Consider the following 57,671-nt stretch of genomic DNA (forward strand, 5'->3'; position numbering starts at 1 on the left):
TATTGCTGTCCGGTAAAACTTTTTGGTGGCTATCTGTGTTAGTAAAAATAGACTTAAACTTATTATTTCTTAGAATTATCGGTTATTATAGGTCTTTTCTTGTCAAAATAAGTGCATTTTATAATGCTTACAGTTTGAAACTGAAAACCAAGCCCCTGGATGAGCAAAACGGCTGCAATACCGATGGATAAAGAGATACAGAGCTTTCAGTTTATTTTTACCGGACAGCAATAAAATAAAAATATGGGCTTACACACTTTTATAAGACAGTACCTATGTGTATGAGGGGGAGAGGGAATGCAACTGGGTTTTACGTCTGACCCCTTATTCTTACTGAGCCATAAAGAGAGAGGTATAGGTAAAAAGAGTAAGAATAGATATTAACAAAAAAGAGAGCTTCAAGAATTTCTTCTTAAAGCTCTCTCTCAGTAAAAAAGGCAGCTACCTACTCTCCCACATTGCATTGCAGTACCATCGGCGCAATTGGGCTTAACTTCTCTGTTCGAAATGGGAAGAGGTGGAACCCCAACGCAATAACCACCTAATTAAATCATATCAGTTACTACTCAATAATCAATTCGAGCAGCACCGTAGAAGGTGACAATCTTCACAAGCAAAATGTATCATAAAACATATTCAAGATGTCTATTAAAATGATATTACTAAAAAGCAACACCATACAACTCAAAGCATAACCATACGAATGAAAGTTTTGGGCAATTAGTAGTGCTCGGNAAAAACATTTGTTTCGTTGAGTACAAACATAAGTTTTTCGGGCAAAGGTAGTAAAGCAAGAATGTTACACAAAGGCGGCTAATATTGGATGCTTACCGTTAGACCAGTCAGACGTGTCAGACTGGTCGGACTAGTCGGACTGGTCTAACGACCGATTTGGGATAAAGATAAAAAGATGAGAAGAAGGTAATTGTATTTTTTTGACAATAAATGGTGCTTTACAAAGAATAAGCCTTCGTATGAGAGATTTTAATTTTCTTGTAAATGCTATACTTCTATCTCAAGTCCATCGTATGCAAAATGAAAACCTTCAGGCAATAGGTGTTCGGCTTCAGCGTGTAAACCTATCTTGTGAGTGAGATGAGTTAGGTAGGTTTGCTTTGCTTTAATTCTCTTTCCGAAGGCTATAGCATCGCTTACAAGTTGGTGAGAATGGTGCTCAGGTTCCCATCTTAACGCATTGACAACCAATGCCTCTACACCTTCAAGATAGGGAAGTTCTACCTCTGATATGGTTTTCATATCGGTTATATACGCCAATTTGCCTATTCTGTAACCAAGAATGGGCAATTGTCCGTGCATTACTTCAATAGGAGTAATGCGTAATTCATTAATTATGAGAGGCTGATGAGGCTCAATGTTATGAAGATTGAGTCGTGGTACACCTGGGTAAAGGTGTTCGCCAAAGCAGTAGGGGAGTGTGTGTTGTAAGCCTTGACAAGTGGCTTTATTGGCAAATACATCAATGTCGCCCAACATACAATAAGGTCGCACATCGTCTATTCCACCTACGTGATCGTAATGAATGTGCGTGATGAGGATACCATTAATTTTGCGAAAGGGTAGCGGAAGTATTTGTTGACGAAAGTCAGGGCCGCAATCTATAAGTATTCGGGTTTGTTCGGTTTCAATCATTGCTGCGGTTCTCAAACGATTGTCGTGTGGGTCTTTGCTTGTGCACACCTCACATTGACAACCTAAAACGGGAACTCCGTTAGATGTTCCTGTACCTAAGAACCTTAGTTTCATACGCTTTCTTTACCTTATATTTACTTCTGGATAGATTTCTATACCAAACTTTTCTTTCACATCGTGTTGTATCGCTTTGCATAAGGCCACAACTTCCTCGCCTGTTGCACCACCCCGATTGACCAAAACCAATGCTTGCTTATCGTGAACAGCAGCGTTTCCGAGCGCTTTACCTTTCCATCCACATTGTTCTATGAGCCAGCCTGCAGGGATTTTCTCTTGTGTTTCGTTTATCGTGTAGTGAGGCATACGCTCGTATTGCGCAGCTAAAGCATCGTATTTGGCTTTCTCTACAATGGGGTTCATAAAGAAACTGCCTGCATTGCCTAATACTTTTGGGTCGGGAAGTTTAGCATTACGAATGTCTATAATCACATTACGCAACTCTAAAGGTGTAGGTTCTGCAATTCCTTTTTCGGTCAATGCAACACGTATATTTCCATAGTCCAACTTTGGACAATAAGTCTTTGAGAAGCGATAAGTTACAGCCGTTATGAGATACTTATCTTTCCATTCGTGCTTAAACTTGCTTTGTCGATAGCTGTATTCACATTCCGAATTTGTAAAACGGCAAATCTTTCCTGTTGCTATTTCTACAGCTTCTACCTCTGTAATAAAATCCTTTGCCTCCGCTCCGTATGCTCCAATGTTTTGTATAGCACTTGCACCTACTTCTCCAGGAATAATAGAAAGGTTTTCAGCTCCATAGAGTTGATGTGTGACACAATAGTCTACCACTGCATCCCATTCAAATCCTGAACCGCAACGTACGTGCTCTTCGTCCACTTGTTCTATGAAATTGATGCCCGAATGAATTACCATACCATCATAATCGCTTGTGAGTAAGAGATTGCTCCCACTACCTATTATTAGTATAGGATAGTCGTCTTGGGTCAGCATCTTTGCCACTTGTTGTGCTTCAGCTTCGGAGGTATATTCTATAAATCGTCGACATTTGGCATCAATCCCGAAAGTATTGTGGTGGAGCAGGCTATAATCTTGCAAATCTATCATTACTTATCCCCTTTGCTTAATAAGCATTTATCTTAACCAACTTCCACGAATTGCCTTTCTTGTTGAATACTAATTGCGTTTCAACACCATTCGAAAGTCCACGGAAGGTAAGTATCTTGCGCTTGCTCTCCTTGTATTTCTGTCCGTAAAGAATGTTGTAAATCACGTCACCAGGGACTTCTGGCAAGAAACTGCTCCATTCTGCTGCTGGAATAGTTATATTCACATTGCTTGCCTCTTCACCATTTGGGTCTGGACCGCTATAAGGCAACGGATTTTTAACAGCAGATAAGTCGCCTGAAGTAAAGAATCCTGAAAGAAACTTCAAGAACGATGCATTATGATTGATAGAGATGCCTACATTGCGAATTTGGTTCATTGTCCAATAGCCATCTTGATGGTCGAACCAATATTGCTCTACTAAGCCTTTGCGCAGATGTATTTTCTCCACAATAACTGTATCAAGCTCGGTAGATTTTGCATACTCAGCTTGTTTCTCATCATCGAAAATCAATGTGTAATAGCCCTGTGGGCGGAAAAAGCGTTCCATCTTCCAATTGTTGCGTGCTATTTGAGTTTCTTTACCATTTGTCTTTACAGGCAATGGGAAAAGAATACGATTACGTTGCAACTTCTTATTGGCAATAAAGTTGAAGAAGAAATCGTCAAATAATTGGTCGGCAGCCTTTGGCATTGGCGTTTCTGCTATCAGGGCTGTGGCAGAATCTACTGTGTCGGCTGTATCGACAATTGCTGTTGAGTCAACTTTGGGTGTATCAACGGGCTCTACTTTCTTGTTAGAACAACCTGTATTTACAGTCATCATTGCTACACACACTACTAAAACCAAAAAAGCTGCTTTCTTCATAATTATTTTTTATATCTCTAAATTGTATGCAAATATACGATTTTTATTTTAATAAAGTGGTGTAAACCTTGTTTTCTCTATTGAGAAATACATTTTTCACATTTGGCGACCCCCTATTCAAATTATAAATTGTACCTTTGCACTAAAATAATAAAGAAGATGATATTAGAGAAGATAGAACAACTCTTGAAAGAAGTTAGCACCATTACAGCTAAGAACGCTGAAGAGGTGGAACAACTTCGCCTGAAATATCTAAGTAAAAAGGGTGAGATTAACGCATTGATGAGCGAGTTTCGCAACGTAGCTGCCGACCAAAAGAAGGAAGTGGGTATGAAGATTAACGAGCTAAAGCAGAATGCGCAAGAACGCATCAATAGTCTTAAAGAACAGCTTGAAACCAATGAAGCACAGAGCGATGATATAGACCTTACTCGCACGGCTTATCCTGTGGGCTTGGGTACACGCCACCCACTCACTTTGGTAAAGAACGAAATCATCGACATCTTTGCACGTATGGGCTTCACTTTGTACCAAGGTCCAGAGATTGACGATGATAAGCACGTATTTACGATGCTCAATTTTGCTGCCGACCACCCTGCACGTGATATGCAAGATACTTTCTTTATTGAGCGTACCAACACAATGGACGTTACAAAGAACGTTATTCTTCGTAGTCACACCTCTAACGATGAGGCACATTATATGTCTACTCACGAACCTCCAATTCGTGTACTTTGCCCGGGTCGTGTATATCGCAATGAGGCCATTAGCGCACGTGCACACTGTTTCTTCCATCAGGTAGAAGGACTTTATGTAGACAAGGATGTTAGCTTCACCGACCTCAAGCAAGTGTTGCTTACCTTTGCACGTGAAATGTTTGGAGCTGATACCAAGATACGTCTTCGTCCAAGCTATTTCCCATTTACAGAGCCAAGTGCAGAAATGGACATTAGTTGTAACATCTGCGGTGGCGAGGGTTGTGGTTTCTGTAAGCACACAGGTTGGGTAGAAATCCTCGGTTGTGGTATGGTCGACCCTCACGACTTAGAGGCTTGCGGTATCGACTCAAGCGTTTATACAGGCTATGCTTTCGGTATGGGTGTAGAACGTATTGCCAACTTGAAGTATCGTGTCAGCGACCTCCGTCTCTTCTCTGAGAACGACACACGTTTCCTTCGTGAATTTGAGAGTGCGTTGTAATCTCGCAACCGCACTTATTCTTACAAATACAAAAGGCATTGTAGCGCAGATAGCTACGATGCCTTTTTGTTTTTATATGGGATAAATGGTCTTGAAGTATTGACTGATAAAGTCCATAAACGATGTTAATTCCCGATTATGAACGCCTCCATATCTATCCTTGCTTGTTAGTGCGTAGGCAATATATAGACGGCGTTTGGCACGCGACATACCCACATAAAACTTGCGCGCATCTTCCTCATCGGCTTTCTTTTCCTTGTTTAGCGCATTGGGATAACGCCCTTTAGCTGCATCAAAGATGATAACATTGTCAAACTCTAAGCCCTTTGCTTTGTGAATAGTGGTAACATAAACCCGTTCTTGAATACTTTTGCTATTGCAGAAGTCGCTTTCTTTCATCGTGTTGATGTCCATCATATAACGTGCCGATTGTTCACCAAGCACATTAGGAATAGTTGGGTCGGTTACCATATCAATGTTTAAATAATTTGTGACATAATCCAATCGTGCCACTTCTTTGATATATTTATTCTCCAACATATATCCGTAACAACGTTTCAGTTCTGTTACGATAGCTTTTTCGTTGGTTTCTACCCTTTTGTAAAGTTGTTTTTGAGCCGATAGATACAGGTCTTGATATGCCGACCGCAGTGCTTTTACGTACGGCACAACACGTTTATGGCGAATGAAAGCTCCTTGTGCAGCAAGCCGAGGTGAAGCCTTATCGGCACAAAGCTTAACAAGACTGATGGTTGCCTTGACATCGTCAATGGCTTTATGCGAATTTTCGCCCACAAGGGAGAAACGTTCCAAGAGCGCTTCCAACTTGTATGATGGCAGATTGGGTTCTAACAGACGGATTATTTTCAATGAGTCCAAACACTTGTTTGGGTAGTTTGCTATCTTGTCGTTTGCATAGCGTTGCAAGTTATGGTCTAATATGGTTGCATCATAATTAGCGTTATGACCCAAAAGCGTGGCATTGTGCACATACACCCAAAATCTTTGTAAAGCCTCAGCAGCTGGAAGCAACTCGCCTTTCGCCCTTTTCTCGTTATAAATTTTGTACATAGGGTTCTCCTTATCGCCAAGTTTTTCCAAGATAGGCTTTTGAGTTTCTATGTATAGGTCTAAGGGTTCGCCCACTATTGCTCCGTGTTTTATCTTTATGGCAGCTATCTCTATAATATCATCTTCAAAGACATTCAGCCCAGTAGTTTCGGTATCGAACACCACAATTTCGTCTTCGTTGTATGTTTTCACAAATTCAGCGAGATAGGTGCTGTTCTCATAGCGGAGAAAGTCTGAAGGCGCAATCGCCAACTCTTTTAGTTTATGGACAAAACGGCGTGCCAACGCATTCGATTCGAACACTTTCATTCCCTTTAGCAAGCGTGTCCACGCCAACGAGTTGCGCTCATTGTTCAGTATGGTGAGGTGTGCCAATATCAGTTTCATATCTGCTGTATCGAATAGGTCACGCCCCGACACCTTAAAGTGTGCCAAACTCTTTCGTGCCATTGCTTCGCTTACCTTGTTGGCATCATTATTTGCATTTACAATAACGGCCGTTGTTTCGTTTTCAGTTTGTCCATAAAATGTCAAAGCCTTATCGGCTACAAGTTCTATTTCGTCTTCTAATGTGCGAGCAGGCAATATAAGGAGGTCGTCGGCTTGTGCTTTTTCCTCATTGTCTGTAATGGGTAGCAATTTACGAGCTATGTTGAGTTGCTTTTCTGCATAGTCGTTAAATACGTCCAACAAGTATTTGGGCGACCTATGGTTTTTTAGCAGGTGGTGTATATTATCCTTACAACGCATTTTTAGCAATGTTAGTGTTTCCACCTTTGCCCCCATAAAGGAGAAAATAGCCTGTTGTTCGTCGCCAAGATACATCACTACGGGTTGATCTTTGGCTGTTAACAAGTCGATAATTGCCAATTGCATAGCGTTGAGGTCTTGCACCTCGTCTACCTGTATCCACGCATATCGCTTACAGCTGCTCTCCTTATTATATATATTGTATGTAGTGAGCAGCAAGTCTTCAAAGTCCATCAAGTGGTGGTCGGTCTTGTATTGCTCGTAGCAACCTGCATAATACATTTTCCATAACAGCGACCGCATCTTGTTCGCCATCTTCCAATCCAAGGTTGGGGTATCGGCATCGTCCAAAAATTGTTGTGCATTGCGATAAATATGAAGCACCGTTTGTTCGTTATACTCCAAATGCTGCGTCTTACAAATTTGCTTTACGGCATCTCTGTCGTCGTCTGTAAAACATTCGGGGTGGAGGTAATATTTCCAAGGGTGTAGGTGCTGCATCTGAAACATAAGGTGCGAGAAGAAAATTATCTCTTGATACGCTTTATAACGCTTAAAATTTCCTATGATGTGTTCCTCGTTTTCGTTTCTGTAATCGGCAATGATGCTCACCGCCTCTTCATCGTCAATAATCGAAGTATCGGCAGCCACCTTATTTTCGTCAAACAAGAACTTAGAACAGAAGTGGTGTACATTGCCCACTTGCAGGTTTTCTACCTCCTCATTGTCTACCACCGTACGAATACGATTGAGCATTTCGCGTGCAGCACGATTGGTAAAGGTGAGACAAAGCATATCATCGAAGGCTACACCCTGAGTGTGAGCATACTTCACACGTTCGGCCAAGATGTGGGTTTTGCCACACCCTGGCGATGCCAATACAAGGTGGTAGCCCTTATTGGCTTCCACTACGGGTTGCTGACTTTCGTCTAATGTACTTTGTTTTGGGTCTATCATAGCGCAAAAGATGTGTTTTCTGCAAATTTACACAATTATTCTGATATTTGGTAAGGTAGTTTTCTTTTGTTGTTCATCTTATTTAAAATTATTGCTGTCCGGTAAAACTTTTTCAAACAAAATAAATTAGGGCTGACACATCTCACGAGGTGTCAGCCCTTTTGGTTATCTTTGTCTTTACTAAAATAAAACATAACCATGAACAAAGATAGTCATTTTACCGGACAGCCGGTCTATAGTCAAGTATTAAAGTTACTCGACAAAGAGAAAATTCTTCAGATAAGCTGCGAAACGAAAGGAAGCGAGGCTTACGTGAAGCGCTTTGACGGCTACCAACATCTCGTCGTAATGCTGTTCGGCATACTCAAACACTTTGATTCTCTGCGCGAACTTGAGATAGGCATGAAGGCTGAGGCTCACAAGCTCAGACACCTCGGAATGAGCTATTTGGTTCGTCGCAGCACGCTTGCTGAGGCCAATATACGCCGCCCTCAGGAGTTCTTTGCAAGTGTTTATGCGTATCTTTTGGAGAAGTATGCCAAATTTTTAGCGGACAGCCGCCCTTCCAAGTGCTATAAGGGGCAGACGCACGAGCCTAAAGACTGGGAGAAGTTGCTTTACATGATGGATTCTACCACTATAACGCTCTTTGACAACATACTCAAAGGTGTCGGGCGGCATCCAAAATCAGGCAAGAAGAAAGGCGGTATGAAAGTGCATACGGTAATGAAGTATCATGTCGGCGTGCCAATGGTGGTGCAACTCACTTCAGCTGCAAAACACGACCATTACCTGCTCAAAGAGGTGCATCTGCCCAAAGACGCCACTTTAGCAATGGACCGTGGTTATGTCGATGTCGCGCAATTCCAACGTCTTACAGAAGAGGGCGTTTGCTACGTGACCAAAATGAAGAAAAACCTTAAGTATGAGGTACTTAAATCCGTTACGTATGTCAATGCAGAGGGCCTCGTAACGCATATTGATCAGAAAGTGCTTTTTACAAGAGGAGAACTCACCCACGAGGCACGAAGGGTGGAGATATTTTACGAGACAAAGAGACCTGTTGTACTATTGACCAACAACTTTGACTTTACTGTTGAGGACATTGCTGAAATCTACCGCCTAAGATGGGCTATCGAGTCGTTGTACAAACAGCTTAAACAGAACTTCCCGCTTCATTTCTTCTATGGGGACAGCGTCAATGCCATACAAATACAGACATGGGTAGTCTTGATTGCGAATCTGCTGATAACAGTCTTGTCAAGAAGCATTAAGAGACACTGTGCATTCTCGCAAGTTGTTACCATGATAAGACTTATGCTTATGTACTACGTTGATTTTATCGCATTCATGGAAAATCCCGAAAAAACTTGGAATGATTTCCTTGCAAAGGAGATGCAAAAAGCGCCACCTGAACCAAGTCTTTTCGATTAGGGGGGCTTACTTTTGAAAAAATAAACCTAAAAGTCCTATTTTACGGGGCTTCGGGGAGGATATTTATGCTCTTTTGAGTTTTACCGGACAGCAATAATTTAAAATAATGGCTTCCTATGTGTTTCATTTTTTAGCGAGTAACCCATTTTTTACCCCTTTTAGAGTTATTAATGACCGATTTGGGTTGAACGACTTTACATACCTCTCTCCACCCATATCGCGGCTTATTTGGAGAATGTTTTGCTTGTTAAAGTAATTCAGTAGCTGGTTTAGTATCGGCTGTCCGAGAAAATGTGTACCTTTGCCTATGATTTGGTAATGATTTTTGTTTTGTCGCAGCAAATTACCAAAAAGGGCTGACTCCTCGAGTAGGAATCAGCTCAAATTTTTATTCTTGGAAGCTTGCATACACATGCATACGCGCGTACCCAAGCTTTGAAGTTTTAGCGGACAACAATAATTGATTTAACATTTTAATTCCCCAAATAGAATTGTTTGATATTTCCTATTATATATTCTAAATCCCTTTTATTGATGTTATAGAAAGCTAAAGTTCAACTTTGACAATGCCAAACATATATGTTTTACCACCTCAACATTGATGTTTGGCAAAGCTAAAGTTCAACTTTTACCTTCTGAAATACCACTTAATAGCACTTTTCTTGTTCACATTTTTCTTTTATTCGTTCTATATTTCCGTAATCTAAGCAGTATATTCTTGCACACTTTTTCAAGTTTACTCATTACTCATTATCAATCAACAGTTTACAATTGCACACACATTTATGCCACTTTTGTGTATCACGCTTCTTTTCAACGCATATACGAGAATTATGACCCTTGTATTTAACACTTATCCAAAGTAAAACGGGAAAATAGAAAAAGATAAAAGAGAAATACACTATCTATCGAATAAGGTAACAATTGGTATAGTAGCTAAAAATAATTCCGCTAGCGAGTTATTCTTTTCAGGCTGGTTCTATAAATTACCACCGCATATAGTCATTAAAATTTTATGAAATACGTTTTGTTATCTTTTGGCTTCTTTTTATATAAAATAGGCTGCGCCTCAACAATTCAAACAGGTTTGATTGCATTCGGCCTGCTCCGTTTTTGGTTCAAAATGTAAGTTCGTTCAGTCGTGTAGCCCTTCACTCTCTTGCATTTTGACCTCAAAAATAAGCTCAAAATCTAACAAAGCTGATTTATAGAACCAGCCTTATGAAATTATGTGTATGAGGGGAGAGGGGATGCAACTGGGTCTTACGACTGCCCCAAAATTCGTTGATCTGAAATAAAAAACTCCTTAAAGTAAAAATACTTTAAGGAGTTGAGTAGTGCATTTGTACACCCTTAGGGACTCGAACCCTAGACCCACTGATTAAGAGTCAGTTGCTCTACCAACTGAGCTAAGGGTGCAGGAAACAAAATGAATATCACGTGAAGTGTACACCCTTAGGGACTCGAACCCTAGACCCACTGATTAAGAGTCAGTTGCTCTACCAACTGAGCTAAGGGTGCATATCATTTCGTTTTTGCGAGTGCAAAGGTAGCATTTTTTGGTGATATGACCAAAAGAATATCTACTTTTTTTATAAAAAATTTCTTTATCTATTGGATATTCGCTTATTTCTCTCATCTTGCTTTTTATCCATCTACAAATAATGAAGCGGAAACTTTGAACGCTGATATAAAAATAAAACCAAAATTGCACAAGAGCTTGAGTACAGAGAGAGAAAATTCTTTATTCAAGACTTTATAATGATTCCTCCCCAATAGATAATCCAGGGTCTATAACGTTTCATGTAGGTAATCGAGTTTTAATCCACCTGTTACGAAGTAGACCATATACTTAAAGTTTTCTGTCTTGACAAATCCTCTTGCCCTCTTTTAAGCGAGTTATATTTGTGAGTTAAGTCCCTCAAGGATTCCATTATCCCAAATCGGTCGTTAGACTTCTTCGAGATTTGTGCGCTTATTTTGAGCTATTTTTGGTTGTTTTTGAAGACGTTTAGCGAGCTAAACAACTGAAAAAACAAACGAAAAGAGCCAAAATAAGGTGCAAAGACGAAGAATAGCATAACATCTAAACGCTTTAAAAAGCCTTTGCGGGCTAACGACCGATTTGGGTTTAAAGTGTTGTGGCAATAGGGTGTTGCTATAAGCTTTGGGTTAAAATAATATAATACCTAAAAAATAGATGGTGGTAATATAATAATATTACTTTTGTTGCGTTTCTCAAGTATATGTATCAATCACAATTATCAAACGATTTAACGCCTATGATAGAAGTATTTACACACGAAGAAACGACTCCGTCGGAAACTACATTAAATATAATTCGACAAATTGCCCACACTTATAGAACACTAAAAGTGAATGGCAAGCAGCATACATATTGCCTTAATTAAAAAGAAAAATGAAGACATTAATTTCACCCTCACTATTGTCAGCTGACTTCCTTCACTTGGATAAGGATATAGAAATGATAAACAATAGTGAGTCGGATTACATTCACATGGACGTGATGGATGGCATCTTCGTGCCTAACATTTCGTTTGGCTTTCCTGTGCTCAACGCTGTGGGGAAGGCTTGTACCAAACCTATGGACGTGCATTATATGATAGTGCACCCTGAACTTTATATTCAGCAAACAGCTGATGCTGGAGCTGCAATTATGAGTGTACATATAGAAACGTGCACACACTTGCACCGTACTATTCAGCAGATAAAGCAAGCTGGTATGAAAGCAGGTGTGGTATTGAACCCCTCTACACCTATTTGTCAGCTTGAAGACATCATAACCGAGGTTGATCTTGTGTTGCTGATGAGTGTAAACCCAGGGTTTGGAGGTCAGACCTTTATCGAAAACACAATAGGAAAGGTGAAGCGATTGCGTGAACTTATTGCTCGTACAGGTAGTAGTGCCATTATAGAAATAGATGGTGGTGTGCAAGCAGAAACAGCTCCACGCCTTGTAGAAGCTGGAGCCGATATGTTGGTAAGTGGTAGTTATATTTTTAAGTCTGCCAACCCTATTCAGACTATTCACGACCTGAAAGCGTTAGGATAGTGAACTATACCGAAAATGGGTTCTAAAAATTAGAAGTGTAATTTTTAGAACCCATTTTTGGTTATGCGAACTGCAAAGTAACGTTGTAGTCGCGTATCATTTTGCGCATATTGAGCAACGCATATCTCATACGGCCAAGGCTGGTGTTGATACTTACACCTGTGGTCTCAGCAATTTCTTTGAACGACATTTCCTGATAGAAGCGCATAAAGACAACTTCGCGTTGTGATGCTGGCAGATGGTTCATCATCTTTTTTATATCGGATAAAGTCTGCGTATTAACAAATTGGTTTTCGATGTTTCCTATAAGTAAGTCGTTGCCTCCAATGTTTGATAAGTCGTTCTCTTTTGGAGCAGATACTATTTTATCGGATTTCTGCATACGATACCAGTCCATAATAACATTATGGGCTATACGCATTGCCCACGCAGCAAATTTGCCACTTGGAGTGTATTTACCTTCTTGTAGCTTTGTTATGATTTTAACAAAGGTCTCTTGGAAAACATCGTCAGCTGTATCACGATCTCTTACCACAAATAGAATGTAAGAGAAGAGTTTAGATTGATTGCGTGATAACAATAAATCGAAAGCCTCATTGTTCCCATTAATGTACGACAAGGCCAATTCCTCGTCGGTAAGTGCGTTAAGCTCTTGCATATCTTAAAATATTTTTATTAATTTAAGTAATGGTGCTTCGATAGGCTTTTCTCTCTAAATTTATTTATTAATAAGTTGATTTATTGTATTTCACCTACAAATATAAGTACTTTTATCTTTTCTGCCAAGTTTTTAAAGAATAAATGTATGAAAAAGTGTATTATGAGACGTTTTTGTTGGGTATATGCAATTTTTCTATAAAATACTAAGTTTGCAAAAGAGGCTTTTTAGAGTTGTATCCGAGCTAAGAAATAATCTGATAAATGATAAGGATAGGGCTAATTGTTATTGAAAGGACATAAAAAAACCGCCAAACTCTGAGAGTTCGGCGGCAAATTTCTTGCTTGCAATATTTAGTAATCGAATTACTTAACTGCTGCTGTGTCAACTGTCTGAGCAGCTGAATCAACCATCTGAGCTGCTGCAGAGTCATTAGCCATAGAGTCAACCATTGTTGTATCTACTGCTGTTGAATCAGCGTCTGCTGCTGGCTTAGCTTCGTTCTTGCAAGATGTCAAAGAGATAGCTGCGAAAGCTACTGCTACAAAAAATAAATTCTTCATTTTCTTTGCTTTTTAAATCTGTAAAACAATCATTTGTTTATTAAAACGATGCAAAGGTAAGTATTTTTTCAATACCACAATGTATTTTTTGCTTTTTTTTTATGCGTTTTCTGTAACTAAAAAAGAAAGTGTTGATTTTCAGTGAGTTATGTATTCGTTTTATTGGTTAAATATTGTGAAAAGAAAAGCGGTGATATGTAAATGACTTCTTTGAAGTGTTTTTTGCTTTGTATTTGTTCTTGATGCGCATTAGATAATGAATAATAAAATAGGGCAACAATGTTATTGAAATTTGGATTTATGAGAGTTTTGCCTTAACTTTGCAGATTATGATAGATACATCTTCTTTTCAAGGTAAGAAAGCAAAATATTATACATTAGGTTGTAAACTTAATTTTTCGGAAACAAGCACCTTCTCGCGTACCTTATATAATATGGGCGTGCACGAGGCTAAGAAAGATGAGCAGGCGGATATATGTTTGATAAACACTTGTTCGGTAACAGAGGTGGCTGATCATAAGTGTAGACAGATAATTTCGCGTATGGCTCGCCAAAATCCTAATGCGTTTGTAGTGGTTACGGGCTGCTATGCGCAGTTGGAAAGTGAACGAGTAGCACAAATAGAAGGAGTAGACTTGGTCTTGGGTAGTAATGAAAAAGCAGACCTAATACAGTATCTTAGTGATGCGTGGAATAAGTTTGAGGACGAAATGAACGAAGAGGGTACAGGTAAGTATCATTCTGTGAAGACGAAAGATATAGTGACATTCCAACCAAGTTGCTCTCGTGGCAACCGCACTCGTTATTTCCTCAAGGTTCAAGATGGGTGCAACTATTTTTGTACTTATTGCACCATACCTTATGCACGCGGTTTTTCACGCAATCCCGATATAGCTTCGCTCGTTGCGCAGGCTGAAGAAGCAGCACGAGAAGGCGGAAAAGAAATTGTATTGACTGGTGTGAACATTGGAGACTTTGGTCGTACAACAGGTGAAAGTTTTTTAGACTTAGTGAAGGCCTTAGACAGGGTAGAAGGAATAGAGCGTTATCGCATTAGTTCGCTTGAGCCCGACTTGATAGACGATGAACTGATACGTTATTGTGCACAGTCGAGAGCTTTTATGCCACATTTCCATATACCTTTGCAAAGTGGATCGGACGAGGTACTAAAATTGATGCACCGCAGATATGACACTGCACTTTTTGCGCACAAGATAAACTTGATAAAGGAGATAATGCCAGATGCCTTCATCGGTGTGGACGTGATGGTAGGGTGTAGAGGTGAAGTGCCAGAATACTTTGATGATTGTTATAATTTCCTTTCATCACTACCTATAACTCAACTTCACGTGTTTCCTTATTCGGAACGACCTGGTACAGCTGCACTGAACATTTCTTATGCTGTTGACCCACGTGAGAAAAAACGCCGTGCACACAAACTTTTACAATTGTCGGACGAAATGACGCATAAGTTTTATGCAGAACACGTTGGGCAAGAGGCAGAAGTGTTGCTGGAGAAGGCTGTGCGTGGAAAGAAGATGCACGGATTTACAAAGAATTATATTCGTGTGGAATTGTCACCTACGCAAGTAAAGGAAGAATATGATAATCAAATAGTAAAGGTGAGATTGACCGAATTTAATTTTGATAAATCTGCCTTAAAAGTTGAATTATTATGAAAGTTGCCATTGTTATATTGAATTGGAATGGGCGAAAGATGTTAGAAACCTATTTGCCTAAGGTGGTGCGTTATTCGAAAGACGATGCAGAAATAATCGTTGCGGATAATGCTTCTACCGACGACTCATTGACTTGGTTAAAAGAAAACTTTCCAAAGGTGCGAACCATAGTTTTGCCTAAAAACTATGGATTTGCAGGCGGTTATAACAAAGCATTGGTACAGGTAGAAGCAGAATACTATGTATTGCTGAATAGCGATGTAGAGGTGACGCACGATTGGCTTACTCCGCTGATAGAAAAGATGGAGGCTCATACAGAAATAGCAGCTTGTCAGCCAAAGTTGCTTGCGGTTCACGATAAAGATGCTTTTGAGTATGCTGGTGGTTCGGGTGGTTTCTTAGATAGATATGGTTATCCGTTCTGCCGAGGTCGCATCTTTGATATTGTGGAAAAAGACAATGGGCAATACGATAATAATATGCAAATATTTTGGGCAACAGGAGCTTGTCTGATGATAAGAGCCAAGGATTATTGGCGTGTAGGAGGATTGGACGAACGCTTCTTTGCGCATAATGAAGAGATAGACCTTTGTTGGCGTTTGAACTTGATGGGACGTAAAATATACTGCTTTCCTGATAGTTACGTTTATCACGTGGGAGGTGGAACTCTGCCAAAGGCGAACCCAAGAAAGACTTTTCTCAACTTCAGAAATAATCTAACGATGTTGTGGAAAAATCTTCCTGAGAAAGATTTAAGACATGTGATGCGTGTGAGATGGTTCTTAGATTATCTTGCAGCCTTTGAGATGTTGATATTAAAACGTAATATAGGTGATTTTATGGCAGTGTTGAAAGCACGTAGAGCCTTTAAAAAATGGCGTAATACGTTTGAGAGAACCCAAACAGAAAACGGCAACGACCTAAGAAGCAATTACTCTATATTGTGGGAATATTATGTAAAGAAGCACAATACATACGAGAAACTTCCCCAATAAAATTGCACAATATTTAACCCAAATCGGTCATTAGACCAGTTTAGGTGCTTACTTTATTATTTTTGAAACTTATGAGATGTCTTTTTTCCTTATTTTGGCTTTATTTTGCCTATATCTGCAGTCACATAGCTCGCTATGCTCCTTTGATATATGCAAAATAAATCTCAAAATAATCGCAAAATACATTCTCATCCTAACAACCGATTTGGGTTTAATATATGTGCGTAGAGTTTTAAGTTTTTTAGCAAATAAGTTGGTTGGTTAAATAAATTTTAGTAATTTTGCATTGATAATTAGCTAATTTAAGGTAAGTGAGAAAATTATATTTTATACTCTTTGTACTGACTTTTGTAGTGTCAAGTTGCCAGTTTAAGTTGTCACCCGATAATGCGGATGCCAACAATACAATGCTGACAATTGAACGTTATGACCGTTTGGAGTATCGTTATCTCACTACGGGCGACTTCTCTGCATTGCAACGTATGAATACAGAGTATCCAATGGAGACTCGTACATTGATAGAAGATGTGGTACAGATAGGCAATGCCACTGACCCAGATATTAATACTAAGTTCTTGAAATTTTATCAAGATACTACGCTTCAATCGCTTATCGCATCGGTAGAGTCGGAGTATGCTAATATTGATGACCTTAATAAGCAACTTAATATTGCTTTCCAACATCTGAAACATTCGCTTCCCGATGTGGGAATACCGCGTATCTATGCACAGATTTCAGCTTTAGACCAAAGTATTGTGGTAGGTAATGGGACGGTAGGAATATCGTTAGATAAGTATTTAGGTGAAGACTATCCGCTTTATCAGAAGTATTATTCGCCTATGCAACGCAAGCAGATGACGAAAGAATATATCGTTTCGGACTGCTTATGGTTCTATTTGACAAGCGTTTATCCGCTGAAAGATTCAGATAAACGTCCCCAATTGGAGCGTGATTTACATATGGGAAAGATACAATGGGTAGTAAATCAAGCGTTAAGAAAGAATATTTTCCGTACAAAATATGTGCAAGTTGTGGAGCGTTATATGGCTAAAAATCCACGAATATCGTATGACGAACTACTTAAAACTACCGATTTCTCAAAGTTGGAATTGAGGTAATAACTCGTTAAAAGTATAATTACTTGTGGGCTGAATTCCTTGTTTTGTGTGGAAAAACTCTGAAAGCGACCATTTAACCCAAATCGGTCGTTAGACTTCTTCGAGATTTGCGGGCTAACGACCGATTTGGGTTCAAGGGTGTGTAGGGGCTCGATTTATCGAGTTTCGCTTAACTTATGCTGAGCGGAACTCGATAAGTCGAGCCCCTACATTTTGCAACATACAGCAAATTTGAAATTCCTTTAACCCAAATCGGCCATTAGACCAGTTTAGGTGCTTACTTTATTATTTTTGAAACTTATGAGCTGTCTTTTGTCTTATTTTGGCTTTATTTTACCTATATCTGCAGTCACATAGCCCGCTATGCTCCTTTGATATATGCAAAATAAATCTCAAAATAATCGCAAAATACATTCTCATTCTAACGACCGATTTGGGTTTAACCGATTGTTGAGAAGATTGGTAAACTCATAGTTCTTTAATCCCCATTTGGGAGCAATGAGTAAGTCGGCAGGACTTTGTGATACAAAACGCTCCAAGACGAGGTCGGAACGTAGTAGGCGGATATATTGGCATATCAAATCTATGTATTCTTCTACTGAATAGAGGTGAAAAGGCTCTTTATCATATAGTTGTGCGAGCTTTGTACCTTTTATGATTTGGAGTTGATGTATTTTTAAAATAGTGAGTGGGAGCGAAGATATAATAGGGGCTTGTCGGAGGCTTTCGGCTGCATCTTCGCCTGGCAGACCTATAATGATGTGTCCGCCTACGTATATGCCACGCTTAGCAGTTTCTTCCACTGCCCACTGTGTGCAAGCAAAATTGTGTCCACGATTGATCAACTCTAATGTCTTATCATTGCAACTCTCAATACCATATTCCACAATGAGAAAGGTACGGTGGCTTAATGCTTCAAAATAATCTAACAACTCTTCGTTTACACAGTCGGGACGTGTACCGATGGCGAGTCCTACAACATCTTTAACAGCGAGTGCTTCCTCATATAAGGCTTTGAGATGGTCTACAGAGTCGTATGTATTGGTGTACGATTGGAAGTAAGCCAAGTACTTCATATCCGTATATTTTTTCTCAAAAAAGCGTTTACCGTCCTCTAATTGCTGAGTGACGGTTTTTTTATGGTCGCAATAAGTAGGGTTAAAAGTTCTGTTATCGCAGAATATACAGCCCCCTTTTCCTATTCTCCCATCACGATTAGGACACGAAAAGCCCGCATCAATAGATATTTTTTGCACTCGATAAGGAAACTTTTGCCGTATCCAAGTACCGAAATCATTATAGTATTGTTCCATTCTTTTGCAAATGTACTTATTATTTTGTACTTTTGTTCCATAAACCAAAATGAAATTATGAAAAAGATTCTACTAACTTGTGCTGCACTGCTTGTATCATCTGTGCAAGTCCTTGCAGGTGAGCCTCTTTTACTAAAAGAGATGACGAGCAATGCGTTTGCAGCTAAAACCATTTCTGGTATCAACCCATTGAAGGGTACATCAGACTATGCGCAAATATCTACAGACTGGAAACGAATAGTAACCTACTCGTTTGTAACAGGTAAAGAGACAGGCGTACTCTTTGATATTAACGCAACTAAAGGAGCTACCATTAAGGCATTTGATGGTTATGAAATTTCTAATGATGGACAGTTTATCCTCATTCAAACAGCTACTGAACGCATTTATCGCCGTTCATTAAAGGCCGATTTTTATCTTTATAATGTAAAAGATAAATCGTTGAAGAAACTGTCTAATGGAGGTAAACTGCAAATTCCAACTTTCTCGCCTAATGGTAAATACATTGCTTTTGTGCGTGACAATAACATCTTTATTACAGATGGAACTACTGAAAAGCAAATTACCACAGATGGAAAGTTTAATGAAGTAATCAACGGACTTCCAGATTGGGTAAACGAAGAAGAATTTGGCTTTAACAATGCTTTAGCGTGGGGTGCTGACAGCAAAACATTGAGTTGGATACGCTACGATGAGTCTAAGGTTAAAACTTACACAATGCAGATTTTTAAAGGTGCAAAGCCTACTAAATCTGAATACGAGATTTATCCTGGCGAATACGCTTACAAGTATCCAAAGGCTGGAGAAGACAATGCAAAGGTGTCAGTGTGGTCGTACTCGTTAGAAAACGAAAAGACTTTAAATTATAATTTGCCATTGGCTGCCGATGGCTATATACCTCGTGTAAAGTCAACACGCTTTGCCGACCGCATTATTATCTATACAATGAATCGCCATCAAGACGAGTTGAGCCTTTATAAAGCCAATCCTACAACGGGTGAATGCAGCCTCTTGATAAAGGAGAACGCAAACAAATATGTTAAGGAGGAAGCAATGGGAAACATCAGCATAATGAATGATTACATTCTCTTCCCATCTGACCGTGACGGCTTTATGCACCTTTATCTTTATACCATTGATGGTAAATTGGTAAAACAGATAGAAAAAGGAAAATACGATGTGTTAGACGTGTATGGCTATGATGAAAAGACTGGCAAAACCTATTTCCAGGCCGCAGCTAAGACTCCAATGCAACGTGAGGTGTATGTAGCTGACAAGAATGGTAAAGTGAGCTGCCTTACTCCAAAAGATGGTTGGAACATCGGTATATTTTCAGGCGATTACAAATACTTCCTTAACAATTGGAGCGACCGCAATACGCCTAACTCATACGCCATCTACGATAACAAAGGCAAATTGGTGCGTGAAGTATTCAACAATGATAAACTCATAGCGAAGCTTGATAAGTATAATCTTCCTAAACGTGAATTCTTTAAGTTTACTACTTCTGAAGGAGTGGAACTCAATGGCTGGATGGTGAAACCTGTCAACTTCGATGCAAATAAGAAATACCCTGTTGTATTCTTCCAATATAGTGGTCCTGGTAGCCAACAGGTAGTAGACCGTTGGGCATTAGGCTCTATGGGTAGCGGAGGTATATACGAATGTTATCTTACACAACAAGGATTTATCGTAGCTGTTGTAGATGGACGTGGAACAGGTGCACGTGGTTCAGAGTTCGAGAAGTGTACCTATCTTCGCCTTGGCGACCTTGAAAGCAAAGACCAAGTTGAGGCAGCTCTTTGGATGCAAAAGCAGCCATACGCCGATGCCGACCATATAGGTATTTGGGGTTGGAGCTTCGGTGGATTTAACACATTGATGAGTCTTAGCGAAGGGCGAAATGCCTTTGCAGCAGGTGTTTCAGTAGCTCCTCCAACCAATTGGCGTTATTACGACTCTGTGTATACCGAACGTTACATGCGTACACCACAAGAAAATCCTGATGGCTATGCTGTAAATCCTATCGAACGAGTAAAGAATATGAATGGAAAACTTCTCATCTGTCACGGTATTGCAGACGATAATGTTCACATTCAGAATGTTTGCGAATACTCTGAAGCATTGGTTCAAGCAGATAAAGATTTCCGTGAACTGTATTACACCAACCGCAACCACGGCATTTTTGGCGGAAATACTCGCAACCACCTCTTCCGTCAAATCACCGATTGGTTTGTACAGAATTTGAAGTAAAATATTCTTAGAATAAGTTTTTATTATACGTTTACGCCCCCTTATTGCACTCAAACAATGAGGGGGCGTATCTGTTTGTAAGTATTGGGTTTAATTTGGGTGTGTTAAGTTTGGGTTTTACGACTGACCCAATAAAAAGACTACAAGTGCCTAAAGATAAGGAATAGAGAGAAGCACAAACAAATTACTCGCAATTGGTTAGTAAGACTTCTACTATTACCAATTGCGAGTATTTTTTTACTTTTAAGCCGTTACTGCTTATGCTTCGCTGCGCTGAATATATGCTATCACATCGCCCTTATTTACTTTAGAGCCCTGTTTGCCATTGATTTCTACCAACTGGCCACCAAGAGCTGCAGGCACTTCTACAAACTCACCCCAAGGAGCTTGTATATAACAGAGCTTGTCGCCTTCGGCATATTCCTTGCCAATGAATGGTTCGGTAGCTGCAACAGCTTCACCATCGCCTTGGAATTCCCAGAAAATTTGACCCTTAACAGGGGCTACAATAGCGTCAGCCTTTGCGTGTTTGAACGCTGTAGCTTCCTCAATGCTTATTGATGCGCCAAGTTTAGCGTCCTTAGCTTTCTGCAAATCGGCAAGGAAGTTCTTCTTTGCCTGACCGCTCTTATAATTACGATACTGTTCTGGGTGCATAGCAAGTTCGAAGAGTTCTTCGTCATCTTGTCCATATTCCCAACCATTTTCGTCCATCTCTTTACGGAAGTCGTCCAAAGCATTAGGAATTAATGTATGTGGGTCGGCAGTTGTAAACTCAAGACCTTTCTCTTTAGCCAATGCAACAATCTCTGGTGCAATCTCGCCCGGTACTTTACCGCTCTTACCAAGTATCATTCCCCACATAGAATCGTCCATCATTACGAAACGACCTTTACCTTGCTCGATAGTAAGGAGGTTCATCAAGGCAATGTTCTTTGTATATTGTGAGAATGGAGTTACCAATGGAGGATAACCTACACGTGGCCATACGTATGCTACTTCATCAAAGAGCTTTATCAACATATCGTCTAACGAGAGTTCTGCCTCGCCCTTCTTCTTGCGAAGATTGTTAATTGTAGCGTGAATACCGCCAAGATCGGCCATCATAGAGCCCATCATACCGCCAGGAAGACCACAGCCAAGGAGCAAAGAACTACTTATTTTGTTCTTAGGATTGATGAAATAGCCGAGCCACTCATCAATAAACTCTTGTGTCATAGCGCGTGCCTTCATATAGGCGTCCATATTGATTTCAGGAACATCGAAGCCTGCATTCTTCAACATACTCTGTACAGAGATAAGGTCTGGGTGAACCATACCCCAAGACAATGGTTCGATAGCCACATCAAGAATATCTGCACCATTCTTTGCCACTTCCAACATAGAAGCCATAGAAAGACCCGGACCAGAGTGACCATGGTATTCGATAACAATATTAGGGTGCTTGTCCTTAATCATCTTTGTGAGCTGACCCAAGAAAGCTGGTTGGCCGATACCTGCCATATCCTTCAAGCAGATTTCTTCTGCACCTGCTTCAATCTCTTCATCTGCCAACTTGCAGTAATATTCCAATGTGTGAATAGGCGAAGTAGTAATACAAAGGGCTGCCTGTGGTATCATTCCTGCCTCTTTTGCCCACTTGATAGATGGCGCAATGTTACGAATATCATTCAAACCGTCAAAGATACGTGGAATATCTACACCTTGAGCGTGCTTCACCTTGTACATCAATGCACGTACATCATCAGGCACAGGATACATACGCAATGCATTCAAACCACGATCCAACATATGAGTCTGAATACCAGCCTCGTGTAATATCTTTGTATAAGCGCGTACTGAGTCGTTTGGATTTTCGCCAGCGAGAAGGTTTACTTGCTCAAATGCACCACCATTGGTTTCTACACGAGCAAAACAGCCCATCTCTACAAACACTGGAGCAATGCGTTCTAACTGGTCTTTACGTGGCTGAAACTTTCCTGAACTTTGCCACATATCTCTATAAATGAGACTAAACTTAATTTTTTTTCCCATATTTTGTATTCTTGTTTACGAACTGTAGTCGATAGAAATTCATCATTTCGACCGTGCAAAATTAGACAAAAAAAATCAAAATTCGACTGATAGACAATATTTTTTACAATAATTGTTTATCTTTGCAGTGGTTTTACCAATATATTTGCACACAACACAAATAGTGTGTAAGTTTTTATTGTGTGCGTTTACATTATATATAAGATACGATTGATAGAAATATGAAAAAATTACATCTCTTTATTGGATTGATGATGGCATTAACCATTGTTTCGTGCTACAACGATATGGCTGTGGGCGACCAAGGTGCTATTTACGAATCTACAAAGTTGCAAGGCGACATAACAAGGTATGGATTGGCGTGCGATGGCTGTTCCGACTCGGTTATCGTATTCTTACCCAGCGAGGGGGGCGACCCTGTAAAATACAACATTGTAAGGGCGATGAACCGTCAAAAGGTATTTGGCGATATAGAGATTGGCGATGAGCTGGCTGTAATTGTCAATCCGAACGACAAGAACGAGGCGATTATGGTGTTCAACTTAGAGCAAATGAAAGGTACATGGACTTTCCAAGTTGTACCAAAACTAAAGCCAAGCAACATCAAAACCGAAGAACAGATACTTGCCTCTATGTCCGACTCGCTCAAGAAAGCATTGTTCTTACCTCGCGAATACGGCTTCACGCTAAAAAGCTACAACCAAGCGTCGCCCGTAGGATACATTATGAAAGCCAACTCGTTAGCGGACGAAAGCCCTGTGGAATACCCTAAAGTTACCATCTATACAGGTTGGAGAATTTATAACGGTTGGTTATACATCTTTAAAGATACGCTTGACGAAGAGGGCAAACGTATCCCCAACCATCTTGTAGGCCACGACGATGGCATTATGGTGCATCTGTCTGCCGACTCAATGGCAGCTAAGTTTGGTAAAAAGATTATGAAATACCACCGCAAAAAGAATGCCATAGAAGCCAATAGAGAAGCTCAAGAGGCTGAAAAGAAGGCATCACAGAAAGATACCCTTAAATTATAGGCTGGTTCTGTAAATTAGCTTTGTTAGATTTTGAGCTTATTTTTGAGGTCAAAATGCAAGAGCGTGAAGGAGTGTAGCGAGCTACACGACTGAGCGAACTTACATTTTGAACCAAAAAGAAGCCAAAAGATAACAAAACGTATTTCATAAAATTTAATGACTATATGCGGTGGTAATTTATAGAACCAGCCTATAATAAGGTGAAAAAGGAGTTAGAACCATACACTGCTTATGGCTAACTCCTTTTTTCATCTCCTCCCTCGCTCTATTCGTTCGTCATACGTTATTAGCAACACAACAAATAATGTGCCAAACTAAACCTTGAAAAACATCATATTAACACTTAAAATCGCAAAACACAACCCTTCCGTATTTCCTATTATAAGTTCCAAAACACCTTTGTTCATTTTTTAAAAGGTCAAAGTTCAACGCTTGCCACCTCAAACATATATGTTTTATCCTCCCAAAGTTGAACTTTGGCATTACCATAGTTCAACTTTCACCTTCCCCAATATCAACAAAACGTTCATTTCTTATCCGTTTCTTCCGTTTTATCAATCTATCTTTCCAACACTTAGGCACTATATTTTTGCACACTCCTGTTCTGCTCTATTGTTTCTCACTATTAATCAACAACTTACACTTGCACACGCATTTATACCACTTTTCTGCATCAATCTCGTTTCAGACGCATATATGCAAAATATAAAGCATCGATTTAACAACCAAAGACGTTAAAACAGAAAAACAGAAAGATTTAAACGAGATTTAGCATTCAAAAGAATTTTTAAACCCAAATCGGTCGTTAGACTTCTTCGAGATTTGCGAGCTTATTTTGAGCTTATTTTGTGATTTATTTTGCATATATCAAAGGAGCATAGCGGGCTATGTAACTGCAGATATAGGCAAAATAAAGCCAAAATAAGGAAAAAAGACATCTCATAAGTTTCGGTAAATAGATAGACAAGCCCTAACTGGTCTAATAACCGATTTGGGATAAAGTATTGAGCGTGTCAGCCGTATTGAAATCGTAGGTCTTGCCCATATCTGATGTGTATGAAATGTTTTTCTTGCGTCAACTCCTTTATCGCACTGAGGATAGTATCAGAGCTACAAGTGCGAAGTGTGGGATGAAGCGAGAGGTGGTTCATCAAATGAGTAGTGACATCCTGTGGTACATAAACCGCCATAGCGGTAGACACTCATGAGAGAACGGATGATTTCGCTGTACTGATAACCTAACGATCTACACCTTAGACCGAGGGTTGAGTCGACTACAGATGACAATGTGTGATGCTTGATTTTGCGTTTTTTTTCTGAAATTTTCCTCCTTTTTCTTGTGAATTATCAAAAATATATGTACCTTTGCACAGAACTATAACTGTCGGAGAATGAGCAAATTAGTAACTATAACCCACCCACAACGGCTTAGCAACAAAGCGCAAGGATGTTGTGCTGCCCGAAGAAATTCATCTTTCTTCGCCACTTTTAACGTGGATTATTTGGTACATTCAAATAATTTGCTAACACACACACACACACACACACACACACACACACACATTTAGACGTACCGACCGTCTATCACCTCTTATTTTCGTTCATGTACGCACGCGTGAAGCGTTGCGTCACATCCACTTAGAAAAGGTATGCCGCAAAGTACCTCTTCCGTTTGCGCATACCCGTTTCCCCACATCAATATCCTAAAATTATACCTTGCCCGGTTCTAAATATAGAGAGTTTTATAAACATAAAAAAATTAAAAGACAGGAAAAATGAAAAAAAAGTATCAAATTCCAATTATTAATGCCATCTCCATAAAAGTGGAGAGCCACTTGCTTGACGCTACCGTAACGACCACCGACCCCAAAGACGGTGGAGACCCCACAGGAGGTAATGGCGGAGATCCAAATCCGTTTAAACCATCTAAAGCCAAGGCTGGACTGTTTGACGTAGAAGAAGATTTTTAAGATGTGGCAATAACCACACTAAGTAACAAACTTTGAAAAAACAAATGCAATGAATACAAAAATGAAATGGTTTACGGCAGTCAGCTGCGCAATCGTAGCACTGTCCGTTTGTACAGCATGTCAAGATGATGACATAAACCAACAACCAACAGACCCTGCAACCAACGTGCACACATATCGCATCGTGGCAGATGTGGATGCCGCACCTGACGGAAAAGGCACACGTGCTTTGACGGAAGATGAAGACAACCTTATTCGCTCGAATTGGCTGCAGAACGACAAAATGATAGCCTATTGCCTGAAGGACAATAACAGTAGCAATGAAGCACAGTACAACTTGCTCCAGAACGCTACTGAAGGAAAAAGAAGCAAGTTCGATGGTACGTTCAAAGCTGTGAACGCTATCACCACCAATGATGAAATTTGTTTCTTCTATCCTGGGGCTGCATCGGCAGGCAGTGATGCCACTATTAACTCGACTATGAGGTTCACTGGCGATGGACAGAAAAATCCTTTGGTTTACTACGAACGACAAAAAACGATTAAGCAAACAGTAGAGCTGAACCTCACTGAGCAGGACGGTACAGCCAAAACCATCGGTGAGAAGTTCGACTATCAATGGGCGAAAGTCAAACCTGCTGCTGTTAACGGTAATGACGTAAAGGTTAGATGGGTCAAAATGCAGCGACTGATTGCCATTTGGGGACTTCGATTTGCCAGCAAGGACGACGGTATTCTGAAAAACATCGACCAGGTTTACATCTCTGGCATAAAGTCACTCGACGTGCTCGACCTTGGTACGGGTAAGTTCGTTGATGATAATACCAACGAAGAGAACGACAATATCGTACTCAAGCCTGCCAATAATGGCAAACTCACCTCTGCTGATGGTAAATATACTTACGCTGCTATACTGCCAGGCAAATATGACAAAGTGCTAATTACTGTCTATGTGGGCGACAAATGCTATGCACGCGAATATACAAATGTCAATTTAGAGGCAGACAAAGTGTACCATTCCGATGTTATCTATATGGATCAGGTGAATCCCCATCCATACGTAGAAGTACAAGGTGTGAAATGGGCGACGGGTAACTTTATCCACTATGGCCAGGAAGGTTCAGGCAAAGACTACTGGGGCATTGCTCCAACACAATGGTGGATATCGCAATATGATATGACAGATTCAAAGATACAAACTACTTCTCAATTCACAGAAGGAGATATTGAATCAGACCCTAACGACCTCGATCTATTCCGCTTTGGTGATATAGACAAAGCAACGACATTAAAACACAACAATTGTAAAACAGGTGTTGTAGAGATATGCAAGAAATTTTGGAAGCGTGGAGGACCTTTAGGCGGTCAACAGGTCGAGATGACGGAAACTGAAATGGAAAATAGTCCTAATCTTGCAGCCTGGGGTGATATTGTATGGTATCATACGAAAAAAGATAATCAGAAATACCGTATGCCTACAAGAGCCGATTACGAAAAACTATACAAATTTGCAAATGCGATACCTGCATATTGCGTAGCTCCTACAGGCAAGCATATTTATGGTGCATTCTTTTATACCAACCCAGGTGCTAGAGCTCGCACGAAGAAATTCCCCACCAGGCCCAATACCTTGTATAAATATAATAACGTCACAGCACTGGTTCGTGCCAACAAAGGACTTTTCTTACCCTTCGCAGGAAGAAGAAGAGACAATGAGAGCAAAATTGGGTTCCGAAACCTTAAAGGTGGTAAAGTTGCTTATGCCCAATACATGTCTTCAACGGTAATTACCTCACCATTGTCCCAAGATTTTTTCTTCGGTACCAATGAGTGGAATTTATCAGGAAACGGAGTTACTCAAGCCAAGAGCATTCGTCCAGTATGGGATGAGTCGAGTAGCAAAACAGAGCTCAATCCTGTTTATCCAGCATTCAAGAATATTCACTAAATCAAAGGCTTGACGGCTGATGACAGAAAGTTCACTGTGCATCAGACAAAGAACATAATGCCTGCCTCTCCGGACAGCGACCATGGTGGTTGTCAATGGAAAGGCAGGCTTTTTTAGGAAAATTAATTAGAAATATATTGAAAAAATTTCAGTCACGGCTTGATTTATTAATGTTTATTTATTAACTTTGTACCGAAAATTTAAGAACTAAGGAAAAGACAAAGCTATGGCTAAGATAAAAACGATTGGTATTCTTACTTCGGGCGGTGATGCTCCAGGAATGAATGCGGCAATACGAGCAGTGACGAGAGCAGGTATATATAATGGCTTCTCTATCAAAGCCGTTTATCGAGGCTACGATGGCTTAATATCAGGGGATATTAAGCCGTTTACAACTGAGAATGTTAGTGGAATTATAGGACAAGGCGGAACCATTCTGAAGACTGCACGTTCGACAGCGTTTGCAACAGAGGAAGGGAGGCAGAAGGCTTACGACAATCTCATAAAAGAGGGCATTGATGCGCTCGTGGTGATTGGTGGTAATGGCTCGCTCACAGGGGCAATGACCTTTGCGCAAGAGTATGATTTCTGTTGTATCGGACTTCCTGGCACTATCGACAACGACTTGTATGGCACCGATAATACCATCGGTTACGACACGACGATGAACACCATTATGGAAAGTGTGGATAGAATAAGAGACACAGCGCAAAGTCACGAACGTATTTTCTTTATAGAAGTAATGGGACGTGACGCAGGTTTCTTAGCACAAAACTCGGCAATAGCAAGTGGTGCAGAAGCAGCCATTATTCCTGAAGACTCTACCGATGTAGACCAATTAGCACGATTTATGGAACGTGGTGTACGCAAGTCGAAAAAGAGTTGTATCGTTATTGTATCTGAAAGTCCTAAATGCGGTGCTATTTATTATGCTGACCGTGTGCGCAAAGAATTTCCCGATTTTGATGTTCGCGTCTCTATCTTAGGTCACCTCCAACGTGGAGGACGTCCCTCTGCTCGCGATAGGATTTTGGCAAGCAGAACAGGAGTGGGCGCAATAGAAGCCATACTTCAAGGGCAAAGAAATATTATGATAGGTGTGAGAAACAACGAGGTGGTATATGTACCGCTGTCTGAAGCCATTCGCTCGGATAAGCCTTTCGACAAGAAACTTATCAAAGTGTTGGACGAGTTGAGCATCTAAATCGTATTTTGAATAACATAGAAAGTAAAAATATAAAATAATATAAAGCATTATGTCACAGATAAATGGACGTATTTCCCAAATTATTGGTCCAGTAATTGACGTCTACTTTGATGTTCAAGGACAAGACCCTGAAAAGGTTTTGCCTAAGATTTTTGATGCGCTTCGTGTTAAGCGTCCTAATGGTCAGGACTTGATTATCGAAGTGCAACAGCACATTGGTGAAGATACAGTACGTTGTGTAGCTATGGATAACACCGAGGGCTTACAACGCGACTTGGTAGTTGAAGTTACGGGTAGCCCTATTGTGATGCCAGCAGGCGAACAAATTAAAGGTCGTATGCTCAACGTAATTGGCGCACCTATTGATGGTATGGAAACCCTCAGTATGGAAGGGGCATATCCTATCCACCGTGAAGCTCCTAAGTTTGAAGAACTTTCTAACAAAAAGGAGATGTTGGCAACTGGTATCAAGGTAATCGACTTGCTTGAGCCTTATATGAAAGGTGGTAAGATTGGTTTGTTTGGTGGTGCTGGTGTAGGTAAGACCGTATTGATTATGGAGCTTATCAACAACATCGCTAAGGGGCACAACGGTTACTCTGTATTTGCAGGTGTTGGCGAACGTACGCGTGAGGGTAACGACTTGATTCGAGATATGTTGGAGTCAGGCGTAATTCGCTATGGCGAAAAGTTTAACAAAGCTATGGAAGAAGGCAAGTGGGACTTGTCTTTGATAGATAAAGAAGAGCTGAAGAAGTCGCAAGCTACACTTGTATATGGTCAGATGAACGAACCTCCTGGGGCACGTGCGTCTGTGGCACTTTCGGGACTTACTGTTGCTGAAGAGTTCCGCGACCACGGTGGCAAGGACGGTGAAGCAGCTGATATTATGTTCTTTATCGACAACATCTTCCGTTTTACACAGGCAGGTTCCGAGGTTTCGGCACTTTTGGGTCGTATGCCTTCAGCGGTAGGTTATCAACCTACTTTGGCAAGCGAAATGGGTGCTATGCAAGAGCGTATTACTTCTACAAAGAAGGGTTCTATTACTTCTGTACAGGCTGTATATGTGCCTGCAGACGACTTGACCGACCCTGCTCCTGCTACAACCTTTACCCACTTGGACGCAACAACCGAGTTGAGCCGTAAGATCACAGAGCTTGGTATTTACCCTGCTGTAGACCCATTGGGTAGTACTTCACGTATTCTTGACCCATTGGTTGTAGGTAAAGAACACTACGAATGTGCGCAACGTGTAAAGCAGTTGTTGCAGCATTATAACGAGTTGCAGGATATTATCGCTATCTTGGGTATGGACGAATTATCTGACGAAGATAAGTTGGTAGTAAACCGTGCACGCCGTGTACAACGTTTCTTATCGCAGCCATTTACTGTTGCTGAGCAGTTTACAGGTATTCCTGGCGTAATGGTGCCAATCGAAGATACCATCAAGGGCTTCAACGCTATCTTGAATGGTGAGGTGGACGACCTTCCTGAACAGGCGTTCCTCAATGTAGGTACTATCGAAGATGCTAAAGCAAAGGCTAAGAAACTTCTTGAGGCTGCTCAAGGATAAAGTTTTATAACATTTAATTTAGTATTTGATGTTAAGTCTAAAAGTAATTTCACCAGAAAAAGTCCTTTTCACAGGAGAAGTAGAGAACGTGCTTGTACCTGGAGAGGTAGGTGAATTTGAAATACTCACTAATCACGCTCCCATCATTTCAACATTGACTGATGGGAGAGTGGTTTACACAGTGAATGGAGAGAAGAAGACCTTACAAATTCTTGGTGGCTTCGTAGAAGTACAAAAGAATGAAGTAATTCTTTGTGTGGAAATGTAATATATATACCCCCTTGAACGATGGATATATTGGACATTGAGGCAATAGAGCGAAAGTATAATAAAATTAGTATTTGGCTGATAAGTGGTCTCACATTGGGTGGTCTGCTCTTAGCTCAAGCCTTAGTTCATACAAACTTCATTACCCCATTGATTATCAGTGCTGTTGTATTTTCTATTCTCAATTCGCTTTATGGCAAAAGTTGGAAGGCAATAGCAATAAAGTTGCCTAATGTTTTGGGCAAGTTTTATTTGATAGGGTCAATGGTAAGAATGTTTGCAACGCTAACAGCCATCGTTGTTGGAGTATTGATTTACAGAGAGAATAAAGAAATGACCATAGCTTACGTGGCTGTGTTTGTTGTTTTCTATCTCGTAACACTTGTGTTCGATAGTGTTTATTTCTTCCAAGTAGAAAAGAATAATAAAAATAAATAATAAGAAGATATGAAATATTTCAAGCAACTGCTCTGTACTTTGTTGCTATTAATGGCGTTCGTTCCTGCAATGGGACGCGATATGTCGAAGAAGGCAACTGTGGATATAGAGGAGATTTTGTGGGGTCATATCAAAGATTCTTATGAATGGCATATCACTGATGTAGGCACTGAAGGCAATATGCACCCTGTGGTTATCAACCTTCCTGTTATTGTGAAGTCGTCTACAGGTTGGCATATCTTTAGCAGTGGCGAATTTGCCCATCACGCTGAAGGCGACCGACCAGGACCTTACTCCCTCGTGATAAAGAGTGCTAAGGACAAAGCACATCCTAACCAGATTGTAGAGAAGATTGGCAATACAGAAGTTCGACCACTCGATATTTCAATAACAAAAACCGTTATGGTATTGTTTATCAACGCCATCATCTTGCTGCTTGCTATCCTTATTCCTGCTCGTTGGTGCAAGAAGCATAAGCCACAAGACCCTGCTCCAAAGGGTTTTACAGGATTGATGCATATGTTCATTATGAACGTACACGATGATGTTATTCAACCTTGTTTGCGTGAAGACACACCAAAGTATGCACCTTGGTTGCTTACTTGTTTCTTCTTCATTTTCTTTGCAAACTTGATGGGGCTTGTACCCTTCCCTCCAGGTGGTGGAAACTTGACAGGTAACATTGCTTGTACGTGCTTCTTGGGTGTAAGTACATTCTTGATTACCAACTTTACAGGTACAAAAGAATATTGGAAAGAAATCTTTTGGCCAGCTGTACCTGTATGGATGAAGTGTCCAGTGCCATTGATGCCTTTTATCGAATTGTTCGGCATCTTCACCAAACCTTTGGCATTGATTATCCGTCTCTTCGCTAATATCTTGGCTGGTCACGCTATTGCTTTGGCTTTCGCTGCAATTATCTTCATTATGTTTGGTATTGCTAACAGCGCAATGGTCAACTATATGGCAGGAACAGGTATGAGCATCGTAAGTGTGGCAATGAGCGTCTTTATGCTTATATTGGAAGTTTTGGTAAGCTATATCCAAGCTTTGGTGTTCACAATGTTGAGTGCAGTGTTCATTTCGCAAGCTCACGTGAAGCATCACGAAGGATAAAAAATAAAAATAGAGTAAACAAATTAAATATTAATAATAAACTAAAGATTAAAAGATTATGTTATCATCATTATTATTAGCAGATGTTGCTATTGCAAAGTTAGGTGCTGCATTTGGCGCAGGTTTGGCAGCTATTGGCGCAGGTCTTGGTATTGGACGTATCGGTGGTCAGGCAATGGATGCTATGGCACGCCAGCCAGAAAAGATCGGTGACCTTCGTTCTTCAATGATTATTGCTGCAGCTTTGATTGAAGGTGTTGCCTTCTTCGCAGTAATTGTTGCAATCCTTGCAATCGTAATGTAATTGGGAATAGTGCAAAGCACTGATTGTTTCCCATTAATTTAAAGTAAGAACAAAACCAGCGTATGGATTTATTGATTCCCAGTAGTGGACTTCTTTTTTGGATGACGCTTGTCTTCCTTATCGTCTTTTTCATCTTACGAAAGTATGGTTTCCCAGTTATCGTAAAGATGGTAAACGAGCGTAAGGAGTATATAGATGAGAGTCTTCGAAAGGCTTGTGAAGCCAATGAAAAGTTGTCTAATATTCAGAAAGAAGGTGAATCCATCATGCAGCAGACACGTGAGCAGCAGGCTCAACTCTTGAGTGAAGCAACTGCTACACGTGATGCCATCGTAGAGAAAGCGCAAGATAAAGCACGTCAGGAAGCTGCACGTATGATGTCGGATGCTAAGATTGAGATTGAAGCTGAAAAGCAAAATGCAGTCAAAGGTATTCGCGAACAAGTAGCTGAAATGAGTGTACAAGTAGCTGAAAAGATACTTCGTCAGCACTTATCAAGCGATGAAAAGCAGATGGAATTAATTAGTCGTTTGCTGGATAATGTTTCTTCTCCTGAAAGCAATGTAAGTAAATAAAGAAGAATATGGATATAGGTGTAATATCTGTTCGCTATGGTCGTGCACTCCTTAAAGGAGCTACTGCACAACAGGTAGAGAACGAAATCTATGAAGAAGTGCAGACTTTGCTTGCAAGTTATATGCAAGTACCTGAATTGCGTTTCACAATAGACAATCCTATGCTCCAACGAAACAAGAAACAAGAAATTCTTGAAGTGGCTTGTGGCGGAAACGTTAGCGAGCTAATGAAGAATTTCATTGCACTTGTTTTGAACGAGGGGCGCGAAGGTATCTTGCTCTTTATTGCGAACTCTTACATCTCTCTTTATAGGAAGCAGAAGAATATTATTCAAGGTAAATTAACAACTGCCGTACCTGTAACACCTCAAATTGAGGAAAAAATGAAAGCAATGGTACAAGCCAACGCAAAGGGTACTGTAGAATTCAATGCAAAGGTAGACCCAGACATCATTGGTGGGTTCATCCTTGAGTATGATACATATAGAATGGATGCTAGCGTGAAGACAAAATTAAACAATGTCCTCACACAGTTAAAGAAATAATTAGAAATCAAATGTCAGATAAAATAAAACCAAGTGAAGTGTCTGAAGTCCTTTTGAAGACACTTCAAGGTATCAATGCAGAAGAGAAGTTCGACGAAGTAGGCACTGTACTGACTATCAGTGACGGTGTGGCTCGTGTGTATGGACTTCGCAATGCTGAGGCCAACGAACTTCTTGAGTTCGAAAATGGTACAATGGCGATTGTGATGAACCTTGAGGAGGACAATGTTGGTTGTATTCTTCTTGGTCCGACTGCTGGCATCAAGGAAGGACAGAGTGTGAAGCGTACACACCGTATTGCTTCTATTCGTGTCAATGACAACTTCTTAGGACGTGTTGTCAATCCTCTCGGTCAAGCAATTGATGGTAAGGGTGATATTGATTTGTCAGGCGCATTCGAAATGCCATTGGACCGCAAAGCACCTGGTGTTATCTATCGTCAGCCAGTAAAGGAACCATTGCAGACTGGTCTTAAGGGTGTAGACTCTATGATTCCAATCGGTCGTGGACAACGTGAGTTGATTATCGGTGACCGTCAGACAGGTAAAACTGCTATTGCGGTAGACACAATTGTCAATCAGAAGAGTTTTTATGAGCAAGGCAAGCCTGTATATTGTATATACGTTGCCATTGGGCAAAAGGCTTCTACGGTTGCCAACCTTGTGCAGACATTGAAGGATCACGGCGCATTGCCTTACACAATTATTGTGAGTGCTACTGCTGCCGACCCAGCTGCTATGCAGTATTATGCTCCGTTTGCGGGTGCTGCTATCGGTGAATACTTCCGCGATCGTGGCTACTCAGCTTTGGTAGTATATGATGACTTGTCAAAGCAGGCTGTGGCTTATCGTGAAGTATCGTTGATTCTTCGTCGTCCTTCAGGTCGTGAAGCTTATCCTGGTGACGTGTTCTATTTGCACTCACGTCTTTTGGAGCGTGCTGCTCGTATCAATGACCAGCAAGAAATTGCTGAACAGATGAACGACCTCCCAGAATGTATGAAGGGACACGTTCGTGGTGGTGGCTCGCTTACAGCTTTGCCTATCATTGAAACTCAAGCAGGCGACGTTTCGGCTTACATCCCTACCAACGTAATTTCAATTACCGATGGTCAGATTTATTTGGAGAGCAACCTCTTCAACCAAGGTTTCCGTCCAGCTATCAACGTAGGTATCTCGGTATCTCGTGTGGGTGGTTCGGCGCAAGTTAAGAGTATGAAAAAAGTAGCAGGTACTTTGAAGATTGATATGGCTCAGTATCGTGAGTTGGAAGCCTTTTCAAAGTTCTCTTCAGATATGGATAAGGTAACTGCAATGACTTTGGACAGAGGTCGTAAGAACAATCAGCTCTTAATTCAGCCTCAATACAGTCCAATGCCAGTAGGCGAACAGATTGCTATTCTTTATTGTGGTGTACACGGCTTGATGAGCAATGTTCCTGTTGAGCAGATCCGTGAATGCCAAGATATGTTCCTCGAAAGTATGCGCAATGCCCACAAGGATGTTATCGATAATCTTACAGCAGGTAAGTTGCTCGACGAGGATGTAAAAGTGATAGAAGATGTAATGGCTAACATAGCCGCACAATTTAAATAAGATAATTTGCAATGCCATCTTTAAAAGAAATTAAAACTCGAATTGCCAGCGTAAATAACACTCGTAAGATTACAAGTGCTATGAAAATGGTGGCATCGAGTAAGCTACACCACGCTCAGGTAGCCATCGAAAATATGCTGCCTTACGAGAATATGCTTGAACACATCTTAAAGACATTCCTCGTAGCAACACCCGATGCGGATACTCCGTTCGATGTTGAGCGTCCTGTAAAACGTGTAGCACTCTTGGTGTTTTCGTCAAATAGTTCGCTTTGCGGTGGTTTCAATGGTAACATCATCAAGACATTCCAAAATGTCGTAAACGATTACTTGGAACAAGGTATCGCAAAGGAAAACATTATTGTTTATCCTATTGGACGAAAGATTGCAGAGAAGGTGGCAAAGATGGGACTTCAGGCGGCTGGCACATTTCCAGAATTGGCTGATAAGCCTAATTCGGAAACGTGTCGAAAGATTGCAGCTGAGATAGAAAAGTTGTGGTTAGACGAGCAGATTGATAAGGTGGAAATGATTTACCACCACTTCAAGAGTGCTGGTACACAAATTCTTACTCGCAAAACCTACTTGCCTATCGACTTAGAGGAAGAACTCAATGCTGACAAAGAGCGTGACCTCTCTTCTAATATCGTAACCAAGAAAGCGCAAGAGTATCTCAAAACACACGGAAAGGATTCTTCAAAGAAAGAGAATGAAGTGGTGCTCCCACTTAACGACAACTTCCTTGTAGAACCTGACCTCAAGACAGTCTTAACTTCATTAGTTCCAAAGCTTCTCCACTTGATGGTTTATACTGCTTTGTTGGACAGCAATGCGTCTGAACACGCTGCTCGTATGGTGGCTATGCAGACTGCTACTGACAACGCCGATGAACTGCTCCGTGGTTTGAACTTGGAATACAACAAGTCCCGTCAGGCTGCTATTACTTCTGAATTGTTGGATATTGTGGGCGGTTCGGTTAACAATTAATCAACCCTCCATCTAAGTTATAAAAACTCTTGGCTATTCATAGTCAAGAGTTTTTTTATGGCAAAAATTTAACCCAAAAGGGTGGGGGATATAAAAAATTTGAGAGCGATCTTTCTGACCGCTCTCAACCAACACAAAAACTAAACTAGACTTAACTAAACGTTTTGAACGATTTTTCGCAAATGATTCTCAAACGTGATGCAAAAGTACTACTTTTTTTTGGAACTCTTTTATTATTTCATAAAATATTCATTATCGTGCGAGATATTTTACTTTTTTTCTGCATTATAGATCAATAAAGCGTCTAAAACAATAATTGCAGCCATTGCTTCTACTATAGGAACGGCACGTGGCAGTACACAAGGGTCGTGTCGTCCGCGTACATCTATGGTCGATTTTTTGCCGTCTATATCTACTGTCTGTTGTTCCATAAGGAGGGTTGCAACGGGCTTGAAAGCTACTCTGAAATATATATCTTCGCCATTGCTAATGCCGCCCTGTATGCCCCCACTATGGTTGGTTTCGGTTTTTATACCTTGGTTGTTTGAATTGCTAACTTGTGCAAAGCGGTCGTTTTGTTCGCTGCCACGCCAAGCACTACCGCCAAAACCTTCCCCATACTCAAATCCTTTAACGGCATTGATGCTCAACATTGCTGCACCCAATTGGGCGTGTAGCTTGCCAAATTCGGGTTCGCCCACACCTACAGGGCAACCTTTTATCACACAGGTGATAACACCGCCAATGGTGTCGCCTTCGCTTTTTACCTCCTCTATAAGTGCTTCCATACGTTGGGCGGTAGCCTTGTCGGGGCAGCGAACAAGCGATTGTTCTGTTTGCGAGAGGTCGTACTGCTTGTAGTCGTTGCTTAAAGCTATGTTACCAACTTGAGAAGTGAACCCCTGAATGGTAATGTTGTAACGTTGCAGCACCATTTTTGCCAATGCGCCAGCTACGACACGTGCCAACGTGATGCGCGCTGAGGCTCGTCCGCCACCTCGGTGGTCGCGTATGCCATACTTTTTATAATAGGTATAGTCAGCGTGTGAAGGTCGAAAAATATTTTTGATGTTGTCGTAATCTTTCGACTGCTGATTGCGATTGCGCACAATAAATCCGATAGGAGCGCCTGTAGATTGGCCTTCAAATACACCGCTAAGCAGTTCCACCTCGTCGGTTTCATTGCGACTTGTAGTAATACGACTTTGTCCAGGGCGACGGCGATTGAGTTCGTGTTGTATAAAATCGAGGTCGATGGTTATGCCTGCAGGCATACCATCGACAACTCCACCTATGGCTGGACCGTGGCTTTCGCCAAAGGTAGTCAATCTAAAAAGTGTTCCTATCGTGTTGGGCATTGCTTATTAGTCTTTATGACATCCGCATTCACCGTGTTTGTGTCCTTCACTGCCACAACCGCAGGTTTCACCGTCGCCATTGCCACAGCTACAACCGCCACTGCAGTGGTGTGCGTTCATTTGTTCAAAGAAAGTACGTACTTCCTCTTCAGTAGCTTCACGACTTTCAAGAATTTCTACCTTGAACTTCAATTCCTTACCTGCCAATGGGTGGTTGAGGTCAACTTTAACCTTGTCGTCAGATATTTCGAGCACCTTACCCATAAAGCGATTGCCTTCTTCGTTTTGCAATGGTATGGTGGCACCAACAAATACGTTTTCTGCATCGAATGTTCCTTCAGGCGAGAATAAAGCTTTGTCTAAGTCAAGCACATTCTCAGGAATGAAGAGACCGTATGCTTGTTCCTTGGTGAGATTGAACTCCAACTTTTCGCCAGCAGTAGCGTTAATAACCTTTTCTTCGAACGCAGGTATGGTCATTTCGCAGCCTGTATAGAAAGTCAATGGGCGTGCGTCCTCTGTCTTTTCTACAAATTCTTCTACACCATCTAAAATGCTATGAAGTTCATAGCCTACTGAAATAAATTTATATGTTTTATTTTCCATCTTTTATTTTAATTACAAAATTGTTGATAATGTTGCAAAGATACTATTTTATAATGAGATAAGGGAGCAATAGAACAAGTTTTTTACCAAGCTGAACGAATTATAGCATATTAACGTTGTGCAACTGATTTGTATCAAATAGATTGATGATTGTCAAAAAATAGCTGCTTGAACAGTGTAAAAACGAATTTTGCTTTACAGAATGTAAATCTTTGCTTACTTTTGCATTCGAATTCAGATAACAAGTATTTAGGATAACAACCGTAGAGCACAACCACACTCTACATTAGATTTTAAGAAAGGAAACAAATTTTATGAAGAAGATTGTAATGACCGTTTTAGCGGCAATGAGTTTTTCGTTGGTATCAGCCAATATAGAAAATAATAATGGTGTAGCAAAGCGTGAGTACCAGTTTGCTATTAGTACTTATGCTATCAGTAGAGCACTCAATCTCAGTACAGAACAAATAGATGAAGTGAAGCGAGTAAATGGTGTTTTTGCAGCAGAAATGATGCGTGCAGAACGTGCGGATGCTGCAAAGAAAGGGGAGAAAATAGAAAAGGCTATGCGTAAAGCAATGCGAAGTATGCGTGAAATATTGGATAGAGACCAATATCTAAACTTTGTAAAGTATCTTGAACTCACGCTAAGTAATCGTGGCTTGAAATAAGGTATATGGGGTGCTTAATTAGGGTCTGCTAATTTATTTCTTTCATGCAACCTTGTGGTGTGGGTAATACAGCCTCTATGCTGTCAAAAATGCTCATAATTCTCTTTTGGAAGGTCTTCAAGCTCGATTTTTCGAAAATGAGACAAAGAAGTCCCCTTAGGAACTTCATGATGTTCTTAGCGAAGAAGCAAGCTCCTATCCAAGTGTCAGCCGTTTGGTCAAGTTTCGCTCGGATGCCGTTGGCTCGGTAAACTCTCTTGGTCGTTCCAAATGTGCCTTCTATCTCATTTTGCTCACCGATGGCTCTCTTCTTGTCCTCTGCGTGTGTGACGTTCTCTTCCTTGGGAGATCTGCCTAATGGACGGTTGTAGCAATTGACATGGCAGGACTTGATGTGATTCCTGTTCTCCTTCCCCAGATGGATCTTGTCGGCCTGAATCTCCTTGGGCAGCATACCGAAACGCTTTTTGTAGAGTTCCAACTGCATGCCGAGGTCGGATGATTCGTTATAGGCATCCCAGCTGACATGGTCCACGTAGGTGTAACCGCTCACGATGCTGGCACCGATTTTCGCACCGAACTCAACCGTGCCCTTCGCCTTGCCCCTGACAATGGGACGGAGATGCGGCTGGTAGATGCTGATGATGCGGTCGGCACATCTGCGGACGTTCTGCTCGAACATCATTTTTTGCTGTTCATACATCTTGAACGCAGCCTGAAGACAATTGTAGTCATGGCGGCTGAAGCAAGCAAGAAGTGTGCTTGACTGTTTGCCCAGGAAATTAAGAAACAGCTGGAAGTCTGCCTGCAGGCATCGTATCTGGATCAGTTTTGTCTTGTCAATGAGTTTCTTTCCCTTGCGTTTCTTCTTAATCAGCCCGATGAAGGCCTGGCGGGCTTCCGCGAGGTGGGTCTGCGGTTTCTTCACCTTGTGGCGTGCGCAGAACTTGTCAAGCAGGCGGTCTATCAGCCTGTTGCCGTCCTCCAACAGGTTGGAATCCGTTGGATAGCGTACCTCGGCGTCGCAGCATGTGGCGTCAATCTTCATCGTCCCGCCGTGGTCGTTGCCGTCCTCGTCGGTATGTTCCTTCTTCGGCTTGTTCCCGTCTGTTTCCGCCAGCATCAGGGTTAGCATGTTGAAGAAGTTATGGTCGAGTCGCTTGCGGACAAGGACGAACAACTCTGGAACGAATACCGGCTTTTCCGTAAACTTCTCAAGCCCAAGCAGGTACTGCATATAGGGGTTCTCCTGAATGGCTTGAACCCAAATCGCTCGTTAGACTTCTTCGAGATTTGCGAGCTTATTTTGAGCTATTTTTGGTTGTTTTTGAAGACGTTTAGCGAGCTAAACAACTGAAAAAAACAAACGAAAAGAGCCAAAATAAGGTGTAAAGACGAAGAAAAGCATAACATCTAAACGCTTTAAAAAGCCTTTGCGGGCTAATGACCTCTAAGTTTGCAGAAGAATGCGACGCAGTCGCATAAACATTAAATAATCAAGGTAAAACTATGATTGCTAAAGACAGTTTCGTACCTTTGTTGTAAAAAGGTAGAATCGGTCTATCGAAGAGGTAAACCAATGAATTTGCTCTGAGGATAGTATCTGAGCTACAAGTTCGAAGTGTCGGATGAAGCGAGAGATGGCTCATCAAATGAGTAGTGACATCCTCAACACATAAGCCACCACAGAAGTAGATACTCATGAGTGAACGGATGATTTCGCTATACTGATAACCGAATGATCTACACCTTAGACCGAGGGTCGAGTCGATTACAGATGACAATGTGGAGTCAAATTGCTCCATGATTGAAAATATTCCTCCAAAAGGAGTGGGTTTCTCGGATTTAATATGTATTTTTGCTATGCCATATCAGAGTTTTGCTTGCTTGTTTTGCAACACTAAGATAAGTGAATTCTTCGATATGGCAAAATCTTGGGCCGCTCGGCTCTGCCGCTTGCCAAAGCAAGAACTTTTTGTTGCTCAGGTACTTAAAAAGTTTAATTTATAATAGTGTTGCGGAATTAAGGTAAACCTCTGCCCGAAATCGGCATACCCCACATCTATCTTTGCAACGAAAAGTCAAGAGCACGTATGGCAACAAATCAAATAAATAAGTATGTCTGGCTGGTGGACACTATCCATCGGGCGAAGCGGATTTCCTTTGAGGAAATTAACCGCTGCTGGCTGGCCAACGACATGAGCGAGGGGTTGGAAATCCCCAAACGTACCTTCCATAAGTGGCGCATCGCCATCGAGGAAATGTTTGGACTGGTCATCGAGAACGAGAATTGCGGTGAATACCGATACTACATTCTCAATGATGATGAGATAAGCCGTGGCGGGCTGCGCACATGGATAGTTAATACGATAGCGGTCAGCAACCTGATTACAAACAATCAGAGTGTTAAAGACCGCATCGTGTTGGAAGACATCCCATCTGGGCGGTTGTTCTTACCTGCTATCTTAGAGGCACTGAAAGAGGAAACTCTCCTGCGAATTACCTATCAAGGTTTTTGGAAGAACGAAGCCTTTACCTTCAACGTTGAGCCGTATTGTGTAAAGCTGTTCCGCCAACGTTGGTACTTGGTAGCACGCAGCCCTTATTATGATAAGGTGATGATATATGCCGTTGACCGCATAACGGAAATACATAAGACTTCCACCGCCTTCAACTATCCAAAGGACTTCTCGCCCGAAGAGTTCTTCTATGGTTGCTTCGGAGTGATTGCTGACGACGGAACGAAAATCGAACGGGTGGAACTACAAGTAACGGCTGGTCAAGCCAACTACTTGCGCTCACTTCCACTGCATCAATCACAGATTGAGTCATACCGTGGTGATGAGTACAGTATCTTTGAATATCAGATACGACCTACATTCGATTTCCAACTGGAGATACTGGCACATACGCCCGACATCGAGGTGCTTTCCCCGACATGGCTTCGGGAGGAGATTGCTGGGAAAATCGCATATATGAATAAGAAATACAGGTCAACGAAATGAGAGATTTTGCAGCGATAGATTTTGAAACCGCCAACAATGAGCGCAGCTCTGTTTGCAGTGTGGGCATCGTGATTGTACGCGATGGGGAGATAGTGGATAGCTTCTATTCGCTCATCAATCCCGAACCAAACTACTATAACTACTGGTGCAGTCAGGTTCACGGGCTTACACGCGAAGATACCGATACGGCTCCTGTCTTCCCTGATGTATGGAAACAGATTGAGCCGCTGATAGATGGGCTTCCCCTTGTGGCTCACAACCGCCCATTCGACGAGAGTTGTCTGAAGGCTGTGTTCCGCGTCTATCAGATGGACTATCCCGACTATGAGTTTTACGACACACTCTGTGTCTCCCGTCGGGTTCTGCCAAACTTGGAGAACCACCAGTTACACACCGTGGCAGCTGCCTGTGGCTATCAGTTGGAGAATCACCACCACGCACTGGCTGATGCAGAAGCCTGTGCTTGGATTGCAAGAGAAATTCTATAATGCACAATATCAGAAACTATGAGTACATATTCAGTTAAAGTAAAAAAGGATGGACGTAACGGAAGCACGTCTATAAGTGTAGGTATGGAAGTGAATGTTGTTAGCAACCTTTCAGCATCTAACATCACAGCCACAAGAGATGGACAAAATGCCATCGTTGCTGCTTTCAAAAGTAAGTATGGTAGTGATGTCATGAACTTTGCTGACGGAAGTGGACGTGCAAATATGTATTTTGAGGTAAAGCAACTTTAGTATTATCGCATATGGCTTGGATAGACCAAAATCTTGAAAATTTTATTAGGAAGGAATTCCCCGATAGAATAATCAATGCCTACCATGCGTATAGAACATGGCAGTCAAATCGCTATATATGGGTGTCTACTATCCTGACAAAAGACGGAGACCTTCATTATGAATACTTCCAAGACCACGTGGAATTACATCTTGAAGGCAAATTCCAAAGTGAAGACTATCGTTCTTTTGCAAAAGAACTAAGGGTAAGAACTGCTAGGATTCCTGACCTTACCTGGTCAAGATGGCAGGGACATAGCCAATGTCGATGCACTCTTCAACACCCAACGGGTTCGTGGGAAGAGCTCCTTTCCGCGTTCCATTGTATTATGAGCATATTTGACCCTATTATAAAGGACTTCTTTGAAAAGAAACACCAAGACACGAGCACAGATGCCTATAACGGTGTCATTGAATTTCATGAATGTGAGCTTGAAAGTGAGCATGTTAGTTTGGAAACATGCTCTTTAGGACAATTGTTTTCTAATCATCTTGTCATACCTGACTATCAGCGTAACTACTGTTGGGAAGAGAAACAGGTTAAAGACCTGTGGCATAGTCTTAAAGAAATACCTGTGAATGGGAAATATCATCTAGGGACAATTATCTTGCAAAAGGACACAACTGGCAACTATGCTGTCATTGATGGGCAACAGCGGTTAGTAACGCTTACCCTCATCTGTCGGCAGCTTGGATATAAGGGAGAAATGCCTCTGCTTAAACAATCATTCCGTTCCACAGCTTCACGTCAGCATGTAGCTAATAATCGCTTTCAAATCGAACAATACTGCAAACGCTCACATGATGAAAAGCTTTGTAGTAAACTAATAAACGACCTCATCTTCTCTGTCCTTATTTTGACAGATAGCCGCCTTGATTTGGCCTATACATTTTTCTCCAATGAGAACTCGAAGGGCGTTCCTCTGACAGACTACGACCTATTGAAGGCTCATCATCTGCGTTTTGTCTTCAATGAAAAACAAGCAGAGCACTTGGCAGGCAAGTGGAATTCCTTGACTAATCAGAAATATAGACTGCTGGATACCACTCTTTCATCTCATTTATTCCGCTTAAGGAAATGGATGCGTAAACGCGATTACGATTCGTCGCAAAAATTGCGCACTAAAGAAGAATTTTCAGCTGCTCTTATAATACCTGAGATACCACCTTTCGGTGAGCAATTTGAATACTACGAAAAAATACAAGGGGGAACTCACTTTTTCGCCTATGCTGAACATTTCGTAGGTCTGTTTGATAGATTTGAACATGCAAATCCAGTTGAAGCTCTCCGCAGACATCTTAAATGGGAAAGTCATTCAAGATACGCAGATGTTATTGAGACTTTACTTTTCGGTTACTTTCTGAAATTTGGAGCCCAATATCTGGCTGAAGCTCTGTTTTGCATTGCCGGATACATTGCCCAACACCGATACACCTCGCGCCGCGCTCTTTCATATAAAATTCGAGAATTTGCAAAAAACAGCGAAATTGTTATGATGATAGATCAAGCCTCTTCGCCTACATTCTTCCTTGCAGAGTGTTTAGCGGGAATTAAAATTAGCGGCAAGGATATTGATGAGCAAGGTATCGAACTTCGATTCTACCACCGGCTTCAAGATTTGTTCTTGGAACTGAATGAAGAATTCACTGATAGCACAATAATTGAACATTACAACAATGAATACGCATAGATATACTCCGCAACTTATAGTTGAAAACAAAGATTATTTGTGCTTCAACATTCCACTATACCAACGTCTCTTTGCGTGGGGAGAGTCTCAAGTATATGGCCTTCTATACGATATGAAAGAGCATTTCAGCAAAACAGGCAAAGAAGAGCCATATTACCTGGGAATGCTATCTTGTATTGCCCGAGGCAATGTATATGACCTCATCGATGGCCAGCAACGTTTCACGGTAATGACTTTACTTGCGTTAGCGTTGCGCAAATACGATGAGCGTTGGAATAAGTTCCTTGATAAAGGCAAGAGACTTCATTTTGTGGCCAGACCCAAAGACCGAGAATACCTACTGGCTTCTATAAATGAATATAGACAGGTGGACGAACCAAACAAAAAAATGCAGTCCGCCATCAATCTGGCAGAGGAGTTCGTTAAAAAAGATTTCCAATCCGATGAGGACAGACTGGTTTTTGCAACAAATGTTTTTGAACGTCTATCATTCTTTTTCTCTGTTCTTCCTAATGAATACTTGAACGACCCGATGTCGCTTAACAAGTATTTTGAAGCAATGAATGCTGGAGGAAAGGGGCTGGAGCAGCACGAAATTTTGAAAGTTCAACTTATGCGGGGGGAGTCCAATCAGGAAAAACTTACTCGCATTTGGAATAGCATCAGCGACATGGGGCATTTCATCATAAAGAAACGCGATGACTGCCGTGAACACGAATATCGCCAAAGTTACATGAATGCTATAAATCTCTGTCGTGAAGGGCGATTTGAAGAAGCCTTTACCTTATGTGAGTCTTCCTTTGACGCTGAGGATAAAGTAGAAATTGGCATGATAGCCGCGTCCGAACGTAAAGATGAAAACTCTCAAAGAGAAGAGCCTGCCGATCAGTCCATACTAACATTCCCAGAATTTTTGATGCTTGCCCTTGACATACATCTTCATCTGAATGGTTCATATACGTTCTATCGGACTGACCTTCTCGTCGCCTTTGAAAACAACCCAATCTCAGATGTACATTCGTTCTACAATACAATGTTGTTCTATCGTCTGCTCTTTGATTATTATATAATCACTAAAGAAGATAGTCCAAATGGAAACAAATATGAGATCATTGCACGAACTGGCAGCGATTTTGAGGTGGACTGTGTACGTCAGTATCAGTCGATGCTTTATGTATCTAACACACCTTTTTATAATTGGCTGAAACCACTTCTCATAAAACTTGCTTCCATCCCCATACAGAATGCAAAGGAGTTGCTATCGCTATTGAAGAATATCGACAATGCTTTACGTAGCCTCCCAGTGTCTGTAGAGGAAATGTCATACGACAAATCGCCTGACAGGTATTGGTTCTGGAGGCTTGACTACTACTTGTGGGAACAGAAAGAGCAATTCTTTAAGAACGCCAAAGAGCTTGAAATCGTTGGTGATTATGTGTTCCGTGCAAATCGTTCCTTAGAACATTTGCACCCACAGCATCAGGACAATAATGATGAGTGGCCAACAGAGTGCATACACTCGTTTGGAAACTTGGCTATGATTTCGCAAAGTTTCAATTCACAACAAAGTGATGACCCCGTTACGGTTAAATTTGCTAGAATTTCAGACCAAGCCAATAACCATGCCCTCCAAAGTATCAAGCTATATCGAATGTATCTTGATGCACAAGGAACGCCAGACGGGTGGACACCCAAAAAAATGGATGCTCATAAAACAGAAATGTTTAACTTCTTGTCCGAAACATTCCCCGCAAAAAACGTGGACGATAATGCTTGACTTCATATCCGACACCGAACACTTCACCAAGGTGCTTGACCTTGCGGCAAAGGCCAAAGAGACGCTTTGGATTGGCACGGCTGACATCAAAGATCTGTACGTGGTGCAGGGCAAGATGGAAAAGCCGTTCCTCGGTGTATTGTCGGACTTGATAGGCAAAGGGGTGGAGGTACGGCTTATCCATGCCAAAGAACCTGGCCCGAACTTTCGGGAGGATTTCGACCGCTACCCACGACTGGCCACTATGCTGGAACGTGTCATGTGTCCGCGCGTCCACTTCAAGATTATTGTCATTGACCAAGCAGTGTGCTATGTTGGCAGTGCCAACCTAACTGGTGCCGGCATAGGCATGAAGTCGGCTACACGGCGCAACTTTGAGGCTGGTGTCCTTACGGATATACCGTCCATCGTGGACAATGCCGCCAACGAGTTTGATAAGGTGTGGCGCGGTAGCGAGTGCCGCAAGTGCCAACGGAAAAATGTTTGTCCTGACCCCATCGTAATAAAATAGCCGTATGAAGAATCTGTTATTGACCATCGCCCTTATGCTGGCAACCGTCAGCATGCAGGCACAGAAGATAAGCTATATTGAAACCACAAAGTCGTGGTATTATGTCTATGATGACAATGGCAAGAAGATAAAGACCATCAGCACCTCTGCAGGAGAACTGAAAGGATACAGTGTCAACTTCTATGTCGTCCAGCAAGGCTCGTGGATTTATACGTTCGAACCGGCGGGAAAGAAGCTCCACGCTTTTTTACTTCTACTGTTGGTGAAATCCTTTCTGTGGCTTGTGACACCTTCACCACACGGAAGGTGCATGGATTTACACTTGGAGCAAGGAAGGGAAGAAGTTGAATACCCGCGCTGCCAAATAATTTTTTCGAGATTTTATAAACTTTTCACAGGGTGTGCCTCTTATCGGCACACCCTGCTTCTATCTTTGCCCCCGTTATCTCATAGAAGTATCGTATGGAAGCAAAGAAAGTGAAAAAAGATTTGCTCTACCACATGGAGAAAGTGGTGGAGTTGTTGAAGGATTCCCAACTCAGCAAGGAGTTCTTCAATAAGGCTGCTACGCACATAAGGTATGTGTCAAAGAAACTGGATATGACACGGGAACAGAGTGTGCTGATGTCACTCTTCATTGACAAGAGTGATGACAACTGCATATTCATCAGCGAATTGGCTGATTATATGAAATGCCGCACCGTCCGCATCATACGCTACATGCCGGACATTGACGAACTGGAACGGAGAGAACTTGTGCGCTGCAGCCGTTCCGACCGCAGACCATCGTATCGTGTGCCTGTTGAGGTTATCAATGCGTTCAAGAACGACGAGAACTACATACCTCGGAACATTCACAACTTGTCTTGCTCCGCTTTGTTCGTGGAGTTGCAGGACATCTTCCAGGAACGGAAAGACTGTGAACTGACCTACGAAAACACGGTTGAGAAAGTCAAGTATCTGCTTGACTGCAACAAACACTTGGTATTCACAAGCAGAGCCATCGGCTATGGTCTTGACGATGACGACCTCTGTCTGTTGATGCTGTTCTGCCACCTGTTCGTGAATAACACGGATGACCGCATCCGCTTTTACGATATTGAGTTTCTTTATAAGGACACGCACCGTTTTTTAGGATTAAAGTGTGGACTTCAATGCGAGGAACACCTCCTTCAGGATGAAAAACTTATAGAATTCACTGGAGAAGATGGCTTCAAAGACCGCGACACGTTCAAGATGACTTCGGAGGCTAAGTCATTCCTGTTTCCTGAATTGAAGATTCCGTCGATGGACAACGACAAGAAACGTGGTGGTATGATATGCCACGAGGACATTGCCCCAAAGCAGTTGTTCTACGACCAGGCCATAACCTCACAGATTAATGAACTGGGAGGCCTACTTGATGAGCAGCATTATCGGGAAGTATGTACCCGCCTAAAGGAAAACGGTTTCCGCAGCGGCTTCACTTGTCTGTTCTATGGCGCACCTGGTACCGGTAAGACGGAAACGGTACTCCAACTGGCACGGCAGACGGGACGGGACATTATGCAAGTGAACGTCGCTGAAATCAAGAGCATGTGGGTCGGAGAGAGCGAGAAGAATATAAAGGGACTATTTGACCTCTACCGCCAGAAAGTGAAAGAGATGCCTATTGTGCCCATCCTGCTTTTCAACGAGGCTGATGCCATCATTGGAAAACGGCAAGAGGGGGCGGAGCGTGCTGTGGATAAGATGGAGAACTCCATTCAGAACATTATCCTACAAGAAATGGAAACGCAGGAAGGCATTCTCATCGCCACCACAAACCTCGCCCAGAATATGGACAAGGCTTTTGAACGCCGCTTCCTCTATAAAATCAGGTTCACCAAACCGACCTTGGAGGCACGCGCGGCCATCTGGAAGTCGATGATACCGTCTCTCTCGGAAGAAACGGCCCACACACTGGCCAACAAGTACAACTTTAGCGGTGGGCAGATAGAGAATATCGCGCGTCATTATGCCATTGACAACATCCTACATGGTGCCAAGACTGGGGAACTAGCCCCACTCACCGAACACTGCGACAACGAACGCTTGGAGAAAGACGGCAGTAAGCGTCGTATCGGTTTCGTGTAATTTCTATGAAACGTACATAAACGGCTTTTGCCAAAGGGAATGAAAAGGTGTCACTTTCGTGATTTTTAGCCCAAGTTTAACACCTATCATCGTAGAATCTTGCTATTATTATACTTTTTCAGTTTTGGCTATGGACTCTGTGTCCTACAAATTTTTATTTTTCTGAATGGTGCATATTTCAGTTTTAATTTATCGTATATAGCAGTTGCCTGCTTTGAGGGATTGCTGCATTGTCGCATTTGTACGATGTCTCCTAACGGGTTCCTACCTTCCGTGGTTACAAGTTTCTGGGTGCTCATCCTCCGCACGATTTCGGTCCAATAGCAGGATTCGCCTTCTCGCTTCAACTGGCAGCGGATGGTATTTACCACCCAGTAGGCAAGCAGACCGAAGAAAAGATGCGCATCGCTCCGGTCATCGGTCTGATGATATATAGGACGGAGGTTCAGGTCGGTCTTCAACTGCNCGTCTTTCCTTTGCGGTCGGCAACCTGTACGCTGGTCTCGTCAACCTGAAGATAAGGACTTTGCAGAATCTGGCTTACTTGAAGTTTGTAAAGTGGATAAAGTGCATCGGCGGCATCGTGAACCCAGCTGTTGACGGTTGAGGTGGGGAGGTTCACACCCAGTTCCTTCCATCTTTCACATTGCCTATACTCGGGCTGGTGATAGGCGAACTTGGCGGTGATGATTTCGGCGAGCAGGGAAGCGTCGGCAAAACAATCCACCGCTTGCTTTTTCAAGGGGGCTTCCAGGATGTCAACCTTCGCATCCGTTGGCCGGGCTTCCTTCAGGCGGCAGATGACACGATCTTCTACCCTGACATAAAAGGATGAGGGACGCAGACACAGATGTTCACTTCTGTCATGTCCGATGATGACCATGCGCTCAGCGTCATAACCCTCTGGATATATCTCCGTCACCTGTCGCTCTATANCTTTTCTTCGTTTCTAATGTAGTCTATCGCATAGTATCTTGCGATAGAAGGATATTTCTGTATGGCTCGTCCCGTACGCTCTACAACCTTCTCGTAGAGTTTCGTTCCACCTTTCTTTGCAATACCATCATTTATCTTCTTCAGCTCTGTCTCAAACCTTTCACGCCAAAGTTTGTTCATTGACGATTCGGTCATAGCCTTAGATGGAGAGGTTATCTCAAGATAGTAGTCCTCACCTTCGGTGTGTACCTTGTTGAGCGTTATTGTTTGCTTTCGGGCGTCTTTTACCATCACGCTCTTATGGTCCTCACTGAGCGTGTAATCTTTCAGCTTGGTGCGGGATACGCAGAGATAGTTGTAACCCTTTGCCTTAATAAGATTTAGATTCTCTTCGGTTGCAATACCTGCATCCATCACAATAAGCGATTTTTCTTTTTGTATAGGATTCCTGGTAAGCATCCAATATTAGCCGCCTTTCACACCAACAAATAACCCTTATATGTCTGGCAGCATATAAGGGTTATTTGTTATTTGAAGTTTGAAGGTAGCATTTTCGTGAGTTCCTCCTCCGTCATGTCGAGCAGGGGCTTTGAAAGGATTTCCTTCATCCATTTGTATGGCTCTATGTCTGCCTCCCTGCAACACGCCATGAAGGTATAGAATATGGCGTTGTTCTCTGTAAGCATCCAATATTAGCCGCCTTTCACACCAACAAATAACCCTTATATGTCTGGCAGCATATAAGGGTTATCTGTTATTTGAAGTTTGAAGGTAGCATTTTCGTGAGTTCCTCCTCCGTCATATCGGGCAGGGGCCTTGAAAGAACTTCCTTCATCCATTTGTATGGCTCTATGTCTGCTTCCCTGCAACACGCCATGAAGGTATAGAAGATGGCATTGTTCTCCGCTCCCTCATTGTTACCACAGAACAGGTAGTTCTTTCTTCCAAGTGTGATGGGCCTGATGGCCTGTTCCATGAGGTTGTTGTCTATGTTGAAGTGTCCGTCCTGCACATACCTGCCAATGCGTATCCATACGGCGAAGGCATAACGCAGTGCCTTCTCCATAGCTTCGCCTGGGGTGTACTGTTTGTGTACATCCAACATATAGGTCTCCAAATACTTAAGAATAGGGTAAGCTTTAGCCTTTCGTTCTGTCTCCACTTCCTCGGGTGNATATTACTGCCAAATTTCCGAACCAGTGCATAAGTCAAATATTAAATTATATTGCTGTCCGGTAAAACTCAAAAGAGCATAAATATCCTCCCCGAAGCCCCGTAAAATAGGACTTTTAGGTTTATTTTTTCAAAAGTAAGCCCCCCTAATCGAAAAGACTTGGTTCAGGTGGCGCTTTTTGCATCTCCTTTGCAAGGAAATCATTCCAAGTTTTTTCGGGATTTTCCATGAATGCGATAAAATCAACGTAGTACATAAGCATAAGTCTTATCATGGTAACAACTTGCGAGAATGCACAGTGTCTCTTAATGCTTCTTGACAAGACTGTTATCAGCAGATTCGCAATCAAGACTACCCATGTCTGTATTTGTATGGCATTGACGCTGTCCCCATAGAAGAAATGAAGCGGGAAGTTCTGTTTAAGCTGTTTGTACAACGACTCGATAGCCCATCTTAGGCGGTAGATTTCAGCAATGTCCTCAACAGTAAAGTCAAAGTTGTTGGTCAATAGTACAACAGGTCTCTTTGTCTCGTAAAATATCTCCACCCTTCGTGCCTCGTGGGTGAGTTCTCCTCTTGTAAAAAGCACTTTCTGATCAATATGCGTTACGAGGCCCTCTGCATTGACATACGTAACGGATTTAAGTACCTCATACTTAAGGTTTTTCTTCATTTTGGTCACGTAGCAAACGCCCTCTTCTGTAAGACGTTGGAATTGCGCGACATCGACATAACCACGGTCCATTGCTAAAGTGGCGTCTTTGGGCAGATGCACCTCTTTGAGCAGGTAATGGTCGTGTTTTGCAGCTGAAGTGAGTTGCACCACCATTGGCACGCCGACATGATACTTCATTACCGTATGCACTTTCATACCGCCTTTCTTCTTGCCTGATTTTGGATGCCGCCCGACACCTTTGAGTATGTTGTCAAAGAGCGTTATAGTGGTAGAATCCATCATGTAAAGCAACTTCTCCCAGTCTTTAGGCTCGTGCGTCTGCCCCTTATAGCACTTGGAAGGGCGGCTGTCCGCTAAAAATTTGGCATACTTCTCCAAAAGATACGCATAAACACTTGCAAAGAACTCCTGAGGGCGGCGTATATTGGCCTCAGCAAGCGTGCTGCGACGAACCAAATAGCTCATTCCGAGGTGTCTGAGCTTGTGAGCCTCAGCCTTCATGCCTATCTCAAGTTCGCGCAGAGAATCAAAGTGTTTGAGTATGCCGAACAGCATTACGACGAGATGTTGGTAGCCGTCAAAGCGCTTCACGTAAGCCTCGCTTCCTTTCGTTTCGCAGCTTATCTGAAGAATTTTCTCTTTGTCGAGTAACTTTAATACTTGACTATAGACCGGCTGTCCGGTAAAATGACTATCTTTGTTCATGGTTATGTTTTATTTTAGTAAAGACAAAGATAACCAAAAGGGCTGACACCTCGTGAGATGTGTCAGCCCTAATTTATTTTGTTTGAAAAAGTTTTACCGGACAGCAATAATTAAATTAGTAACTTTGCACACGAAATGGGAAAGTCAACAAGAAGAAAGCACACGGCCGAGTTTAAGGCCCAGGTTGCGATCGATGCGCTTAAAGAGCAATCGACGTTAAGCGAGTTATCAACCAAGTATGAGTTGTCGCAAGCTCAGATCAGTCGTTGGAAGGCTGAGTTTCTTAAGAATGCGGCAGCGGCATTCGGTGGCAGTACAGAGCGCACAGAGAAAGATATTCAGGCAGAGCGTGACCGCCACTTACGTAAGATAGGCGAGTTGGAGATGAAGCTGGATTTTGCGAAGAGGGCATCAAAAGCATTGGGGATACCGATGCCCGAAGACGATTAGTTTCCCCTGACAGTAAACTTAGTCTCAACGCCCAGCTCGAAGTCCTTGGTATCAGCAAAGGTACATTCTACTACGAGCTCAAGGGTGAGAACGAAGAAAATATCAAGGTTATGAGCGAAATAGATCGCCAGCATACTGAGCATCCCTCCAAGGGGGTGATTGGTATGTGTGATGCATTAGTATTGCTCGGATTTGCGGTTGGACCGAAACGTGTTCGACGTTTGATGCACAAGATGAGTATAACTCCCATCTATCCTAAGAAATCACTTTCTAAACCAGGCTCCACAATATACAAGAAGCCTTACCTCTTGCGACATTTGGACATAAACCATCCAAATCACGTGTGGAGTATAGACATCACCTATATTCCTATGAGGAAGGGCTTTATGTATCTTACGGCTATCATTGATGTCTACAGTCGCTGTATTATGGCCTGGGGACTGCATAACACTCTTGAAAAGGCCAATACATAGAGGTGCTGCATACGGCTGTCAATGCTTACGGAAATCCAGAAATCATCAACTCTGATCAGGGCAGCCAGTACACCAGCGAGGAATGGACATCTACCTGCGAGGATTTAGGTATAACCATCAGTATGGATGGACGTGGCAGATGCAAGGATAACATATGGATTGAGCGCTTCTGGCGTACTATTAAAACGGAGTATATTTATCTGAATCCAGAGGATGACGTGTGTCTGCTACGTGAAGGGATAAAGAATTGGATTGAGTACTACAACAAGAGACGACCACACCAGGGTATCGCACATGAGATTCCAATGACCCGTTATGAAAAGAGTGCGTGATATGCATTTTTTTGCCATAATACTATCGTATTCCGAAAAAAAAGATGTACTTTTACAGCACCCAAGGAAGGATGACGGTGATACTTTACGCTGTTGTCGAAGAAATGGTGGGGCATCGAGCCCCATCCATTTCTACCCAAGGAAAGGACTCTGGCTCACATTGTCTGTTGTCAGTAATGCAAATGAAATCTGCATAAGTTCTTGCCTTAGTCAATAAGATTACTGGTCTGAGATAAGGGAGTATTATACAGAACGAAATGGAACCAGGGGAAGAAACACCTCTTGGGCTTTTGCTCTGTACAGAAGGTAGTGAGGAACAAATAGAACTCCTCCAACTCGACAAATCGGGAATTAAGGTTGCTCAGTACATGACTGAACTACCTCCACGAGACCTTCTTGTTCAACAGATACAAAAGTCTCTCGAAGTTGCCAAAGCTAAGTGGGAAAATGATATAAAGGAGGAAGAGCAATGAGTGACTGGCAGAAAGTCAAATTAGGTAAACTTTATGAAGTTCACAATGGTCTATCCAAGGGGCGGCAGTTCTTTGGTACAGGATTTCCTTTCCTTACATTTTCCAATGTCTTCAATAACTGGTTCTTGCCAGAGGAGTTAGAATCACTCGTTCAAACAACTGATAAAGAACGTGAAGCATGTTCGATAAAAGCTGGGGATGTCTTCATTACTCGTACAAGTGAGACAATGGATGAACTTGGAATGAGTTCGGTTGCGTTGAAGGATTATCCCAACGCTACATATAACGGTTTTACCAAAAGACTCCGTCCGATAACAGACAGAGTTTATCCACGTTACATTGTCTATTATTTGCGTACCCCTAAGTTCCGTGGTCAATTCATGGCATTCTCTTCTATGACAACAAGGGCAAGTCTTGCAAACAATGATTTGCTCAATATGGAAGTAGAACTTTCCCCTATGGATATTCAGAAAAACATAGCGACAATCCTCTCTCGCCACGACTCGTTGATAGAGAATTATCAAAAGCAGATAAAACTGTTGGAGGAAGCAGCACAGCGACTATGCGAGGATTGGTTCATCGACCTCCATTTCCCAGGACACGAAAACACCAACATCATCGATGGTGTGCCTGAGGAATGGGAAAAGAAGAAGGTTGGCGAGTTGATTGCTAAAGTACCACGTACCAAGCAGATTCAAACTAAGGATTATCAGAATAGTGGATGCATCCCTATCATTGCCCAAAGTAGAACATATATTGCAGGTTATACAGATGATCCAGAAAGTAAGGTGGAATCCAACGAACCGTACATTGTTTTTGGAGACCATACCCGCATATTAAAATATGTTCCCTTCCCCTTTGCAAAAGGAGCAGATGGAACACAACTTATAATGTCGAGTAATTTGAACTTGATGCCACAATGCTTGTTGTTTTCAAGTTTGGTTAATATAGATTTATCAAGTTACAGTTATGCACGACATTTCAAATATCTGAAGGAGGATGAGATTCTTGTTCCTTCCGCCTTGATAGCAAGTATTTTCAAGAATTATGTAGCAAAGTGGTATGAAAAGATTCAACAAAACCGAGAATATCTTTTACTTCTAACCGAAGCTCGTGACCGTTTGCTTCCGAAGTTGATGAGTGCGAGATAACCGTATGATAGACCGTATGGAAAGAACTGATTACATAGAAACACGAGAGGATATTATTTCGAATATCGAAACTTTGTACTCGTACCTTCATGGTGATAGCGGTGAAGAAAGTATGTTATGGGCAGTTGATAGAATGAAACGCGGAAAGAATATGGTTGTCGAAGTGATAAACAATCATATTTCCTTCGCCCCAAGTCGTTTTGTCGGTTACATAAACAACACCAAAGATAAGCATAAAGAGAATCATGGCAATGGAACCGACACAGATAATGTTCTGAAGGAGTATTACAATAAGATACAAGACGGCAGATTAGATGCCGTCCTCCAACGTGAATTGGCGAAATATAATGAATCATCTGCAGAAAAGAGCTATTGGATTAATAAAGACACCAATGTTGAAGAGGTTTTGAAGTATGCACAAATGCGTACTCCGAATCTACCATTAGAGATTGACTGTGACAAGTTCTGGCACATACAGATGCATCTACCCGAAGGCAAAGGTGGTGTCGTGATAGACTCTTCTCTAATGCTCAAAGAACCAGAGCCGATAATTGGCACAGGTGAATGGGACGATGCACAATGCCGGAACTTTAAGACTATACCGAACGGCAACATCGTGCTTGTAAGAAGAGGAAGTCAGGTTCTTGCCCTCTGCCAAATCATTGGTGAGAGCTTCATCAGTGACACTCTATCAGAGAAGTATGTAAATGCGAATTTCAGAAAGGTAAGAATCCTTGCATTGGCAAGTGAATATAAACAGCCTCGCACAGGCTTGTTTTCACAAGGAACTTTCTCTTCATGCCGTAAAGGAACAGAACAATATGGATATATAGCAAGCTGGTTGAAATATATGAATGATATTGCTTATTTAGATAAGTGTGCTAATCTTTTGAAAAAGAAGCACAATATGATTCTCCAAGGAGCACCTGGCACAGGTAAAACTTATAATACGGCAGCCATTGCTCTAAAAGCATTGGACATTAACGATGTTGACATAACCGACCACAAAGCAGTCATGAAACGGTATGATTCATTGTTGGGCGATCAGATTTTCTTCACAACGTTCCATCAGTCGCTTGACTACGAGGACTTTGTTGAAGGCCTAAAGCCTCACGTACAAACAGATGCTGATGGCAATTCTATCGGTGTGACGTATGAACCAGAGGATGGCATCTTCAAACGTGCTTGCAATGCTGTTCAGACAGACCAAAGTAAAGATATTGTAGAGTGCATTGACGATTATCTCCAGAAGATAAAAGGCTATCAGAATAAGAGAGAGATTCCAACAGTCACAGGAAGATCATCACTCTATGTCTGGTGGAAGGAAGGCAATTCTACGGTAAGTAGCAGGAGTACTAACTCCACAAGTTCACGAGGTGAGGAATACACCCCTTCTCCACTGAATATTGAGAAGATAAAACTTCAGGCATTGGGTAAAGGATGCGAGAACAACTGGCAATCATACGCCCAAGCATTCATTGAAGCCGTCAAGAAAGAGTATCATGCGACAACTGATAAACCTGTAGTTTTGATTATTGACGAGATTAACCGTGGCAATGTCTCAAAGATATTTGGTGAACTCATAACTTTGCTTGAATCTGACAAACGAAACAATGGTAATCATCCTATCAAGGTGATGCTACCATATACAAAGGGTGAGTTCGGAGTGCCTTCAAATCTATATATAATTGGTACGATGAATACTACCGATAGAAGTACAGGTACACTTGACTATGCGTTGCGCAGAAGATTTGCATTTGTTACCCTAAAATCTCAAGATTCTGTAATCAAGAAATACTATTCAGATGCAGGAAACGAAGATTTGGGTTCTGTTGCAGTAGCTCTGTTTGCTGACATCAAGAAGTTCATTGAGAATCCAAAGCATCTATGTGGAGATATGAATATTGATGACTTGATGGTCGGTCATAGTTACTTCATGGCAGAAAGTGAAGACGAATTACAGGACAAGGTGGAATTTGAAATACTTCCACTTATCAATGAATATATCAATGATGGCATCCTTAATGTCAAGAATGAAGAGAAGAAAACTGCGTTTGATGCTTGGCGTTCTCTGAACCCTATACAGGTTATCGAGGAGGATGACCAGAAAGACGATGACGAATAATATATAACCAGATATGAAAGCCATTCTTATTCAAGAACACGAACGACTGGGCATCGAGCAGGACACCAGATATGACAATCTGAGCCTTGTTCGGTGGGATAAACCTATGGAAAACGATCCATGGGGATATTATGCGTCGTATGTTATTGGTGCAGAATGGATAGACAAAAAGGAGGCATTAGTCGTTACCACAAAGAGAGGGATGGAAGAAATAGATTTCCTCACGATGTTTATGACTTGCTTCTCGTCTGACTTATCTATTGAGTCCTTTGCTGAGATTTATAATATCGACAGCGAAGCTCCTGCTATACATGCTCCTTCATTAAAGGGCGTGTTAAGTCCGCTCATTGTCTTG

Annotated in this window: 55 protein-coding genes, 2 tRNA genes, 1 rRNA gene and 4 pseudogenes (1 of these 62 running past the window's edge); 38 read left to right on the top strand and 24 right to left on the bottom strand. The window is 41.7% G+C overall.

Features of this window, described 5'->3' with window-relative positions:
• A partial coding sequence (locus CZ367_RS16175) for a hypothetical protein (RefSeq protein ID WP_237581521.1) occupies positions 1–191 on the top strand: 191 nt, incomplete at its 5' end.
• A gap of 241 nt (positions 192–432) precedes the next feature.
• Here CZ367_RS16175 and rrf read toward each other — a convergent pair.
• The 4 genes from rrf to CZ367_RS03520 all read right to left on the bottom strand — a co-directional run bounded on the left by rrf (position 433) and on the right by CZ367_RS03520 (position 3,646).
• Positions 433–545, bottom strand: a 5S ribosomal RNA gene (gene rrf, locus CZ367_RS03505).
• A 457-nt stretch (positions 546–1,002) separates the two neighbouring features.
• Positions 1,003–1,764, bottom strand: a complete 762-nt coding sequence (locus CZ367_RS03510) for an MBL fold metallo-hydrolase (protein WP_077195654.1) — start codon at positions 1,762–1,764, stop codon at positions 1,003–1,005.
• 9 nt (positions 1,765–1,773) lie between these two features.
• The gene (gene murB / locus CZ367_RS03515) at positions 1,774–2,778 is read right to left on the bottom strand and encodes a UDP-N-acetylmuramate dehydrogenase (protein ID WP_077195655.1); all 1,005 of its coding nucleotides are present in this window, start codon (positions 2,776–2,778) and stop codon (positions 1,774–1,776) included.
• A 16-nt stretch (positions 2,779–2,794) separates the two neighbouring features.
• Positions 2,795–3,646 (bottom strand): DUF4348 domain-containing protein, encoded by an 852-nt coding sequence (locus tag CZ367_RS03520; protein ID WP_077195656.1) that lies wholly within the window; start codon positions 3,644–3,646, stop codon positions 2,795–2,797.
• Between the two features lie 159 nt (positions 3,647–3,805).
• Here CZ367_RS03520 and pheS point away from each other — a divergent pair, with 159 nt between their 5' ends.
• Positions 3,806–4,846 (top strand): phenylalanine--tRNA ligase subunit alpha, encoded by a 1,041-nt coding sequence (gene pheS, locus CZ367_RS03525; protein ID WP_077195657.1) that lies wholly within the window; start codon positions 3,806–3,808, stop codon positions 4,844–4,846.
• Between the two features lie 72 nt (positions 4,847–4,918).
• On the opposite strand, the gene CZ367_RS03530 is transcribed toward pheS, so the two are convergent.
• Entirely contained in the window at positions 4,919–7,624 is a 2,706-nt protein-coding gene (locus CZ367_RS03530; protein ID WP_077195658.1) for a 3'-5' exonuclease, read from the bottom strand.
• 198 nt (positions 7,625–7,822) lie between these two features.
• Between CZ367_RS03530 and CZ367_RS03535 the strand changes: the two genes are divergently transcribed.
• On the top strand, positions 7,823–9,058 hold the full coding sequence (locus CZ367_RS03535) for an IS4 family transposase (protein WP_077195320.1): 1,236 nt from the start codon (positions 7,823–7,825) through the stop codon (positions 9,056–9,058).
• Positions 9,059–9,181: 123 nt separating this feature from the next.
• On the opposite strand, the gene CZ367_RS16635 is transcribed toward CZ367_RS03535, so the two are convergent.
• The 3 genes from CZ367_RS16635 to CZ367_RS03550 all read right to left on the bottom strand — a co-directional run bounded on the left by CZ367_RS16635 (position 9,182) and on the right by CZ367_RS03550 (position 10,579).
• Positions 9,182–9,400 carry a DUF4372 domain-containing protein gene (locus CZ367_RS16635; RefSeq protein WP_077195659.1) on the bottom strand — a complete coding sequence of 73 codons (219 nt, stop codon included), beginning with the start codon at positions 9,398–9,400 and terminating at the stop codon, positions 9,182–9,184.
• A 1,004-nt stretch (positions 9,401–10,404) separates the two neighbouring features.
• Positions 10,405–10,477 (bottom strand) — tRNA-Lys (locus CZ367_RS03545).
• A 29-nt stretch (positions 10,478–10,506) separates the two neighbouring features.
• A tRNA-Lys gene (locus CZ367_RS03550) sits at positions 10,507–10,579 on the bottom strand.
• 898 nt (positions 10,580–11,477) lie between these two features.
• Between CZ367_RS03550 and rpe the strand changes: the two genes are divergently transcribed.
• A complete protein-coding gene (gene rpe, locus CZ367_RS03560; RefSeq protein WP_077195661.1) occupies positions 11,478–12,131 on the top strand; it encodes a ribulose-phosphate 3-epimerase in 654 nt (217 codons plus the stop codon).
• A 61-nt stretch (positions 12,132–12,192) separates the two neighbouring features.
• Here the strand turns inward: rpe and CZ367_RS03565 are convergent, their stop codons facing one another.
• Positions 12,193–12,789 (bottom strand): RNA polymerase sigma factor, encoded by a 597-nt coding sequence (locus tag CZ367_RS03565; RefSeq protein ID WP_077195662.1) that lies wholly within the window; start codon positions 12,787–12,789, stop codon positions 12,193–12,195.
• Positions 12,790–13,154: 365 nt separating this feature from the next.
• Positions 13,155–13,352 carry a PG1828 family lipoprotein gene (locus CZ367_RS03570; RefSeq protein ID WP_077195663.1) on the bottom strand — a complete coding sequence of 66 codons (198 nt, stop codon included), beginning with the start codon at positions 13,350–13,352 and terminating at the stop codon, positions 13,155–13,157.
• A gap of 329 nt (positions 13,353–13,681) precedes the next feature.
• Between CZ367_RS03570 and mtaB the strand changes: the two genes are divergently transcribed.
• The 3 genes from mtaB (at position 13,682) to CZ367_RS03585 (ending at position 17,144) form a co-directional block, all read left to right on the top strand.
• Positions 13,682–15,031, top strand: a complete 1,350-nt coding sequence (mtaB, locus tag CZ367_RS03575) for a tRNA (N(6)-L-threonylcarbamoyladenosine(37)-C(2))-methylthiotransferase MtaB (protein WP_077195664.1) — start codon at positions 13,682–13,684, stop codon at positions 15,029–15,031.
• On the top strand, positions 15,028–16,026 hold the full coding sequence (locus tag CZ367_RS03580) for a glycosyltransferase family 2 protein (protein ID WP_077195665.1): 999 nt from the start codon (positions 15,028–15,030) through the stop codon (positions 16,024–16,026). The genes mtaB and CZ367_RS03580 overlap by 4 nt, the downstream gene beginning before the upstream one ends.
• A gap of 311 nt (positions 16,027–16,337) precedes the next feature.
• Positions 16,338–17,144 (top strand): gliding motility protein GldB-related protein, encoded by an 807-nt coding sequence (locus CZ367_RS03585; protein ID WP_077195666.1) that lies wholly within the window; start codon positions 16,338–16,340, stop codon positions 17,142–17,144.
• A gap of 416 nt (positions 17,145–17,560) precedes the next feature.
• Here CZ367_RS03585 and CZ367_RS03590 read toward each other — a convergent pair whose 3' ends face one another.
• Complete coding sequence (locus tag CZ367_RS03590; protein WP_077195667.1) at positions 17,561–18,457, bottom strand: tRNA modification radical SAM protein MnmL/YtqA; 897 nt, start codon at positions 18,455–18,457, stop codon at positions 17,561–17,563.
• Positions 18,458–18,514: 57 nt separating this feature from the next.
• Between CZ367_RS03590 and CZ367_RS03595 the strand changes: the two genes are divergently transcribed.
• Positions 18,515–20,710 (top strand): S9 family peptidase, encoded by a 2,196-nt coding sequence (locus tag CZ367_RS03595; RefSeq protein WP_077197346.1) that lies wholly within the window; start codon positions 18,515–18,517, stop codon positions 20,708–20,710.
• 258 nt (positions 20,711–20,968) lie between these two features.
• On the opposite strand, the gene CZ367_RS03600 is transcribed toward CZ367_RS03595, so the two are convergent.
• Positions 20,969–22,744 (bottom strand): oxaloacetate decarboxylase, encoded by a 1,776-nt coding sequence (locus CZ367_RS03600; protein WP_077195668.1) that lies wholly within the window; start codon positions 22,742–22,744, stop codon positions 20,969–20,971.
• 221 nt (positions 22,745–22,965) lie between these two features.
• Between CZ367_RS03600 and CZ367_RS03605 the strand changes: the two genes are divergently transcribed.
• Complete coding sequence (locus CZ367_RS03605) at positions 22,966–23,781, top strand: hypothetical protein (protein WP_077195669.1); 816 nt, start codon at positions 22,966–22,968, stop codon at positions 23,779–23,781.
• A 997-nt stretch (positions 23,782–24,778) separates the two neighbouring features.
• Here CZ367_RS03605 and CZ367_RS14755 read toward each other — a convergent pair.
• Positions 24,779–25,068: pseudogene (locus CZ367_RS14755) on the bottom strand (IS1380 family transposase); the annotation flags it as partial.
• A 488-nt stretch (positions 25,069–25,556) separates the two neighbouring features.
• On the opposite strand from CZ367_RS14755, the gene CZ367_RS03610 reads away from it, so the two are divergent.
• From CZ367_RS03610 to CZ367_RS03665, 12 genes are all read left to right on the top strand, one after another.
• Positions 25,557–25,751 carry an aminotransferase gene (locus tag CZ367_RS03610; protein ID WP_077195670.1) on the top strand — a complete coding sequence of 65 codons (195 nt, stop codon included), beginning with the start codon at positions 25,557–25,559 and terminating at the stop codon, positions 25,749–25,751.
• Between the two features lie 49 nt (positions 25,752–25,800).
• Positions 25,801–27,699 carry a peptidase associated/transthyretin-like domain-containing protein gene (locus CZ367_RS03615; RefSeq protein ID WP_077195671.1) on the top strand — a complete coding sequence of 633 codons (1,899 nt, stop codon included), beginning with the start codon at positions 25,801–25,803 and terminating at the stop codon, positions 27,697–27,699.
• 226 nt (positions 27,700–27,925) lie between these two features.
• On the top strand, positions 27,926–28,903 hold the full coding sequence (gene pfkA / locus CZ367_RS03620) for a 6-phosphofructokinase (RefSeq protein WP_077195672.1): 978 nt from the start codon (positions 27,926–27,928) through the stop codon (positions 28,901–28,903).
• A gap of 52 nt (positions 28,904–28,955) precedes the next feature.
• Positions 28,956–30,482 carry a F0F1 ATP synthase subunit beta gene (gene atpD / locus CZ367_RS03625; protein WP_077195673.1) on the top strand — a complete coding sequence of 509 codons (1,527 nt, stop codon included), beginning with the start codon at positions 28,956–28,958 and terminating at the stop codon, positions 30,480–30,482.
• Between the two features lie 28 nt (positions 30,483–30,510).
• Complete coding sequence (gene atpC / locus CZ367_RS03630; protein ID WP_077195674.1) at positions 30,511–30,750, top strand: ATP synthase F1 subunit epsilon; 240 nt, start codon at positions 30,511–30,513, stop codon at positions 30,748–30,750.
• Between the two features lie 20 nt (positions 30,751–30,770).
• Positions 30,771–31,187 (top strand): hypothetical protein, encoded by a 417-nt coding sequence (locus tag CZ367_RS03635; RefSeq protein WP_237581522.1) that lies wholly within the window; start codon positions 30,771–30,773, stop codon positions 31,185–31,187.
• 9 nt (positions 31,188–31,196) lie between these two features.
• Complete coding sequence (atpB, locus tag CZ367_RS03640) at positions 31,197–32,303, top strand: F0F1 ATP synthase subunit A (RefSeq protein WP_077195675.1); 1,107 nt, start codon at positions 31,197–31,199, stop codon at positions 32,301–32,303.
• Between the two features lie 58 nt (positions 32,304–32,361).
• Positions 32,362–32,607, top strand: a complete 246-nt coding sequence (atpE, locus tag CZ367_RS03645) for an ATP synthase F0 subunit C (RefSeq protein ID WP_077195676.1) — start codon at positions 32,362–32,364, stop codon at positions 32,605–32,607.
• Between the two features lie 62 nt (positions 32,608–32,669).
• Positions 32,670–33,182, top strand: a complete 513-nt coding sequence (gene atpF, locus CZ367_RS03650) for a F0F1 ATP synthase subunit B (RefSeq protein ID WP_077195677.1) — start codon at positions 32,670–32,672, stop codon at positions 33,180–33,182.
• A gap of 8 nt (positions 33,183–33,190) precedes the next feature.
• Positions 33,191–33,727, top strand: coding sequence for a F0F1 ATP synthase subunit delta (locus tag CZ367_RS03655; protein WP_077195678.1), 537 nt, complete (start codon positions 33,191–33,193; stop codon positions 33,725–33,727).
• 11 nt (positions 33,728–33,738) lie between these two features.
• Complete coding sequence (atpA, locus tag CZ367_RS03660) at positions 33,739–35,322, top strand: F0F1 ATP synthase subunit alpha (protein ID WP_077195679.1); 1,584 nt, start codon at positions 33,739–33,741, stop codon at positions 35,320–35,322.
• Between the two features lie 11 nt (positions 35,323–35,333).
• The gene (locus CZ367_RS03665; protein WP_077195680.1) at positions 35,334–36,308 is read left to right on the top strand and encodes a F0F1 ATP synthase subunit gamma; all 975 of its coding nucleotides are present in this window, start codon (positions 35,334–35,336) and stop codon (positions 36,306–36,308) included.
• Between the two features lie 269 nt (positions 36,309–36,577).
• Here CZ367_RS03665 and aroC read toward each other — a convergent pair whose 3' ends face one another.
• Positions 36,578–37,666, bottom strand: coding sequence for a chorismate synthase (aroC, locus tag CZ367_RS03670; protein ID WP_077195681.1), 1,089 nt, complete (start codon positions 37,664–37,666; stop codon positions 36,578–36,580).
• A 6-nt stretch (positions 37,667–37,672) separates the two neighbouring features.
• Positions 37,673–38,272 carry an FKBP-type peptidyl-prolyl cis-trans isomerase gene (locus CZ367_RS03675; protein WP_077195682.1) on the bottom strand — a complete coding sequence of 200 codons (600 nt, stop codon included), beginning with the start codon at positions 38,270–38,272 and terminating at the stop codon, positions 37,673–37,675.
• A 314-nt stretch (positions 38,273–38,586) separates the two neighbouring features.
• Between CZ367_RS03675 and CZ367_RS03680 the strand changes: the two genes are divergently transcribed.
• Positions 38,587–38,943 (top strand): hypothetical protein, encoded by a 357-nt coding sequence (locus CZ367_RS03680; RefSeq protein ID WP_077195683.1) that lies wholly within the window; start codon positions 38,587–38,589, stop codon positions 38,941–38,943.
• Between the two features lie 28 nt (positions 38,944–38,971).
• Here CZ367_RS03680 and CZ367_RS03685 read toward each other — a convergent pair whose 3' ends face one another.
• The gene (locus CZ367_RS03685) at positions 38,972–40,180 is read right to left on the bottom strand and encodes a transposase (RefSeq protein ID WP_084793476.1); all 1,209 of its coding nucleotides are present in this window, start codon (positions 40,178–40,180) and stop codon (positions 38,972–38,974) included.
• Between the two features lie 349 nt (positions 40,181–40,529).
• Positions 40,530–40,808: pseudogene (locus CZ367_RS14760) on the bottom strand (IS1380 family transposase); the annotation flags it as partial.
• 228 nt (positions 40,809–41,036) lie between these two features.
• Here CZ367_RS14760 and CZ367_RS03705 point away from each other — a divergent pair.
• Genes CZ367_RS03705 through CZ367_RS03740 form a run of 8 tightly spaced genes read left to right on the top strand, consistent with a single transcriptional unit; the run spans position 41,037 to position 48,821 of the window.
• On the top strand, positions 41,037–41,948 hold the full coding sequence (locus tag CZ367_RS03705) for a helix-turn-helix transcriptional regulator (protein ID WP_077195687.1): 912 nt from the start codon (positions 41,037–41,039) through the stop codon (positions 41,946–41,948).
• Positions 41,945–42,436: a 3'-5' exonuclease gene (locus CZ367_RS03710; protein ID WP_077195688.1), complete on the top strand. Its 492-nt coding sequence runs from the start codon at positions 41,945–41,947 to the stop codon at positions 42,434–42,436. The genes CZ367_RS03705 and CZ367_RS03710 overlap by 4 nt, the downstream gene beginning before the upstream one ends.
• A gap of 18 nt (positions 42,437–42,454) precedes the next feature.
• A complete protein-coding gene (locus CZ367_RS03715) occupies positions 42,455–42,688 on the top strand; it encodes a hypothetical protein (RefSeq protein ID WP_077195689.1) in 234 nt (77 codons plus the stop codon).
• A gap of 11 nt (positions 42,689–42,699) precedes the next feature.
• Positions 42,700–44,418, top strand: a complete 1,719-nt coding sequence (locus CZ367_RS03720) for a DUF262 domain-containing protein (RefSeq protein ID WP_084793477.1) — start codon at positions 42,700–42,702, stop codon at positions 44,416–44,418.
• A complete protein-coding gene (locus CZ367_RS03725; RefSeq protein WP_077195690.1) occupies positions 44,405–46,195 on the top strand; it encodes a DUF262 domain-containing protein in 1,791 nt (596 codons plus the stop codon). The genes CZ367_RS03720 and CZ367_RS03725 overlap by 14 nt, the downstream gene beginning before the upstream one ends.
• Positions 46,188–46,706 (top strand): phospholipase D-like domain-containing protein, encoded by a 519-nt coding sequence (locus tag CZ367_RS03730; protein ID WP_077195691.1) that lies wholly within the window; start codon positions 46,188–46,190, stop codon positions 46,704–46,706. Before CZ367_RS03725 ends, CZ367_RS03730 begins: the two co-directional genes overlap by 8 nt.
• Positions 46,707–46,710: 4 nt before the next feature.
• The gene (locus CZ367_RS03735) at positions 46,711–47,187 is read left to right on the top strand and encodes a hypothetical protein (RefSeq protein ID WP_077195692.1); all 477 of its coding nucleotides are present in this window, start codon (positions 46,711–46,713) and stop codon (positions 47,185–47,187) included.
• Positions 47,169–48,821: an ATP-binding protein gene (locus tag CZ367_RS03740; RefSeq protein WP_077195693.1), complete on the top strand. Its 1,653-nt coding sequence runs from the start codon at positions 47,169–47,171 to the stop codon at positions 48,819–48,821. Before CZ367_RS03735 ends, CZ367_RS03740 begins: the two co-directional genes overlap by 19 nt.
• A gap of 128 nt (positions 48,822–48,949) precedes the next feature.
• On the opposite strand, the pseudogene CZ367_RS03745 reads toward CZ367_RS03740, so the two are convergent.
• The 6 genes and pseudogenes from CZ367_RS03745 to CZ367_RS03765 all read right to left on the bottom strand — a co-directional run.
• Positions 48,950–49,285, bottom strand: a pseudogene (locus CZ367_RS03745) (IS1634 family transposase); the annotation flags it as partial.
• Positions 49,279–49,704, bottom strand: a complete 426-nt coding sequence (locus CZ367_RS03750; RefSeq protein ID WP_449421163.1) for an IS66 family transposase — start codon at positions 49,702–49,704, stop codon at positions 49,279–49,281. The gene CZ367_RS03750 and the pseudogene CZ367_RS03745, both read right to left, overlap by 7 nt.
• A 53-nt stretch (positions 49,705–49,757) precedes the next feature.
• A pseudogene (locus CZ367_RS16715) lies at positions 49,758–50,207 on the bottom strand (IS1634 family transposase); the annotation flags it as partial.
• 77 nt (positions 50,208–50,284) lie between these two features.
• Entirely contained in the window at positions 50,285–50,443 is a 159-nt protein-coding gene (locus CZ367_RS15320) for a hypothetical protein (protein ID WP_154669287.1), read from the bottom strand.
• 68 nt (positions 50,444–50,511) lie between these two features.
• Positions 50,512–50,919 (bottom strand): IS66 family transposase, encoded by a 408-nt coding sequence (locus CZ367_RS03760; protein ID WP_237581524.1) that lies wholly within the window; start codon positions 50,917–50,919, stop codon positions 50,512–50,514.
• Between the two features lie 157 nt (positions 50,920–51,076).
• Positions 51,077–52,312 carry an IS4 family transposase gene (locus CZ367_RS03765; RefSeq protein ID WP_077195320.1) on the bottom strand — a complete coding sequence of 412 codons (1,236 nt, stop codon included), beginning with the start codon at positions 52,310–52,312 and terminating at the stop codon, positions 51,077–51,079.
• A 135-nt stretch (positions 52,313–52,447) separates the two neighbouring features.
• Between CZ367_RS03765 and CZ367_RS03770 the strand changes: the two genes are divergently transcribed.
• Positions 52,448–52,762, top strand: a complete 315-nt coding sequence (locus tag CZ367_RS03770) for a transposase (protein WP_077195696.1) — start codon at positions 52,448–52,450, stop codon at positions 52,760–52,762.
• On the opposite strand, the gene CZ367_RS16180 is transcribed toward CZ367_RS03770, so the two are convergent.
• Positions 52,759–52,896 carry a hypothetical protein gene (locus tag CZ367_RS16180; protein WP_237581509.1) on the bottom strand — a complete coding sequence of 46 codons (138 nt, stop codon included), beginning with the start codon at positions 52,894–52,896 and terminating at the stop codon, positions 52,759–52,761. The genes CZ367_RS03770 and CZ367_RS16180 overlap by 4 nt on opposite strands.
• Positions 52,897–52,995: 99 nt before the next feature.
• Here CZ367_RS16180 and CZ367_RS16415 point away from each other — a divergent pair, with 99 nt between their 5' ends.
• The 7 genes from CZ367_RS16415 to CZ367_RS03795 form a co-directional block, all read left to right on the top strand.
• Positions 52,996–53,235 carry a DDE-type integrase/transposase/recombinase gene (locus CZ367_RS16415; protein ID WP_262500715.1) on the top strand — a complete coding sequence of 80 codons (240 nt, stop codon included), beginning with the start codon at positions 52,996–52,998 and terminating at the stop codon, positions 53,233–53,235.
• Between the two features lie 2 nt (positions 53,236–53,237).
• On the top strand, positions 53,238–53,567 hold the full coding sequence (locus CZ367_RS16420; protein ID WP_161942324.1) for an integrase core domain-containing protein: 330 nt from the start codon (positions 53,238–53,240) through the stop codon (positions 53,565–53,567).
• 44 nt (positions 53,568–53,611) lie between these two features.
• Entirely contained in the window at positions 53,612–53,764 is a 153-nt protein-coding gene (locus CZ367_RS15325; protein WP_154669288.1) for a hypothetical protein, read from the top strand.
• A gap of 60 nt (positions 53,765–53,824) precedes the next feature.
• A complete protein-coding gene (locus CZ367_RS03780; RefSeq protein WP_077195697.1) occupies positions 53,825–54,040 on the top strand; it encodes a DUF1016 family protein in 216 nt (71 codons plus the stop codon).
• On the top strand, positions 54,037–55,191 hold the full coding sequence (locus CZ367_RS03785) for a restriction endonuclease subunit S (protein ID WP_077195698.1): 1,155 nt from the start codon (positions 54,037–54,039) through the stop codon (positions 55,189–55,191). The genes CZ367_RS03780 and CZ367_RS03785 overlap by 4 nt, the downstream gene beginning before the upstream one ends.
• A 16-nt stretch (positions 55,192–55,207) precedes the next feature.
• The gene (locus CZ367_RS03790) at positions 55,208–57,316 is read left to right on the top strand and encodes an McrB family protein (protein ID WP_237581526.1); all 2,109 of its coding nucleotides are present in this window, start codon (positions 55,208–55,210) and stop codon (positions 57,314–57,316) included.
• A gap of 106 nt (positions 57,317–57,422) precedes the next feature.
• Positions 57,423–57,671, top strand: the beginning of a protein-coding gene (locus CZ367_RS03795) for an McrC family protein (protein WP_237581527.1). It continues 906 nt past the right edge of the window; 249 of the gene's 1,155 nt are visible here — the first part of the coding sequence; the start codon lies at positions 57,423–57,425; the stop codon falls past the right edge of the window.

This window comes from Prevotella ihumii, from assembly GCF_900155655.1.
Lineage (GTDB): Bacteria > Bacteroidota > Bacteroidia > Bacteroidales > Bacteroidaceae > Prevotella > Prevotella ihumii.

Coding starts and splice junctions, on each gene's coding strand:
- CZ367_RS03510 (WP_077195654.1), bottom strand. CDS start 1,764: ATGAAACTAAGGTTCTTAGGTACAGGAACATCTAACGGAGTTCCCGTT.
- murB (WP_077195655.1), bottom strand. CDS start 2,778: ATGATAGATTTGCAAGATTATAGCCTGCTCCACCACAATACTTTCGGG.
- CZ367_RS03520 (WP_077195656.1), bottom strand. CDS start 3,646: ATGAAGAAAGCAGCTTTTTTGGTTTTAGTAGTGTGTGTAGCAATGATG.
- pheS (WP_077195657.1), top strand. CDS start 3,806: ATGATATTAGAGAAGATAGAACAACTCTTGAAAGAAGTTAGCACCATT.
- CZ367_RS03530 (WP_077195658.1), bottom strand. CDS start 7,624: ATGATAGACCCAAAACAAAGTACATTAGACGAAAGTCAGCAACCCGTA.
- CZ367_RS03535 (WP_077195320.1), top strand. CDS start 7,823: ATGAACAAAGATAGTCATTTTACCGGACAGCCGGTCTATAGTCAAGTA.
- rpe (WP_077195661.1), top strand. CDS start 11,478: ATGAAGACATTAATTTCACCCTCACTATTGTCAGCTGACTTCCTTCAC.
- CZ367_RS03565 (WP_077195662.1), bottom strand. CDS start 12,789: ATGCAAGAGCTTAACGCACTTACCGACGAGGAATTGGCCTTGTCGTAC.
- CZ367_RS03570 (WP_077195663.1), bottom strand. CDS start 13,352: ATGAAGAATTTATTTTTTGTAGCAGTAGCTTTCGCAGCTATCTCTTTG.
- mtaB (WP_077195664.1), top strand. CDS start 13,682: ATGATAGATACATCTTCTTTTCAAGGTAAGAAAGCAAAATATTATACA.
- CZ367_RS03580 (WP_077195665.1), top strand. CDS start 15,028: ATGAAAGTTGCCATTGTTATATTGAATTGGAATGGGCGAAAGATGTTA.
- CZ367_RS03590 (WP_077195667.1), bottom strand. CDS start 18,457: ATGGAACAATACTATAATGATTTCGGTACTTGGATACGGCAAAAGTTT.
- CZ367_RS03595 (WP_077197346.1), top strand. CDS start 18,515: ATGAAAAAGATTCTACTAACTTGTGCTGCACTGCTTGTATCATCTGTG.
- CZ367_RS03600 (WP_077195668.1), bottom strand. CDS start 22,744: ATGGGAAAAAAAATTAAGTTTAGTCTCATTTATAGAGATATGTGGCAA.
- CZ367_RS03605 (WP_077195669.1), top strand. CDS start 22,966: ATGAAAAAATTACATCTCTTTATTGGATTGATGATGGCATTAACCATT.
- CZ367_RS03610 (WP_077195670.1), top strand. CDS start 25,557: ATGAAAAAAAAGTATCAAATTCCAATTATTAATGCCATCTCCATAAAA.
- CZ367_RS03615 (WP_077195671.1), top strand. CDS start 25,801: ATGAATACAAAAATGAAATGGTTTACGGCAGTCAGCTGCGCAATCGTA.
- pfkA (WP_077195672.1), top strand. CDS start 27,926: ATGGCTAAGATAAAAACGATTGGTATTCTTACTTCGGGCGGTGATGCT.
- atpD (WP_077195673.1), top strand. CDS start 28,956: ATGTCACAGATAAATGGACGTATTTCCCAAATTATTGGTCCAGTAATT.
- atpC (WP_077195674.1), top strand. CDS start 30,511: ATGTTAAGTCTAAAAGTAATTTCACCAGAAAAAGTCCTTTTCACAGGA.
- CZ367_RS03635 (WP_237581522.1), top strand. CDS start 30,771: ATGGATATATTGGACATTGAGGCAATAGAGCGAAAGTATAATAAAATT.
- atpB (WP_077195675.1), top strand. CDS start 31,197: ATGAAATATTTCAAGCAACTGCTCTGTACTTTGTTGCTATTAATGGCG.
- atpE (WP_077195676.1), top strand. CDS start 32,362: ATGTTATCATCATTATTATTAGCAGATGTTGCTATTGCAAAGTTAGGT.
- atpF (WP_077195677.1), top strand. CDS start 32,670: ATGGATTTATTGATTCCCAGTAGTGGACTTCTTTTTTGGATGACGCTT.
- CZ367_RS03655 (WP_077195678.1), top strand. CDS start 33,191: ATGGATATAGGTGTAATATCTGTTCGCTATGGTCGTGCACTCCTTAAA.
- atpA (WP_077195679.1), top strand. CDS start 33,739: ATGTCAGATAAAATAAAACCAAGTGAAGTGTCTGAAGTCCTTTTGAAG.
- CZ367_RS03665 (WP_077195680.1), top strand. CDS start 35,334: ATGCCATCTTTAAAAGAAATTAAAACTCGAATTGCCAGCGTAAATAAC.
- aroC (WP_077195681.1), bottom strand. CDS start 37,666: ATGCCCAACACGATAGGAACACTTTTTAGATTGACTACCTTTGGCGAA.
- CZ367_RS03675 (WP_077195682.1), bottom strand. CDS start 38,272: ATGGAAAATAAAACATATAAATTTATTTCAGTAGGCTATGAACTTCAT.
- CZ367_RS03680 (WP_077195683.1), top strand. CDS start 38,587: ATGAAGAAGATTGTAATGACCGTTTTAGCGGCAATGAGTTTTTCGTTG.
- CZ367_RS03685 (WP_084793476.1), bottom strand. CDS start 40,180: ATGCAGTACCTGCTTGGGCTTGAGAAGTTTACGGAAAAGCCGGTATTC.
- CZ367_RS03705 (WP_077195687.1), top strand. CDS start 41,037: ATGGCAACAAATCAAATAAATAAGTATGTCTGGCTGGTGGACACTATC.
- CZ367_RS03710 (WP_077195688.1), top strand. CDS start 41,945: ATGAGAGATTTTGCAGCGATAGATTTTGAAACCGCCAACAATGAGCGC.
- CZ367_RS03715 (WP_077195689.1), top strand. CDS start 42,455: ATGAGTACATATTCAGTTAAAGTAAAAAAGGATGGACGTAACGGAAGC.
- CZ367_RS03720 (WP_084793477.1), top strand. CDS start 42,700: ATGGCTTGGATAGACCAAAATCTTGAAAATTTTATTAGGAAGGAATTC.
- CZ367_RS03725 (WP_077195690.1), top strand. CDS start 44,405: ATGAATACGCATAGATATACTCCGCAACTTATAGTTGAAAACAAAGAT.
- CZ367_RS03730 (WP_077195691.1), top strand. CDS start 46,188: ATGCTTGACTTCATATCCGACACCGAACACTTCACCAAGGTGCTTGAC.
- CZ367_RS03735 (WP_077195692.1), top strand. CDS start 46,711: ATGAAGAATCTGTTATTGACCATCGCCCTTATGCTGGCAACCGTCAGC.
- CZ367_RS03740 (WP_077195693.1), top strand. CDS start 47,169: ATGGAAGCAAAGAAAGTGAAAAAAGATTTGCTCTACCACATGGAGAAA.
- CZ367_RS15320 (WP_154669287.1), bottom strand. CDS start 50,443: ATGCTTACAGAGAACAACGCCATATTCTATACCTTCATGGCGTGTTGC.
- CZ367_RS03765 (WP_077195320.1), bottom strand. CDS start 52,312: ATGAACAAAGATAGTCATTTTACCGGACAGCCGGTCTATAGTCAAGTA.
- CZ367_RS03770 (WP_077195696.1), top strand. CDS start 52,448: ATGGGAAAGTCAACAAGAAGAAAGCACACGGCCGAGTTTAAGGCCCAG.
- CZ367_RS16180 (WP_237581509.1), bottom strand. CDS start 52,896: ATGCTGGCGATCTATTTCGCTCATAACCTTGATATTTTCTTCGTTCTC.
- CZ367_RS16415 (WP_262500715.1), top strand. CDS start 52,996: ATGAGTATAACTCCCATCTATCCTAAGAAATCACTTTCTAAACCAGGC.
- CZ367_RS15325 (WP_154669288.1), top strand. CDS start 53,612: ATGTACTTTTACAGCACCCAAGGAAGGATGACGGTGATACTTTACGCT.
- CZ367_RS03780 (WP_077195697.1), top strand. CDS start 53,825: ATGGAACCAGGGGAAGAAACACCTCTTGGGCTTTTGCTCTGTACAGAA.
- CZ367_RS03785 (WP_077195698.1), top strand. CDS start 54,037: ATGAGTGACTGGCAGAAAGTCAAATTAGGTAAACTTTATGAAGTTCAC.
- CZ367_RS03790 (WP_237581526.1), top strand. CDS start 55,208: ATGGAAAGAACTGATTACATAGAAACACGAGAGGATATTATTTCGAAT.